Source organism: Mesorhizobium sp. M1A.F.Ca.IN.020.04.1.1 (assembly GCF_003997315.1).
Lineage (GTDB): Bacteria > Pseudomonadota > Alphaproteobacteria > Rhizobiales > Rhizobiaceae > Mesorhizobium.
Genome location: NZ_RZSN01000011.1, coordinates 1 through 56,357, shown reverse-complemented (window position 1 = coordinate 56,357; position 56,357 = coordinate 1). Strand labels below are relative to the sequence as shown.

The 56,357-nt window shown below is 64.5% G+C and carries 53 protein-coding genes (1 of these 53 running past the window's edge); 30 read left to right on the top strand and 23 right to left on the bottom strand.

Annotation, left to right across the window (positions count from 1 at the left end):
* From EOA49_RS04600 to EOA49_RS04555, 10 genes are all read left to right on the top strand, one after another.
* On the top strand, positions 1-479 hold the 3' end of the coding sequence (locus EOA49_RS04600; protein ID WP_127239536.1) for a transglutaminase family protein. It extends 2,881 nt beyond the left edge of the window; 479 of the gene's 3,360 nt are visible here — the last part of the coding sequence; its start codon lies beyond the left edge, outside the window; it ends in the stop codon at positions 477-479.
* 6 nt (positions 480-485) lie between these two features.
* Complete coding sequence (locus EOA49_RS04595) at positions 486-2,897, top strand: circularly permuted type 2 ATP-grasp protein (RefSeq protein ID WP_127239535.1); 2,412 nt, start codon at positions 486-488, stop codon at positions 2,895-2,897.
* Positions 2,898-3,773 carry a transglutaminase family protein gene (locus EOA49_RS04590; RefSeq protein ID WP_127239534.1) on the top strand — a complete coding sequence of 292 codons (876 nt, stop codon included), beginning with the start codon at positions 2,898-2,900 and terminating at the stop codon, positions 3,771-3,773.
* A 105-nt stretch (positions 3,774-3,878) separates the two neighbouring features.
* The gene (locus EOA49_RS04585; RefSeq protein ID WP_127239533.1) at positions 3,879-4,814 is read left to right on the top strand and encodes a glycosyltransferase family 2 protein; all 936 of its coding nucleotides are present in this window, start codon (positions 3,879-3,881) and stop codon (positions 4,812-4,814) included.
* Positions 4,814-5,686, top strand: a complete 873-nt coding sequence (locus EOA49_RS34070; protein WP_067326139.1) for a glycosyltransferase — start codon at positions 4,814-4,816, stop codon at positions 5,684-5,686. Before EOA49_RS04585 ends, EOA49_RS34070 begins: the two co-directional genes overlap by 1 nt.
* Entirely contained in the window at positions 5,683-6,426 is a 744-nt protein-coding gene (locus EOA49_RS04575; protein ID WP_127239532.1) for a hypothetical protein, read from the top strand. The genes EOA49_RS34070 and EOA49_RS04575 overlap by 4 nt, the downstream gene beginning before the upstream one ends.
* Before the next feature lie 74 nt (positions 6,427-6,500).
* A complete protein-coding gene (locus tag EOA49_RS04570) occupies positions 6,501-7,592 on the top strand; it encodes a DNA topoisomerase IB (RefSeq protein ID WP_127239531.1) in 1,092 nt (363 codons plus the stop codon).
* Between the two features lie 106 nt (positions 7,593-7,698).
* Positions 7,699-8,073, top strand: a complete 375-nt coding sequence (locus EOA49_RS04565) for a YciI family protein (protein WP_067002334.1) — start codon at positions 7,699-7,701, stop codon at positions 8,071-8,073.
* Entirely contained in the window at positions 8,070-9,344 is a 1,275-nt protein-coding gene (locus EOA49_RS04560; protein ID WP_127239530.1) for an RNA polymerase sigma factor, read from the top strand. Before EOA49_RS04565 ends, EOA49_RS04560 begins: the two co-directional genes overlap by 4 nt.
* A 184-nt stretch (positions 9,345-9,528) precedes the next feature.
* Positions 9,529-11,043 (top strand): aldehyde dehydrogenase family protein, encoded by a 1,515-nt coding sequence (locus EOA49_RS04555; protein ID WP_127239529.1) that lies wholly within the window; start codon positions 9,529-9,531, stop codon positions 11,041-11,043.
* Between the two features lie 189 nt (positions 11,044-11,232).
* On the opposite strand, the gene EOA49_RS04550 is transcribed toward EOA49_RS04555, so the two are convergent.
* Positions 11,233-12,099, bottom strand: coding sequence for a hypothetical protein (locus EOA49_RS04550; RefSeq protein WP_127239528.1), 867 nt, complete (start codon positions 12,097-12,099; stop codon positions 11,233-11,235).
* Positions 12,100-12,432: 333 nt separating this feature from the next.
* On the opposite strand from EOA49_RS04550, the gene EOA49_RS04545 reads away from it, so the two are divergent.
* From EOA49_RS04545 to EOA49_RS04535, 3 genes are all read left to right on the top strand, one after another.
* A complete protein-coding gene (locus EOA49_RS04545; protein ID WP_095800416.1) occupies positions 12,433-13,266 on the top strand; it encodes a GNAT family N-acetyltransferase in 834 nt (277 codons plus the stop codon).
* 132 nt (positions 13,267-13,398) lie between these two features.
* Positions 13,399-14,169, top strand: coding sequence for an SDR family oxidoreductase (locus EOA49_RS04540; protein WP_127239527.1), 771 nt, complete (start codon positions 13,399-13,401; stop codon positions 14,167-14,169).
* Between the two features lie 34 nt (positions 14,170-14,203).
* Complete coding sequence (locus EOA49_RS04535) at positions 14,204-14,965, top strand: SDR family NAD(P)-dependent oxidoreductase (protein ID WP_127239526.1); 762 nt, start codon at positions 14,204-14,206, stop codon at positions 14,963-14,965.
* Positions 14,966-15,001: 36 nt separating this feature from the next.
* Here the strand turns inward: EOA49_RS04535 and EOA49_RS04530 are convergent, their stop codons facing one another.
* From EOA49_RS04530 to EOA49_RS04515, 4 genes are all read right to left on the bottom strand, one after another.
* Positions 15,002-16,105: an alcohol dehydrogenase family protein gene (locus tag EOA49_RS04530; RefSeq protein ID WP_095800413.1), complete on the bottom strand. Its 1,104-nt coding sequence runs from the start codon at positions 16,103-16,105 to the stop codon at positions 15,002-15,004.
* Between the two features lie 68 nt (positions 16,106-16,173).
* A complete protein-coding gene (locus EOA49_RS04525; protein ID WP_095800412.1) occupies positions 16,174-17,553 on the bottom strand; it encodes an aspartate aminotransferase family protein in 1,380 nt (459 codons plus the stop codon).
* Positions 17,554-17,589: 36 nt separating this feature from the next.
* Positions 17,590-19,083 (bottom strand): NAD-dependent succinate-semialdehyde dehydrogenase, encoded by a 1,494-nt coding sequence (locus EOA49_RS04520; RefSeq protein ID WP_127243074.1) that lies wholly within the window; start codon positions 19,081-19,083, stop codon positions 17,590-17,592.
* Positions 19,084-19,212: 129 nt separating this feature from the next.
* Entirely contained in the window at positions 19,213-19,698 is a 486-nt protein-coding gene (locus EOA49_RS04515) for an Lrp/AsnC family transcriptional regulator (RefSeq protein WP_095800633.1), read from the bottom strand.
* Positions 19,699-19,782: 84 nt separating this feature from the next.
* Here EOA49_RS04515 and EOA49_RS04510 point away from each other — a divergent pair, with 84 nt between their 5' ends.
* The 10 genes from EOA49_RS04510 (at position 19,783) to doeB (ending at position 29,570) form a co-directional block, all read left to right on the top strand.
* Positions 19,783-21,168 carry a PLP-dependent aminotransferase family protein gene (locus EOA49_RS04510; protein WP_067326174.1) on the top strand — a complete coding sequence of 462 codons (1,386 nt, stop codon included), beginning with the start codon at positions 19,783-19,785 and terminating at the stop codon, positions 21,166-21,168.
* Positions 21,169-21,304: 136 nt separating this feature from the next.
* Complete coding sequence (gene ehuA / locus EOA49_RS04505; RefSeq protein ID WP_067326178.1) at positions 21,305-22,090, top strand: ectoine/hydroxyectoine ABC transporter ATP-binding protein EhuA; 786 nt, start codon at positions 21,305-21,307, stop codon at positions 22,088-22,090.
* A gap of 103 nt (positions 22,091-22,193) precedes the next feature.
* A complete protein-coding gene (ehuB, locus tag EOA49_RS04500) occupies positions 22,194-23,045 on the top strand; it encodes an ectoine/hydroxyectoine ABC transporter substrate-binding protein EhuB (RefSeq protein ID WP_067326181.1) in 852 nt (283 codons plus the stop codon).
* A 187-nt stretch (positions 23,046-23,232) separates the two neighbouring features.
* The gene (gene ehuC / locus EOA49_RS04495; protein WP_095781183.1) at positions 23,233-23,892 is read left to right on the top strand and encodes an ectoine/hydroxyectoine ABC transporter permease subunit EhuC; all 660 of its coding nucleotides are present in this window, start codon (positions 23,233-23,235) and stop codon (positions 23,890-23,892) included.
* Between the two features lie 16 nt (positions 23,893-23,908).
* On the top strand, positions 23,909-24,568 hold the full coding sequence (gene ehuD / locus EOA49_RS04490; RefSeq protein ID WP_067002307.1) for an ectoine/hydroxyectoine ABC transporter permease subunit EhuD: 660 nt from the start codon (positions 23,909-23,911) through the stop codon (positions 24,566-24,568).
* 5 nt (positions 24,569-24,573) lie between these two features.
* The gene (gene eutA, locus EOA49_RS04485) at positions 24,574-25,350 is read left to right on the top strand and encodes an ectoine utilization protein EutA (RefSeq protein WP_067327080.1); all 777 of its coding nucleotides are present in this window, start codon (positions 24,574-24,576) and stop codon (positions 25,348-25,350) included.
* A 12-nt stretch (positions 25,351-25,362) separates the two neighbouring features.
* Complete coding sequence (eutB, locus tag EOA49_RS04480; RefSeq protein WP_067326187.1) at positions 25,363-26,358, top strand: hydroxyectoine utilization dehydratase EutB; 996 nt, start codon at positions 25,363-25,365, stop codon at positions 26,356-26,358.
* Complete coding sequence (locus EOA49_RS04475; protein WP_127241151.1) at positions 26,355-27,347, top strand: cyclodeaminase; 993 nt, start codon at positions 26,355-26,357, stop codon at positions 27,345-27,347. Before eutB ends, EOA49_RS04475 begins: the two co-directional genes overlap by 4 nt.
* 37 nt (positions 27,348-27,384) lie before the next feature.
* The gene (gene doeA / locus EOA49_RS04470) at positions 27,385-28,563 is read left to right on the top strand and encodes an ectoine hydrolase DoeA (RefSeq protein WP_127241150.1); all 1,179 of its coding nucleotides are present in this window, start codon (positions 27,385-27,387) and stop codon (positions 28,561-28,563) included.
* A gap of 5 nt (positions 28,564-28,568) precedes the next feature.
* Complete coding sequence (gene doeB, locus EOA49_RS04465) at positions 28,569-29,570, top strand: N(2)-acetyl-L-2,4-diaminobutanoate deacetylase DoeB (RefSeq protein WP_127241149.1); 1,002 nt, start codon at positions 28,569-28,571, stop codon at positions 29,568-29,570.
* Positions 29,571-29,631: 61 nt separating this feature from the next.
* Here doeB and EOA49_RS04460 read toward each other — a convergent pair whose 3' ends face one another.
* From EOA49_RS04460 to EOA49_RS04415, 10 genes are all read right to left on the bottom strand, one after another.
* Positions 29,632-30,909: an L-fuconate dehydratase gene (locus tag EOA49_RS04460; RefSeq protein WP_127241148.1), complete on the bottom strand. Its 1,278-nt coding sequence runs from the start codon at positions 30,907-30,909 to the stop codon at positions 29,632-29,634.
* A 13-nt stretch (positions 30,910-30,922) separates the two neighbouring features.
* Entirely contained in the window at positions 30,923-31,654 is a 732-nt protein-coding gene (locus tag EOA49_RS04455; protein WP_127243073.1) for an SDR family oxidoreductase, read from the bottom strand.
* Between the two features lie 18 nt (positions 31,655-31,672).
* On the bottom strand, positions 31,673-32,125 hold the full coding sequence (locus EOA49_RS04450) for a MaoC/PaaZ C-terminal domain-containing protein (RefSeq protein WP_095777210.1): 453 nt from the start codon (positions 32,123-32,125) through the stop codon (positions 31,673-31,675).
* Positions 32,126-32,133: 8 nt separating this feature from the next.
* On the bottom strand, positions 32,134-33,207 hold the full coding sequence (locus EOA49_RS04445; RefSeq protein WP_127215515.1) for a Gfo/Idh/MocA family oxidoreductase: 1,074 nt from the start codon (positions 33,205-33,207) through the stop codon (positions 32,134-32,136).
* Positions 33,200-33,529, bottom strand: a complete 330-nt coding sequence (locus EOA49_RS04440) for an L-rhamnose mutarotase (protein ID WP_127241882.1) — start codon at positions 33,527-33,529, stop codon at positions 33,200-33,202. Before EOA49_RS04440 ends, EOA49_RS04445 begins: the two co-directional genes overlap by 8 nt.
* Before the next feature lie 2 nt (positions 33,530-33,531).
* A complete protein-coding gene (locus EOA49_RS04435) occupies positions 33,532-34,653 on the bottom strand; it encodes a mandelate racemase/muconate lactonizing enzyme family protein (RefSeq protein WP_127241883.1) in 1,122 nt (373 codons plus the stop codon).
* Positions 34,654-34,655: 2 nt separating this feature from the next.
* Positions 34,656-35,753, bottom strand: a complete 1,098-nt coding sequence (gene ugpC, locus EOA49_RS04430) for a sn-glycerol-3-phosphate ABC transporter ATP-binding protein UgpC (protein WP_095777214.1) — start codon at positions 35,751-35,753, stop codon at positions 34,656-34,658.
* Positions 35,754-35,757: 4 nt separating this feature from the next.
* Complete coding sequence (locus EOA49_RS04425; protein WP_127241884.1) at positions 35,758-36,624, bottom strand: carbohydrate ABC transporter permease; 867 nt, start codon at positions 36,622-36,624, stop codon at positions 35,758-35,760.
* A 2-nt stretch (positions 36,625-36,626) separates the two neighbouring features.
* Positions 36,627-37,523 (bottom strand): sugar ABC transporter permease, encoded by an 897-nt coding sequence (locus tag EOA49_RS04420; RefSeq protein ID WP_095777216.1) that lies wholly within the window; start codon positions 37,521-37,523, stop codon positions 36,627-36,629.
* Positions 37,524-37,629: 106 nt separating this feature from the next.
* A complete protein-coding gene (locus tag EOA49_RS04415) occupies positions 37,630-38,943 on the bottom strand; it encodes a sugar ABC transporter substrate-binding protein (protein WP_127240849.1) in 1,314 nt (437 codons plus the stop codon).
* A gap of 156 nt (positions 38,944-39,099) precedes the next feature.
* Here EOA49_RS04415 and EOA49_RS04410 point away from each other — a divergent pair, with 156 nt between their 5' ends.
* The gene (locus EOA49_RS04410) at positions 39,100-39,879 is read left to right on the top strand and encodes an IclR family transcriptional regulator (RefSeq protein WP_127240850.1); all 780 of its coding nucleotides are present in this window, start codon (positions 39,100-39,102) and stop codon (positions 39,877-39,879) included.
* Between the two features lie 126 nt (positions 39,880-40,005).
* Complete coding sequence (locus EOA49_RS04405; RefSeq protein WP_127240851.1) at positions 40,006-40,842, top strand: amidohydrolase; 837 nt, start codon at positions 40,006-40,008, stop codon at positions 40,840-40,842.
* A gap of 25 nt (positions 40,843-40,867) precedes the next feature.
* On the opposite strand, the gene EOA49_RS04400 is transcribed toward EOA49_RS04405, so the two are convergent.
* The 3 genes from EOA49_RS04400 to EOA49_RS04390 are packed head-to-tail and all read right to left on the bottom strand — an operon-like array spanning position 40,868 to position 43,712.
* Complete coding sequence (locus EOA49_RS04400) at positions 40,868-41,989, bottom strand: extracellular solute-binding protein (protein ID WP_127240855.1); 1,122 nt, start codon at positions 41,987-41,989, stop codon at positions 40,868-40,870.
* Between the two features lie 14 nt (positions 41,990-42,003).
* Entirely contained in the window at positions 42,004-43,161 is a 1,158-nt protein-coding gene (locus EOA49_RS04395; RefSeq protein WP_095800396.1) for a CaiB/BaiF CoA-transferase family protein, read from the bottom strand.
* Complete coding sequence (locus EOA49_RS04390; protein WP_127215205.1) at positions 43,158-43,712, bottom strand: MaoC family dehydratase; 555 nt, start codon at positions 43,710-43,712, stop codon at positions 43,158-43,160. Before EOA49_RS04390 ends, EOA49_RS04395 begins: the two co-directional genes overlap by 4 nt.
* A 750-nt stretch (positions 43,713-44,462) precedes the next feature.
* Between EOA49_RS04390 and EOA49_RS04385 the strand changes: the two genes are divergently transcribed.
* Positions 44,463-44,786: a hypothetical protein gene (locus EOA49_RS04385; protein WP_245460525.1), complete on the top strand. Its 324-nt coding sequence runs from the start codon at positions 44,463-44,465 to the stop codon at positions 44,784-44,786.
* A gap of 41 nt (positions 44,787-44,827) precedes the next feature.
* On the opposite strand, the gene EOA49_RS04380 is transcribed toward EOA49_RS04385, so the two are convergent.
* The 3 genes from EOA49_RS04380 to EOA49_RS04370 form a co-directional block, all read right to left on the bottom strand.
* Positions 44,828-46,345 (bottom strand): hypothetical protein, encoded by a 1,518-nt coding sequence (locus tag EOA49_RS04380; RefSeq protein WP_127240852.1) that lies wholly within the window; start codon positions 46,343-46,345, stop codon positions 44,828-44,830.
* Between the two features lie 66 nt (positions 46,346-46,411).
* On the bottom strand, positions 46,412-47,518 hold the full coding sequence (locus EOA49_RS04375; protein ID WP_067326246.1) for a cellulase family glycosylhydrolase: 1,107 nt from the start codon (positions 47,516-47,518) through the stop codon (positions 46,412-46,414).
* A gap of 20 nt (positions 47,519-47,538) precedes the next feature.
* A complete protein-coding gene (locus EOA49_RS04370) occupies positions 47,539-49,689 on the bottom strand; it encodes a GumC family protein (RefSeq protein ID WP_127240853.1) in 2,151 nt (716 codons plus the stop codon).
* Positions 49,690-49,927: 238 nt separating this feature from the next.
* Here EOA49_RS04370 and EOA49_RS04365 point away from each other — a divergent pair, with 238 nt between their 5' ends.
* Together EOA49_RS04365 and EOA49_RS04360 are read left to right on the top strand one after the other, a co-directional pair.
* Positions 49,928-51,340, top strand: a complete 1,413-nt coding sequence (locus EOA49_RS04365; RefSeq protein WP_127215208.1) for a lipopolysaccharide biosynthesis protein — start codon at positions 49,928-49,930, stop codon at positions 51,338-51,340.
* Entirely contained in the window at positions 51,337-52,431 is a 1,095-nt protein-coding gene (locus EOA49_RS04360; protein WP_067326255.1) for a glycosyltransferase family 4 protein, read from the top strand. The genes EOA49_RS04365 and EOA49_RS04360 overlap by 4 nt, the downstream gene beginning before the upstream one ends.
* Here EOA49_RS04360 and EOA49_RS04355 read toward each other — a convergent pair.
* Positions 52,417-53,892 (bottom strand): hypothetical protein, encoded by a 1,476-nt coding sequence (locus tag EOA49_RS04355; RefSeq protein ID WP_067326258.1) that lies wholly within the window; start codon positions 53,890-53,892, stop codon positions 52,417-52,419. The genes EOA49_RS04360 and EOA49_RS04355 overlap by 15 nt on opposite strands.
* A 280-nt stretch (positions 53,893-54,172) precedes the next feature.
* Here EOA49_RS04355 and EOA49_RS04350 point away from each other — a divergent pair, with 280 nt between their 5' ends.
* Entirely contained in the window at positions 54,173-55,330 is a 1,158-nt protein-coding gene (locus tag EOA49_RS04350) for a GNAT family N-acetyltransferase (protein WP_067326263.1), read from the top strand.
* Between the two features lie 99 nt (positions 55,331-55,429).
* Here the strand turns inward: EOA49_RS04350 and EOA49_RS04345 are convergent, their stop codons facing one another.
* On the bottom strand, positions 55,430-56,179 hold the full coding sequence (locus EOA49_RS04345) for a hypothetical protein (RefSeq protein WP_245460524.1): 750 nt from the start codon (positions 56,177-56,179) through the stop codon (positions 55,430-55,432).
* On the opposite strand from EOA49_RS04345, the gene EOA49_RS33325 reads away from it, so the two are divergent.
* On the top strand, positions 56,129-56,357 hold a 229-nt coding region (locus EOA49_RS33325; RefSeq protein WP_245460523.1), incomplete at its 3' end, for a hypothetical protein. The two genes, EOA49_RS04345 and EOA49_RS33325, sit on opposite strands and share 51 nt — an antisense overlap.

Here is a 56,357-nt window from a genome sequence, read left to right as displayed (position 1 = left end):
ATGTGATGGGCGAGCAAGGCGCGATCGGAGGCACGGTCCGCTTCGTCGATTCGTCCATCGAGCGGCTGCAGGTGAGGACGCAAGGCCTCAATCCAGAGCGTCACGCGGTCGTCTGCAACGGCCGCATCGTACCGATGAAGGCGACCGACAGCAGAGAGGTCGCGGTGGCAGGCGTGCGCTTCAAGGCCTGGCAGCCGGCCTCCGGCCTGCATCCGGCCCTTCCGGTCAACACGCCGTTGGTGTTCGACATCCACGACCGCTGGTCGGGCCGCTCGTTGGGAGGCTGCGTCTATCATGTCGCGCATCCGGGCGGCCGCAACTACGAGACCTTCCCGGTCAACGGCAACGAGGCGGAGGCGCGGCGGCTGGCCCGCTTCGAGCCGCGCGGCCATACGCCGGGTGCCTATGTGCTGCGTGAAGAACAAGGTTCTGAAGAGTTTCCCATGACCCTTGACCTCAGGCGACCGGCGAGATTCTGATCGAGCATGGCCAAGGGGAATCAGAAACGGGCGGGCGGCAGGCCGCGGGCGCAGAGCCTGTTGGAGCATTACCGGCCGATTGAAGGCGTCGTCGACGAGATGGTCGACGCGTCGGGCAATCCGCGCCCGGCCTGGCAGTCCTTCATCGGAGCGCTGGACGATCTGGGGGCTGAGGCGCTCGGACAGCGCTTTGCCCGCGCCGACCAATATCTGCGCGATGCCGGCGTCTACTACCGCGTCTACGACAAAGCCGGCGCCAACGAGCGCGAATGGCCGCTGGCGCATGTCCCGCTGCTGATCGACGAGAAGGAATGGGCCGAGATCAGCGCCGGCCTCGTCCAGCGCGCCGACCTGTTCGAGACGATGCTGGCCGACATTTACGGGCCGAACCGGCTGATCGAGAAGGGAATCCTGCCGGCGGGGCTGATTGCGGCGAGCCCGGAATATCTGCGCCCGGTGGTCGGCGTCCGTCCGGCCAGCGGCCATTTCCTGCACATGGTCGCCTTCGAGCTCGGCCGCGGCCCCGACGGCCGCTGGTGGGTTCTGGGCGACCGCACGCAAGCGCCGTCGGGCGCCGGCTTTGCGCTGGAGAACCGCGTTGCCACCACGCGCGCCTTGTCTGACATCTATGGCGAGCTGCATGTGCATCGCCTGGCCGGCTTCTTCCGCCGCTTCCGTGATGCGCTGAACGGCATGGCGAAGGATTCCGGCGGCCGCGTCGCCATCCTGACGCCCGGACCGCTCAACGAGACCTATTACGAGCACGCCTATATCGCGCGTTATCTCGGCATTATGCTGCTCGAAGGCGAGGACCTGACGGTGTCCGGCGGCCGGCTGATGGTGCGCACGGTTTCGGGCCTGATGCCGATCGGCGTTTTGTGGCGGCGGCTCGATGCCGCTTTCGCCGATCCGGTGGAGCTCAAACCGGACTCGCAGATCGGCACGCCGGGGCTGGTCGAGGCGATCCGGCGCGGCACCGTCTCGGCCGTCAACGGGCTCGGTTCCGGCTTGGCGGAAACGCGGGCGCTGCTTTCTTTCCTGCCGCGGATCGCACGGGAATTGCATGGCGAGGAACTCAAGCTGCCGAACATTGCGACCTGGTGGTGCGGACAGCAGGCCGAACGCGACCATGTGCTGGCCAATATCGACCGCATGGTGGTTGGCCCGGCGCTGTCGACACGGCTTGCCTTCGAGGACGATGGCGCGACCAGGCTCGGTTCGGCGCTTTCGGCCGGCGAGCGGGCGGAGCTTATCGCGCGGATCGAAGCCGACGGGGTTGGCTTCGTCGGCCAGGAGGCGGTCACGCTCTCGACTACGCCGGTCTTTGCCGGCGGCCGCTTGGAGCCGCGGCCCGCCAGCCTGCGCGTCTACCTGGCGCGAACACACGAAGGCTGGACGGTGATGCCCGGCGGCTTTGCACGCGTCGGCTTCTCGCTCGACCCGACCGCGATGGCCATGCAGCGCGGCGGTCAGGCGGCGGATGTCTGGGTGGTCAGCGACAGGCCTGTCGAGCGGGAGACGCTGCTGCCGCAGGAGACCGACGGCTTCACCCGCACCATGCCCGGCAGCCTGCCGAGCCGCGCCGCGGAAAACCTGACCTGGCTCGGCCGCTATATCGAGCGCTCGGAAGACACGGTGCGGGTGCTGCGCGCTTATCACGTCAGGCTGGCGGAGACATCCGATCCCGAGATGCCGCTGCTCGCCGACATCAGAGACTATCTCGAACCGTTCGGCATCGAGGTCGAAACCGCGATCCCGCTTGGATTGATCGGCACATTGGACAGCGCCGTCTACAGCGCCGGCCAGATCCGCGACCGCTTCTCGCCGGATGGCTGGCTGGCGCTGAAGGATCTGTCGAAGACCATCCACAAATTCGCGGAGACGGTCGCTCCGGGCGACGACGCGACGCGGGCGATGACCGTGATGCTGCGAAAGCTTGCGGGCTTCTCGGGGCTGCTGCACGAGAACATGTACCGCTTCACCGGTTGGCGCTTCCTGGAGAGCGGCCGCCGACTGGAACGTGGCATCCAGATCGCGCGCACGCTAGCCAGGCTGACAAAGGCAGACGCGCCCGACGGCGCACTCGACATGATGCTGGAGATCGGCGACAGCGTCATGACCCACCGCCGGCAATATCCGGTTCAGTCAGGCCGGCGCACGGTTATAGACCTCTTGGCGCTCGATCCGCTCAACCCGCGCTCGATCCTGTTCCAGCTCGAGCGGCTCAAGGCCGAGATCGGCATGCTGCCTTCCGTCGGGGGCGAGGGACATATGTCGCCCGCGGCGAAAGAAATCCTGCAGCTCAACACGGCGCTCGCCGTGATGGAGCCTCAGGACATGACCGCGAAGGTGCTCGACGATCTCGCCATTCAGATCGGCGATCTCTACAACAGTCTCGCCAAGGCCTATTTCGGATAAATGCTCTACGACATCAGGCTCCATCTTCATTACGGCTATGCGGCCGCAGCCGGCGGCGGCAGGCACCAGGTGCGCGTGCTGCCCCAGACGATCACTGGCGTGCAGCGGGTTATCGCCGCCTCACTGTCGTTCCAGCCGAATCCGGCCGAGCGGGCGGATTTTTCCGATTTCTTCGGCAACAACGTCACTGCGATCGCCGTTCGCGACGCGCATGAGGAGCTCCACGTCAGGATGAGCGCTCGTGTGTCGGTGTCGCGGCCGGAAGCCGGCCTCGACGTCTCTCCCGACATTCACGGCTTGAGGGGGGAACTCGACGCGGTGCGTTCGCTGTCCGCCGAGGCGCCGCATCACTTCCTCGCCGCCAGCAACCACGCCGGCATCGATCCGGTAATCACGGCCTATGCGCGGGAAAGTCTCGCCGGTTCGGCGATCGCCACGGCGGTCGATCTCTGCAATCGGATCCACCGCGATTTCACCTATGACGGCAAGGCAACCACCGTGCAGACGCGCGCCAGCGATGCCTTTGCGCTTCAGCGTGGGGTTTGCCAGGATTTCTCGCACATCATGATCGCCGGGCTGCGCGGGCTTGGCATCCCCGCCGGTTATGTCAGCGGCTTCCTGCGCACGATCCCTCCCAAGGGTAAGCCGAGGCTCGAAGGCGCCGACGCCATGCATGCCTGGGTCAAGGCCTGGTGCGGGCGCGACGCCGGCTGGCAGGAATTCGATCCGACCAACGGCATGCGGGCGAGCAACGACCATATCACGGTGGGATACGGCCGCGACTATTCCGATGTGGCGCCGATTGTCGGCGTCCTGAAAACCACCGGCGACCAGATCGGCGAGCAGGCGGTCGACGTCATCCCGGTCGCTGCCTGAAGGCGTACGATCGGTGATGCGGCTGCTTCTCAAATCGCGATCCCGCCGCTATCTTGCCGCCGGACCGTGGACCGGCCTGCCGGGCACTTGCGCGGAGTTCAATTGTTGACATCGGTCAGCATCATCATTCCAGCACACAATGCGTCGGCAACCGTTGCAGACACGTTGGCAACCTTGCGCTCGGAAGCCGAGGTCATCGGCGAAGTGATACTGGTCGACGATTCCTCGACGGACAACACGGCGGCCGTGGCCGCGGACGCAGCCTCGCGGCTGGCGCTGCCGTTCCGGATCATCCGGTCCAATTGTCGAGACGCGGGCGGCTCCCGCAATCTTGCGCTGGCCGAGGCGCGCTTCCCCTGGATTTACATGATCGACGCCGACGATCTGCATATCGAGGGTGGGTTGCGGACGCTGCTGTCCAAGACCAGGACCAAGCCAGGCGCCGACATGGTGGTCGGCGCCTACCGCCGGCGGACCGATGGCCGGGACCGACAGTTCAAAACGCCGGCCGGCTACATGACTGCCGGGCTCGCCAATGCCTCCGCCTATGTGGAAGGCAGGATACGGTCGATTGCCGTCGGCAGCGCGCTGGTGTCGCGGCATACGGTCGGCGACACGCGCTTCCCGACCGGTCTTGCCTACGACGAAGACACATTGTTCTGGGCGCGGGTTATGAGCAAGGCATCGCTCGCGGTCGTGAGGCAACCGATCATGGTCTACTTCGTATCGTCGGACCGTTCGGATGACCGCTTCGCGATAAAGCCTGCGCGACGCTTCCTCGAATGGCGCCTGGCGTTGCGCGAACTCGCCGACTGCGGCATTGCGAAATCGTCGTTGAAAGCGAGGGAAGGGCTTGTGGCGCTCAAGATCGCCCGCGTACACTACGCTCGCGGCGATCTCGAAACGGCGGCAAAATTCCTGGCGGTTGCCGAAGCGGCGCCCAAGGTTTCCACCGACATCTGGCGCTGCATGCGCTACCGGCTCAAAATCGCGGCGCGGCGCCGGTTCCCGGCGCATCGCGTCCAACTGCAAAGTGCCTGATGGCCGACGGGCCGGAACTTGCAGTCGTGGTGATAGGTTTTCGGGCTCCGACCGATCTGGTCGCGGCGGTCAGGTCGGTGCTCGGCCAGAACATCCCGCTCGAGGTGGTCGTCGTGAATTCCGGCGGCGGGAATGCCCAGGCGCTTCTGGCCAATGCCGGACTCGACGTGCCAGTCATCGAGTGCGAAGAAAGGCTCTTTGCCGGGGCCGCGAGAAATCGCGGCATAGCGGCGACGAAAGCTCCTTTCATCGCCTTTCTCGCGGATGATTGCCTGGCATGCCCGCGATGGGCAGAGGTCCGGCTGCGCCATCACCGGGAAGGCGTCGCGGCCGTGGCAAGCGCCATCGCCAACAGTCATCCGCGCAATCTGGTCGCGTGCGCGGCCCATCTCGTTACCTATATGCGGCGCCTGCCAGGTCTTCCCGCTCATAAGGCACTTCGCTACGGCGTTTCTTTCGACCGAAAATTGTTCGATCGGTATGGCCTGTTCGACGAACAAATGGCGACGGGAGAAGACACGGAATTCCTGGAAAGGCTGCCGAAGGCGGTCGTGCCGCTATGGGAGCCGGCGGTGCTTACCGTCCATCGCAACGAGACACGGCTGATCCGAGTGATTGTCGACCAGTATCTGCGCGGATACCGATATGGGACCTACCTCAAATCCGTTGGACACCGAAAGCCATTGCGGATTTTCAAAGGGGTGTTTCGGGACCGGCGCAATGTCGGCAAGTTCGCAAAAGAAGGCCTGGCCGAAGAGGATAGACGTTTCGCGATGTTATCGCTGCCGATCGTATGGGCGGCATTGTTCGCAAAATCGCTGGGGGCAGCCGTCGGCGTAACGCATGGCGATAGGACAGGCACGCGGCCATGATCACCATGGAGATGAAGCAGCCGCGCCGGCGGCGCGGTCGATGGCTTTGGTCGCGGCAAAGGATCGTCGGCATTTTCAGCTATCGCTACGATGCGCATCTGGTGCCAGACCTCCTCGCCAATCTCGACGCAATCGTCGATGGCTGGATCGCCTATGACGATCGCTCGGCGGATGCGGTCTTCAGCAATGAACCGCAGAGGCGGCGCGCGCTTATTGCCGCGGCCTATGAGGCGGGTGCCGATTGGCTTCTGGCAATCGATCCGGACGAAAGGCTGGAAGATGCCGTGGCAAGCCGGATAGGCCAACTGACCAGCGGGTCCAGGCGCAATGCCTGGGGATTTCGCCTAAGGGAGATGTATACGCCGGCAAGCTATCGCATCGACGGCGTCTGGGGCCAAAAGATGCAGCACAGGCTTTTCCCCGCCTATCACCCGGATCTGAGCCGGTCGCAAGGGCTGCATGAGGCCTGGTTCCCCGAAGATCTGCGCTTCAAGCTTCGGGACAGCGGCCTTAACCTTTATCATTTGAAGATGATCGAGCCGAAACGGCGCGTGGCACGTCGCGACCTCTACAATCATCTCGATCCGGAGCAACGTTTGCAGCAGATCGGCTACGACTATCTGACGGACGAGGCGGGAGCGGTTCTGGAAGCGATACCGGCCGGGCGAGACTACTTTCCCACCCATGTCGACGACGGCAGGCTTTGGATGGCTGAGGTGTCCGCCGACCGGCGGAGCTGAAGGACGCCCTCTGGGGACGGCGGAACCAGCCGCTGTCGCGCGGCTTATCTACGGACCAGTTCCGTGGAGTTACCATGCTGCAACGAGCACAATCGTCCTTCGGCCGCCTGGCGGGTGGTCTGGAAATACAAGGGAACGGCGCGCAGAGTTCCGCCGAGCGCGCCGCGCTCAGCTATGTCAGCGATGCCGATCCGGGCATCCGGCGCCTGAGAAAAGGCAAGGGATTTTCCTATGTCGGCCCGAACGGGAGTGCGGTCACCGCGGCCACCCTTGACCGTATCAAGGCGATCGTCATTCCGCCCGCGTGGACGGATGTATGGATCTCGCCCGACCCGAACGGCCATATCCAGGCGACCGGCCGGGATCAGCGCGGACGCAAGCAGTACCGCTATCATCCGCAGTGGACCGAGGAACGGGACGGCGTCAAATACTCCAGCCTCGTTGCTTTCGCGCAAAGCCTGCCCTCCTTGAGGCGCCAGGTCGATGCCGACCTGCGCCGTCATGGACTTCCGCTGGAGCGCGTTGTCGCCTCTGTCGTCTGGCTGCTCGACAACACCATGATCCGTGTCGGCAATGCCGCCTATGCCCGCGACAACAAGAGTTTCGGCCTGACCACGCTGCGCGACCGCCATGTCGAAATCACCGGTTCCAGCCTGCGCTTCTCCTTCACGGGCAAGTCCGGCAAGGAATGGAAGCTGAAGCTCGTCGACCGACGCATCGCCAAAATCGTGCGCGGCGCGCAGGACCTGCCTGGCCAGAAGCTGTTTCAGTATCTTGATGACGAGGGAACACGCCGGCCGCTGCGGTCGGAGGACGTCAATCGCTATATTCGCGAGGCATCTGGCCCGGAGTTCAGCTCCAAGCATTTTCGCACCTGGGGCGGCACCATCCATGCGGCATCCCTGTTCGCGCAGGCGGAGTTGCCCGAGAGCATGACCCAGAAAAACCGCGTGATGAACAGTATCGTCGACAAGGTCGCCGAACGACTCGGCAATACGCGAGCCGTCTGCCGCCGGTGCTATATCCATCCGCTCGTCTTCGAGGCGTGGGCCGAAGGGAAGCTGCTCGGCGAAATGGCCGAAGCCAACAAACGAAAGCGCCTTATACCGGGCCTCGACGAGGAGGAGAGGCTGGTGCTGAGATGGCTGCAGGCGCGCGAAGCCTGACCACCAGGAGGATAGCGTAAACCCTCGATAGCTCTACAACTTTTTTGTCGACCTTGTGTCGGGAAGGGTCCTACTGTTGCGTCCTTTGATACGGAAAGGACGCACCATGCTCTATGCCATTCTCTGCTACGCCTCCGAAGACGTGGTCTGCTCCTGGAGCAAGGAACAGGACGAGGAGGTCATGGCAAAGCTCCTCAACGTACAGGACAAATACGCCAGGGCAGGCCGGCTGGGGCCGGTGGCGCGCCTGCTGCCGACCACAGCCGCGACGACGCTTCGCAAGGTCAAGGGCGAATCGGTGGTGCTCGACGGCCCGTTCGCCGAGACCAAGGAGCAGTTCCTCGGCTTCTACACGCTCGAATGCAATCACCTGGACGAAGCCGTCGAGTTCGCTCGCGAACTCTCCGAGGTCAATCCGAGCGGTGGTTCCTACGAGATCAGGCCGATCTCGGTCTTCAATCCGACAAAGGTTCCCGCATGACCGAGCTTGCCTGGATCAGCAACGCGATCAGCACCGCCCGTCCGCAGGCGATGGGCGCGCTGCTGCGCTATTTCCGCGACCTCGACGCCGCGGAAGAAGCTTTCCAGGATGCATGCCTGAGGGCGCTGAAGAACTGGCCGAAAAACGGGCCGCCGCGCGATCCGGCGGCCTGGCTGATCTTCGTCGGCCGCAACAGCGGCATCGACGCGGTGCGCAAGCGCGCCAAGCAGGCGCCGATGCCGGAAGAGGACCAGATCTCCGATCTCGAGGATGCCGAAGGCGATATGGCCGAGCGGCTGGACGGCGCGCATTATCGCGACGATATCCTGCGGCTCCTGTTCATCTGCTGCCATCCGGACCTGCCGGCGACGCAGCAGATCGCGGTCGCGCTGCGCATCGTCTCCGGCCTGACCGTCAAGCAGATCGCGCGCGCCTTTCTCGTCGGCGAGAGCGCCATGGAGCAGCGCATCACCCGGGCCAAGGCGCGCATCGCCGATGCCGGCGTGCCGTTCGAGACGCCAGGCGCGGTCGAGCGTTCCGAGCGCTTGGCGGCGGTCGCGGCCATGATCTATCTGATCTTCAACGAGGGCTATTCGACCAATGGCGGCGAGGCGCCGGCCCGCGCGCCGCTTTGCGAGGAGGCGATCCGGCTCGCCCGGCTGCTGCTCAGGCTGTTTCAGCAGGAACCGGAGATCATGGGGCTGACGGCGCTGCTGCTTCTCCAGCATGCACGCGCGCCGGCGCGCTTCGACGCACATGGCGAGATCGTGCTGCTCGAGGATCAGGACCGGTCGCTCTGGAGCCGCAAGATGATCGACGAGGGCCTGGCGCTGGTCGACAAGGCGCTGCGTCATCGCAAGCCTGGCCCATACCAGGTGCAAGCGGCGATCGCGGCATTGCATGCGCGGGCGGCAACACCCGAGGATACGGACTGGACCGAGATCGACCTGCTCTACGGCTTGCTCGAGCAGACGCAGCCGTCGCCGGTAGTGACGCTGAACCGCGCGGTTGCGGTGAGCAAGGTGCGCGGCCCCAAAGCGGCGCTGGCGATGATCGAGCCGCTAGAGGATCGGCTGGCAGGCTATTTCCACTTCTTCGGCCTGAAGGGCGGCCTGCTGATGCAGCTCGGCCGTGGCGAGGAGGCGCGCGTGGCCTTCGACCGCGCGATCGCTTTAGCCAACACCGCCGCCGAAGCCGCTCATATCCGCATGCATATCGACCGGCTGATCAAGGAAAGCACCGAGAAGTCGCAGGCCAAGAAGGCGCGCTGATCCCATTTTCACTGCTGGCCCAATTTTGCGCGCCGGGGGTTGGACCATCCCGGGGTGGCGGTTTTTCCCTGAAACGAGTAATGCCACGCCATGAAAGCGCCGTCGTGCCTCAGGGCGGCGACAAGACGTGGCGCAAGGCTTCGACGCTCGCCATATCCAAGGCGAGATCTGAAAAGGAACAAACATGACGATTGCGAAGGAAACGGCCTCACTTCTGGAGAAACTTGGCGTCGCCAAGGATACGCTTTCCGGCGGCGACCTCATCGTGCGCAGCCCGGTGACGGGCGAGCAGATCGCGGCACTGAAGTCGATCTCGGCGGTCGATGCCGGCAAGGCTATCGATGCCGCGCACAAGGCCTTCCAGGCCTGGCGGCTGGTGCCGGGGCCGAAGCGGGGCGAACTGGTGCGCCTGCTCGGCGAGGAGTTGCGTGCTCACAAGGCGGAGCTCGGCCGGCTGGTGTCGATCGAGGTCGGCAAGATCCCGTCCGAGGGTCTTGGCGAAGTACAGGAGATGATCGACATCTGCGATTTCGCGGTCGGTCTTTCCCGCCAGCTCTACGGCCTGACCATCGCCACCGAGCGCCCTGGACACCGCATGATGGAAACCTGGCATCCGCTCGGCGTCGTCGGCGTGATCTCGGCCTTCAACTTCCCCGTCGCGGTGTGGTCGTGGAACGCGGCACTTGCACTCGTGTGCGGTGACGCGGTGGTGTGGAAGCCGTCGGAAAAGACGCCGCTGACGGCGCTTGCCTGCGGGGCGATCTTCGAGCGCGCCGCCAGGCGTTTCGGCGCCGATGCGCCGGAAGGACTACTCCAGGTGCTGATCGGCGACCGCGCCGTCGGCGAGGTGCTGGTCGACCATCCGAAGGTGCCGCTGGTCTCGGCCACGGGCTCGACCCGCATGGGCCGCGAGGTCGGTCCGCGGCTGGCCAAGCGTTTTGCACGCGCGGTGCTCGAGCTCGGCGGCAACAATGCCGGCATCGTATGCCCGAGCGCCGATCTCGACATGGCGCTGCGCGCCATTGCGTTCGGCGCCATGGGCACCGCCGGCCAGCGCTGCACGACGCTCAGGCGGTTGTTCGTGCACGAGAGCGTCTATGACGCGCTGCTGCCGCGCCTGAAGAAGGCCTATCAGAGCGTTTCGGTCGGCAATCCGCTGGAGACCTCGGCGCTGGTCGGTCCGCTGATCGACAAGGCCGCCTTCGACAATATGCAGAAGGCGTTGAACGAAGCGGAAGCGCATGGCGGCAAGGTGACCGGGGGCAAGCGGTTCGAGAACGGCCATCCCGAGGCCTACTATGTGCATCCGGCGCTCGTCGAAATGCCGAAGCAGGTTTCGCCGGTGACGGAAGAGACCTTCGCGCCGATCCTCTATGTGATGAAATATGCCGATTTCGACGAGGCGCTCGACCTGCACAATGCGGTCGGCGCAGGCCTGTCATCCTCGATCTTTACCCGTGACCTGCAGGAATCGGAGCGCTTTCTCGGCGTCGACGGTTCGGACTGCGGCATCGCCAATGTCAATATCGGCACGTCGGGCGCCGAGATCGGCGGCGCATTCGGCGGCGAGAAGGAAACCGGCGGCGGCCGGGAGAGCGGCTCGGACGCCTGGAAGGCCTATATGCGGCGCGCCACCAACACGGTGAACTTCTCCAAGGCCCTGCCCTTGGCGCAAGGCGTGTCGTTCGACATCGACTGAGGACATAGAGCGGTTCACCGTTCCACGGAAACGGCAAGCCTCCCTATCTCTTTGATTTGACAATTCCGGACGGAAGACCGTTTCACACTTTCCTGGAATTGCTCTGAGCGCCGCGTCATGGTCGAAGCGGCTCAACGGCGCGTCTCTTTGCGCGCCGTCACGGCAAGCTCGGAGCAGGCGCCGCGGCGCTCAGCCTTCGCTCGCGCCGGAAAAACTCGCCTCGAAGGCTGCGTCGACGATGGCGAGCTTGGCTGCCTGGACGGCCATGTATTCGTCGAAGAACTGCCGCGACACCCACATGACGGAATGTCCGCGCTGGCCGACCCAGCCGATGCTGCCGAGCGCCTCGGCGTCGCGGAGCTTGCGCGCCAGATGCGTGCGCGACAGCTTCAGCCAATGCGCAAATTCGCTGATCGAGATGACGCCGGTCGGAATCTTCTCGAGGCTGGCGTCCTCCGGATCGATACCCGACATCAGCCAGTCCATGACGATGCCGCCGTTGTTGAGCCAGATGAACAACGAGAAGGTTTGCTGGGGTTCCCGCACCGGAATGGATGCGAGCAATCCGTCGCAGATCAATGGCTGCAGCTTGGCCAGCATATCGGGGTGTCCGAGGAAAGTCGTCAGCCGGGCTCCGCCATCGATGCGGTCGAGCGTTCGCAAATGGGCATGGATCCAGCCGGTAAAGGTCTCGATGGTGGCCGCGGTCACCCGCAACGGATGAGCCCGGCCATCGCCACGCAACGAAATATATTCGGCGACGTTGTAACGGAGCATTTCCTTGACGAACGCTTCGGCGGTGTTGCGGCTGGCAACTGAATTGCGGCGCACGACCTCGATGAAACGCGCTACGGTCATTTCGGTGCGACGGTCATCGGGGTCGCGCCTGAAATGCAGCGCAAGTCCGACATGGCCGAGCAGCCAGCGCTGCTGAGTGGCAAAAACGGCGGCAAGGCGCGGGCTGGTTTCGTAGATATGGATGAGCGCGCGCGACTGCTCCTTGACACCGCGCAGAGCTGCCGGATGACTGGCGATTTCTTCGGCGCTCAGGGGCATTTCCTCGGGCACTCCATTCAATTCGAAGCAACGACCAAAGAAGATTCCCCGCCTTCCACGGTCGTGTCCAGTTACCCATTGGAACAACAGCTGATGTTTCGACGCGTTCTTGCTAACCCTTTGCATCGATTCGAAAAACCCGGATAATAATTCGCTCGACGGTCTAGCGTTCAATGGGCGGCCTCTTCGCCGAATCGGCGAAGGAGCATCGACGCTTGGGCTTCGTGAGTGGACAGGTCGGCAACGTCCAAAACCGGTCTTTGCAACCTGCTGGCGGCGACCTATCCTGGAGGCTTGAAATCCGTTGCCTCTAGGCCGCCGCCGAGTGAAGCCATGCCGAGAACGATCCGGACGCTGACCGCCAGCGAGGTCGAAACGCTCGTCGAGTGGGCGGCGAGGGAGGGATGGAATCCGGGCATCGACGATGCCGCCGCGCTCAGGGCTGCCGATCCTGAAGGGTTCATCGGCGCCTTCGTCACCGGCGAGATGGTGGCCGGCATCTCGGCCGTCGCCTATGGCGCGGAGTTCGGTTTCATCGGCCTCTATATCTGCCGGCCCGATCGGCGCGGTGAAGGCCATGGCAAGGCGGTCTGGGATGCCGGCATGGCTCGGCTCGGCGACCGCATTGTCGGCCTCGACGGCGTAGCCGAGCAGCGCGCCAACTACCAACACAAAGGCTTCGTGCCGGCTTATGAGACCGTCCGCTTCACCGGTCGTCCGGCCCGACTGACCGGGGGTCGGGAAATCCGGTCCGTTGCCGCCGCCGAGACAGCCGAGATCCTGGCCTATGACCGCCAGTGCTTCCCGGCGCCTCGGGAGGCCTTCCTGCGGGCATGGCTGCGGCCGCCCCGGATCGCGATGATGTCCACTGGCTCGACCGGCCTTGCCGGCTACGGCGTGGCGCGCCGATGCCGCGAAGGTTTCAAGATCGGTCCGCTGTTCGCGGACGACATGGAGACAGCCCTGGCTTTGATGGCGGAACTGACGGGAAGGACGGCAGGCGAGGCGCTGCATATCGACGTGCCGGCCACCCAGATCGGCTTCACCGCCGTGCTTCAGGCTGTCGGCATGGTCCCCGGATTCACGACGACCCGCATGTATCGGGGCGGCAAACCAGGCAATGTGCCGTCGAAGGTTTTCGGCATCACGACACTGGAGCTGGGGTGATCGCGAAGCGAATGGCTTCGGTGCTGTGATCATTGTTTGTCCGGCGTGGCGCATGCGAGATGTCTCTCCGACGTGGTTCGGATGCCGGACTGTGTCTCGCCGCAACGCTCATCGCACAGCGGAGGTTATCGAATGGCTGCAAGAACCGTCCTGATCGCGGGCGGCGCCGGGGGAATGGGTCTTGCGACGGGACTGCGCCTTGCGGCTGACGGTGAGCGGATCGTGCTCGCCGACCTTCCCGGCGCGAAACTCGACGAGGCCGTGTCAAGGATTGCCGCGACCGGTGCGAACGCGATCGGTCTGCCGCTCGACATCCGTTCCGTCGCTGCCTGCCGAGAGGTTGTGAACAAGGCCCGCGAATGGGGAGGCGGCCTGGACATTCTCGTCAACGCCGCCGGCGTCTGGCTCGAGGGAGCGGCAAGCGAGGTCCGCGAAGAGCAATGGGACCTGGTGCTGGACGTCAATCTCAAAGGCGCCTTCTTCCTGATCTCGGCCGCCATTCCGCACCTGTCGGCGGTGCAGGGCGTTATCATCAATATCGCCTCGGACGCGGGCATCGTCGGCAACAACGGCGCGGCGGTCTATTGCGCCTCCAAAGGCGGGCTGGTGCTGCTGACCAAGGCTCTCGCCCTGGAGCTTGCGCCGCACGACATCAGGGTCAACGCCGTCTGTCCTGGCGACACGGCGACGCCGATGATCGAGTATCAGGCAAGGACCTATGGCGGAGATGACCCGGACGGCTACAAGCGCCGGCTCCTTGGGCACTACCCGCAAGGGGAAAGAGCACGGTTCATCGGCGTGGAAGAGATCGCCTCCTTCATCCATTATCTTTGCCAGCCCGGCGCGGCGCCGATCACCGGGGCCGCGCTTTCGATCGATTTCGGCATCAGCGCCGGCTACTGACTCGCGGCATTGGCGTCATCGCCTGGGAGGCTTCATGACCATGTTTCGCAAATCCCGCACGGCGCTGGTGACCGGCGCGGGCGCCGCCGACGGCATCGGCGCCGCGGTGGCGCGTGCGCTCGGAGACGCCGGGCTTGCGGTCGCGATCACCGCCTCGTCGCATCGCGTCGAGCAGCGCGCTGAAGAGCTGCGGGCGGAGGGGCTCGACGTTCGTGCGGTGGTGACCGATCTGACGCGTGCAGCGGATGTCGAGCGGCTCTGCTCGGAGGTCGGCGAAATCGATATCCTCGTCAACAATGCCGGGATGGGAACAGTCGCCCAGCCGGCGCTGCAGCGGCGATTTCTCGATCTCAGCGAGAGCGACTGGGACCGCGGCATCGATGTCAGCCTGAAGACCACATTCCTTGCCACACGCGCATTTCTGGCCGGCATGGTCCGACGCGGTCATGGACGCGTGGTGAACATGGCCTCGGTCACCGGCCCTTACGTCTCCAACGAAGGCGAGGCCGCTTATTCCGCCGCCAAGGCAGGCATGGTCGGGCTGACGCATGCGCTTGCGCTGGAGGTCGGCCGCAGCGGCGTCACCGTTAACGCCGTAGCGCCGGGCTGGATCGCGACGGGCGCCTCGACGCCGGAAGAGCTCCTCGCGGCGCAAAACACGCCGCTTGGACGCGCCGGCACTCCGGAGGAGGTCGCTGCGGCTGTGCTGTTCCTGGCGTCCGACGGCGCCAGCTATGTCAACGGGGCCGTCCTCGTCGTGGATGGCGGCAACATCCTTCAGGAGCGCAAGGGCTGACCGCGAAGGTCAACTAACGGCCGCCGCCATCGGCCGTTACTTGTTCGTGTCGGCAATCGCGTCCGGCACCACCACCAGCTTGCCGACGAAGTCCTTGGCCATGAAGTCGGTCTGGGCGCGGTGGAAGTCCGACAGCTTGTAGACGCCGCCGACCAGCGGGCGGATCTTCTTCTCCTCGATGTAGCGCACGATGCGGCGGAAATCGGCCCTGGTGCCCTGGCTCGAGCCGTGCAGCTGAAGCTGCTTGAGATACATGGTGCGCAGGTCCAACTGCACCACCGGCCCCGCGATGGCGCCTGCGGTGGTGTAGCGTCCCTCGGGCCGCAGGATGCGCAGCAGATCATTGAAGATGGCGCCGCCGACAAGATCGGCGACCACGTCGATGGGTTGGCCAGCGGTCGCTTCGTTGACGGCGGCAGGCAGGTCGGCCACGCCGCGCGTGATCACTTTCTCGGCGCCGATGTCGAGCACCGCTTGCTCCTTGCCCTTGCCGACCACGGCATAGGGAATGGCGCCCCGCGCCCGCGCCAGCTGCACGATGCCGGAGCCGACACCGCCGGAGGCGCCGGTGACCAGCACCCGTTCGCCGGCCTTCAAGCCTGCACGTTCCAGCATCTGCTCGCCGGTGAGATAGGCGCAGCAGAAGGTGGCGAGCTCGACATCGCTCAAATCGGTATTGACGACATGCGCGTTCTCGGCCGGCAGCGCCTGGTATTCGGCATAGCCGCCGTCACGGCCGTGGCCCATATAGTCGATGTCGGCAAGCGAATCGTCGTCACGGTTGTAGATGGAGAAGTCGACCATGACGCGTTCGCCGATGCGCTCGGCGGGTACGCCGTCACCGACGGCGACGATGGTGCCGACCGTATCGGTGCCCTGGATGCGAGGAAAGGTCAGCGTGTTGCCTTGCCGGCGCCAGGTCGATACCGCGGCCGCATCTTCTTCCGTGCCATAGGCGCCCTGGCGCACCCACACGTCGGTGTTGTTCATGCCGCAGGCGCTGACCTTGACCAGCACCTCGCCGGCAGCCGGCGACGGCACCTTCACATCGGTGCGGTAGACGAGTTTTTCCAGGCCGCCGTGGCCGGTGAGCTGCACGGCGGCCATCGTGGCCGGGACGGTTCTGGTCATGGCATTCATGTCAATCTGTTCCTTTGCCTTCGCGCAATTCCCCACGGAAAACCGTTTCACACCTTTCTTGGATTGCCTCAGAGGCTGGCAAACACGCTGTTCACGGCGTCGGCGGTCTTGGCGACGATGGTGTCGGCCTCCTCGCGCGTCAGGCAAAGCGGCGGCGCGAAGCCGAGGATGTCGCCCTGCGGCATGGCGCGGGCGATGACGCCGCTTGCCGCGAGCGCCGTGGCGATCTGCGGGCCCACTTTGAGCGCCGGATCGAAGAAGACGCGATCGTCGCGATCCCTGACGAACTCGACCGCAGCCAGCATGCCGTCGCCGCGGACCTCGCCGACGTTTCTGTGGTCGCCGACGGCCTTGGTTAGCTCGGCGCGGAAATAAGCGCCGGTCTCGCCGGCATTCCTCACCAGATCCATCTCGTCGATCAGTTCGAGATTGGCGACGCCCGCGGCGACGCAGATGGGATGCGCCGAATAGGTCCAGCCGTGGCCCAGCGAGCCCAGCTTGTCGGAACCCCTGACCAGCACCTGCCAGACCTTGTCGGAGACGATGACGCCGGAAAGCGGCGCATAGGCAGACGTCAGGCCCTTCGCGATGGTGATCAGGTCCGGCTTGATGCCGTAATGGTCGGAGCCGAACATGGTGCCGAGACGGCCGAAGCCGGTCACCACCTCGTCGGCGACAAGCAGCACGTCGTATTTGTTCAGCACTGCCTGGATCTTTTCCCAATAGCCGGCGGGCGGCGGCACGATGCCGCCGGTGCCGAGGATCGGCTCGCCGATAAAGGCCGCGACGGTGTCCGGGCCCTCGGCAAGGATCATCTCCTCGAGCTTGTCGGCGCAATATTGCGAAAACTGCTCCTCGCTCATCGAGCGGTCGGCGCGGCGGAAATAATAGGGGGCCTCGGTGTGCATGATCGGCGCGCGCGGCAGGTCGAAGGCGTTGTGGAACAGCTCGAGCCCGGTCAGCGATCCTGTCATGACTCCGGAGCCGTGGTAGCCGCGCCAGCGCGAGATGATCTTCTTCTTCTCCGGCCGACCGAGAACGTTGTTGTAATACCAGATCAGCTTGATGTTGGTCTCGTTGGCGTCGGAGCCGGAGAGGCCGAAATAGACCCTCGACATGCCCTTCGGCGCGCGGTCGATGATCATCTTGGCGAGCGTAATCGAGGCCTCGGTGCCGTGCCCGACATAGGCGTGATAATAAGCGAGGTTCTTGGCCTGCTCGGCAATGGCATCGGCGATCTTGTGGCGGCCATAGCCGACATTGACGCAATAGAGGCCGGCAAAGGCATCGATGCTCTTCTTGCCGGTGTTGTCCCAGACGGTGACGCCTTCGCCGCCGGCCATGATGCGTGCCGGGGACTCGCCCCGCGCATGCGTGCCCATATGCGTCGAGGGATGGAAGAAGTGGTCGCGATCCCAGGCCGAAAGTTCGTTGGACTGTTCGAGCATCTTTTTTCTCCTTGCAGGGAATTCTTCCGGCGTGCGCTAGGCGACGTCCAGACAAAGGTATTTCAGATCGGTGAAGGCTTCGAGGCCATGGCGCGAGCCTTCGCGGCCGATGCCGGACTGCTTGACTCCGCCGAACGGGATCGGCGCGCCGGTGATCTTCACCCGGTTGATCGCGACCATACCGTATTCAAGCGCGCGACCCATGCGCGCCTGGCGCGCGCCGTTCTCGGTCACGACATAGGCGACAAGGCCATATTCGGTAGCATTGGCGCGGGCGACGACTTCCGCTTCCTCGTCGAACGGGGTGACGGCGGCGACCGGGCCGAAGGTTTCCTCATGCATGATCAGCGCCTCGTCCGGCACATCGACGAGCAGCGTTGGCTGATAGAACAGCGGCCCGGCCGCATGGCGCTTGCCGCCGATGAGGCAGCGCGCGCCGCGAGCCAGCGCGTCTGCGACCTGCTCCTCCACCTTCTTGACGGCGCGCTCATGCATCAGCGGGCCGATATCGGCGTCGGGTGAAAGCCCGTTGCCGGTGCGCAGACGCTCGATGCGACGGGCGAGGGCGGCGCAGAAGCGGTCATAGATCTGGCGCTGCACATAGATGCGGTTGGCGGCAAGACAATCCTGGCCGGAGGTGGCGAATTTGGCGTCGAGGGCGATCGTCACCGCCTTTTCGATATCGGCATCACCGAAGACGATCAGCGGCGCATGGCCGCCGAGCTCCATGACCAGTCGCTTCATCGTCGGCGCGCTCTGCGCGGCAATCAGCCGGCCGACGTCGGTCGAACCGGTGAAGCTCATGGCGCGCACCCGGGCGTCAGCGCACATCGCGCCGACGATGGTGCGCGCATCCCCGGTGACAACGTTGAAGACGCCGGCGGGCAGGCCGGCACGCTCGCCGAGCTCGGCCAGCGCCAGCGCCGAAAGCGGCGTTTCCGAGGACGGATGCGCCACCACGGTGCAGCCGGCGGCAAGCGCCGCAGCGGCCTTGCGGGTGAGCATGGCCGACGGAAAGTTCCATGGGGTGACGACGCCGACGACGCCGAGCGGCTCGCGGCGAACGGTCATCTGAGCATTCGGCAAATGGCTGGTGACGCTTTCGGCATTGAGGCGCTTTGCTTCCTCGGCATACCACTCGAGGAAGGAGGCGGCGTAGTCGATCTCGCCCAGCGATTCCTTTAGCGGCTTGCCCTGTTCAAGCGTCATCAGCAGCGCCAGGTCGTCCTTGGCGGCGACGATCAGCTCGAACCATTTTCGCAAGATTCCGGAGCGCTCCTGCGGCAGCGCGGAGCGCCAGGCCGGCAGGGCACGCGCTGCCGCGTCGACAGCCTCCGCCGTTTGGCTTGCGCCGAGGGCGGCAACGAAGGCGACTGTAGCGCCGGTGGCCGGATCGGTGACTGCGAAGCTCGCAGCCGAGTCGCCGGCGGTCCAATGGCCCCCGATATAGCCGAGATCGCGCAGCAGCCGGCGATCGGCGAGACGATCCAGTGCTTCGTGGCGGTGTGGGCGTGCAAAATGCGCGGACATCGTTTGTCTCCCGGTGCCAAGGCGATGCGGAGAGATTAGCCGCGCGACCGAGACAGAGAGGCTTTTTCGTCAGCCGCCAGGAGAGAGATTGTCTCTCATCCCCCGCCGGGCCAGACGATCTCTCCGGCTTCAGCCTGGCAACAGGTCGGCGACAGGCACCACGGACTCCTCCTTCACCGTCTTGGTGACGATGTAGGTGAAGTAGCGGTCGATGCCAATCTCGCGTTCCAGCAGGGCGTCGACCAGCCGCTGATAGGCGTCGATGTCCCGCGCCATCACTTTCACCACATAGTCGACGCCGCCGCCGACCGACCAGCAGGCGACGATCTCGGGCACGTCGCGGATGACCCGCTCGAAACGGTCGAAATCGGCTTGCCGGTGGCTGGCCAATGTCACCTCCATCAGCACGGTCGCCACCGGCGCGATCGCGCGCATGGCGATTGCGGCGTGGTAGCCGGCGACGATGCCGGCCTTTTCCAGCTTGCGCAGCCGCATCCAGCAAGGCGTCGGCGACAGGCCGACCTTCTCGGCCAGCGCCAGCTTGGTGATGCGCCCGTCGCGCTGGATGGCGTCGAGGATCTTGAGGTCGATCGGATCGAGTTTCGCTGCCGCCATGCCGGCCCCGCTTTTTGTTCCGGACACCATGACGATGCATTATTTCGATTGTCAATTGCACTGATTTCGATCTCTAATAAAGTCATGACATTATGGCAGCCAGATCCTGCGCTCATCCGCCGCCCGGCCTACCTCTCGCTGGCCGATCAGTTCGCGCGCGCCATCCATGACGGAAAGCTCGCCAATGGCGCGCGACTGCCGACGCACCGGCGGCTTGCCGACGACCTGAAACTTTCGGTCCAGACGGTCAGCCGCGCCTATGAGGAACTGATCCGCCGCGGTCTGATTGCCGGCGAGGTCGGCCGCGGCAGCTTCGTGCAGACGCAGCGCCGGGAGCCGGAGCCGCCCTACCTTCCGGAACGGTTGGGCGAGGTCATCGACCTCTCGATCCTGAAGCCGGTCTGCGAGCCGATGCATCTGGAGAAGCTGAAGCAGGCGTTGGGGTGGCTGGCCGAGAACCTGCCGTCGAGTTCGGCGCTGTCGTTCCGGCCGAACATGGTGTTCCCGCGTCATCGCACGGTGGCGGTCGAATGGCTGAAGCTCTGCGGCCTCGACGCCTCACCGCAGAACATCAGCCTCACCAACGGCGCCACCGCCGGCATGACGGTAGCGCTGATGAGCGTCGCACCGCCCGGTTCGACGGTCGCCACCGAGGCGATCGGCCACCACACGCTGGTGCCGCTCGCCCGCTATCTCGGCTTCAACCTCGAGGGCCTGCCGATCGACGGCAACGGCCTGGTCCCGGAAGCGTTGGACGAGGCCTGCCGTCTCTCCGGCATTCGCGCTGTTTTCGTCCAGCCATCGGTCATCAACCCGACGGCGAGCTTGATGGACGACAGCCGGCGCGAGCAGATCGCCGCGGTCGCGCGCAAACATGACATCGCCATCATCGAGAACGACGTGCTCGGGCCGCTCGTCGAAGGCCGGCCTCCGGCGGTTGCCGCCTTCGCGCCCGAGCGGACGCTCTACGTCACCTCCTTCACCAAGATCACCGTGCCCGGCCTGCGCATCGGCTATCTCGCCGTGCCCGACCGCTATGTCGCGGCCGTCGCCAACCGCCATCTCGTCTCGAACTGGATGGCGACGCCGATGGTGGCGGAAATCGCGACGCGGTGGGTGAATGACGGCACGGCTTTTGAGTTGGTCAACTGGCAACGCGGGGCGTTGAGACGCCGGCAGGAAATCGCAGCCGAAATGCTGGCCGGCGTCGACTATCGCTCCCATCGCGAAGGGCTGCATCTGTGGCTCGAATTGCCGGGCGACCGCGCCGAGGAGAGCTTCGTTGCGCAGGCGCGCCTGCGCGGCGTGGCGATTGCCCCGGGCACGTCGTTCCGCATCGCCGACACGCCGTGGCATCCGGCCGTGCGCATCTCGCTCGGCTCGACCACCGAAGGGGAACTGCGCTCGGGCTTGAGCGTTGTCGCCAAGCTCCTGCTGGGCGATCCGGAGCATCTTCTGCTCGCCATCTGATGCAAAAGCGGATCGCCAATTGCCCTGAAATTGTGCAGCGCTCGAAAAATTGTCATGATATTATTTTCCTAATTGACATGATTTAGCGCGTTTCGCATCGTTAGGAGCATTGGCCGCTTCAGAACGGGGAAATGGATTGCCCGCGCCCATCATCAAGGTCGACGCCATTTCGAAGAGCTTCGGCGCCTTCAAGGTGCTGGACGGCTTGTCGATGCAGGTCATGCCAGGCGAGAAGCTGGCGCTGATCGGCCCATCCGGATCGGGCAAGACGACGATCCTGCGCATCCTGATGACGCTGGAAAAGATCGACGGCGGCCATATCCAGATCGACGGCGAGCAGCTCTATCACATGGAGCGCAACGGGCAGCTGGTGCCGGCCGACGAGCGGCACCTGGCCAAGATGCGCCAGAAGATCGGCATGGTCTTCCAGCTCTTCAATCTGTTCCCGCACAAATGCGTCATGGACAACGTCACGCTGGCGCCGATGCTGACCAAGGGCGTGGCGCGAGCCGCCGCCGAAAAACGGGCGATGGAGCTGCTCGACATGGTGGGCCTCGCCGATAAGGCGAAGAGCATGCCGGCACAGCTTTCCGGCGGCCAGAAGCAGCGCGTCGCGATCGCCCGCGCGCTGGCGCTGTCGCCCAAGATCATGCTGTTCGACGAGGTCACGTCGGCGCTCGACCCTGAGCTTGTCGAGGAGGTGCTCAACGTCATGCGCAAGCTCGCCGCCGAAACCGACATGACGATGCTGCTCGTCACTCATGAGATGGGCTTTGCCCACGACTTTGCCGATCGCGTGCTGTTCTTCGATCGCGGCAGGATCGTCGAGGAGGGCAAGCCCGATGAGATTTTCCGCCATCCCAAGCAGGAACGAACGCAGGGCTTCCTGAAGAAGATCATCGCGGCCGGCCATCGCGTCTGACCGTCATGCCAGGGCGGCGAAGCCGTCCCGAAAGCCAGAAACGGGTGGCAAGGACGCCATCCGAACCGAGCGAACCAAGAAGAGAAACAAGGAGTTGGGAACGATGAAGAAACTTGGCATCCTGGCTGGCGTCGCCGGTCTCGCCGTAAGCACCATGCTGCTCGCCTCCGGCGCGCGTTCGGCAGACGACGCAAAGCTCGAGCAGCTCAAGCAGCAGGGCTTCGCCCGCGTCGCCATTGCCAACGAGCCGCCTTACACGGCGGTCGCCGCGGACGGCAAGGTCTCGGGCGCTGCACCCGACGTAGCGCGCGAGATCTTCAAGCGCCTCGGCGTCAACGATATCGTCGCCTCCATCTCCGAATACGGCGCCATGATCCCCGGCCTGCAGGCCGGCCGCTTCGACGTCGTCACCGCCGGCCTGTTCATGAAGCCCGAGCGCTGCGCGGCGGTCGCCTATTCCGAGCCGGTGCTGTGCGATGCGGAAGCGATGCTGGTGAAGAAGGGCAACCCCAAGGGTTTCAAGAGCTATGAGGACGTCGCCAAGGACACGTCGGCCACTATCGGCGCGCCGGGCGGCGGCACCGAGGAGAAGCTGGCGCTCAATGCCGGCGTGCCGCGCGACCGCGTCATCGTCGTGCCGGACGGCCAGAGCGGTCTGAAGATGGTGCAGGATGGCCGCATCGATGCCTATTCGCTGCCCGTTCTGTCGATCAACGACCTCATCAAGAAGGCCAATGATCCGAACCTCGAAGTGATCGCGCCGGTGCAGGGCGCGCCGGTCTATTGCGACGGCGCCGCCTTCAAGAAGGGCGACGAGGCGCTGCGCGATGCCTATGACGTCGAGCTCGCCAAGATGAAGAAATCCGGCGAGTTCGCCAAGATCATCGAGCCTTACGGCTTCTCGGCCAAGGCGGCGATGTCGACGACGCGCGAGAAGCTCTGCGCGGCGAAGTAATCTCCCTTCTTCCCGCTTGCGGCGAGAAGGTCACTCGAAGAGCCGGATGAGGGGGCGGCGCGCCAGCATTTCAAGGTCAGCGCTGCCCCTCATCTGCCTGCCGGCATCTTCTCCCCGTGAACGGGGAGAAGGGGCTGTCGCAGCCGTCTCGCAACAACTGCAAAACGTTAGGAAAATTTGAGACTCAATGACCCAGTGGTCCGGCTATCTCGGCCTGATATTGCAGGGAGCGCTTGTCACCATCGAGCTGACGCTGATGGGGTCGGTGCTCGCGCTCGTCATGGCCTTTCTCGCCGGCATGGGACGCGTATCGCGCTTCTTCATCGTGCGCGCGATTGCCACGACCTATATCGAGTTCTTCCGCGGCACCTCGATCTTCGTGCAGCTGTTCTGGGCCTATTTCGTGCTGCCCTTCGCCGGTCTGTCGCTGACGCCTTTGCAGGCCGGCGTGCTGGCGCTGGGGCTCAATGTCGGGGCCTATGCGGCGGAAGTTGTGCGCGGCGCCATCCTGTCGATCGGCCGTGAGCAATATGAGGCCTGCACCGCGCTTAATCTCGGCCGCTGGCAAGGCATGCGCCACGTCATCCTGCCGCAGGCGCTGCTCATCATGCTGCCAACCTTCGGCAACAACGCGATCGAGCTGCTCAAGGCGACCTCGGTCGTATCGCTGATCTCGCTTGCCGATCTCACCTTCCAGGCGCAGGTGGTTCGCTCGCAGACCGGCAGCACGCTGATGCCCTTCGTCTCCGTTCTCGTCATCTATTTCGCGCTCGCGCTGATCATCTCCTGGGGCGTGCGCTCGCTGGAGCGCCGCATGGCGCGCGGTCTCGACGGAGTGCGTGTCTGATGGAATGGGCCCGCTAATGGAATGGGATTGGAACTTTGTCTGGGAGATCATGCCGACCCTGATCCAGGGGGTGAAGATCACGATCCTGGCGACCGTGCTCGGCTCGATCTTGGCCGGGATCGTCGGTCTGGCGATCGCGCTGGCGCGGCGCTCGCCTAACCGCACGGTGTCGCGCAGCGTCGGCTGGTTCGCCGAATTCATCCGCGGCACGCCGCTTCTGGTGCAGCTCTATTTCATCTTCTACGTGCTGCCCGATATCGGCATCCTGCTGCCGCCCTTGGTGGCGGGCGTCATCGGGCTTGGACTGCACTACGGCACCTATACGGCCGAGGTCTATCGCGCCGGAATCGACAATGTGCCGCGCGGCCAGTGGGAGGCTGCCAAGGCCTGCAATCTTAACGGCCGCCACACCTGGACGCATGTCATCCTGCCGCAGGCGATCCCGCCGATGATCCCGGCCTTGGCCAACTACTTCATCGCCATGTTCAAGGAGACGCCGCTGCTTTCGGCGATCACCGTGCTGGAGCTGATGAACCAAGCCAAGAGCGTCGCCAATACCTATTACCGCTACATCGAGCCGATGACGCTGGTTGGCGCCTTCTTCCTCGTCATCAGCCTCTGCTCCGTCGTGCTGTTGCGCTGGCTGGAGCGTCGTTACGGCAGGATCGAGAGATGAAAGTCATGAAACTGTTGCCCGAAATCGAGCTGGCATCGACCCGGCCCGCACTCGATGCGCGTCCGCTCGAAAAGCGCGTCGGGCTGATTGCTTTGGCCACCGATCATACCAGCGAGGTCGACTTCCGCCGCATGGTGGCGAGCGAGCGGATCGGCGTCTATGTCGCGCGCATCCCCTACGCCAATCCGACGACGCCGGACAATCTGCGCAAGATGCAGCCCTCGCTTTCGGCGGGCGCGGCACTGATCCTGCCGGACGAGACGCTCGATGCCGTCTGCTATTCCTGCACGTCTGCTTCCGTGGTGATCGGCGACGCCGAGATCGAGCAGGCGATCCAGGCGGCCAAGCCGAATGTTCCCGTGGTCACGCCGCCCATGGCCGGCGTGCGCGGCCTCAACGCTTTTGGCGTGAAGCGGATCAGCATTCTCACCCCTTACACTGTCGAGACCAGCCGGCCGATGGCCGCCTATTTCGCCGCGCACGGCTTCGACATCGAGAGCGTCACCTGCCTCGGCTTCGAGGACGATCGGGAGATGGCACGCATCGAGCCTACCTCGCTCGTCGATCTGGCGCGCAAGGCGACGCATGCGCAGGCGGATGCGCTGTTCGTTTCATGCACCGCGCTACGCGCGGCGCTCGCCGTTCCAGGCATGGAGGAGGCAATCGGCCGCCCGGTCGTCACCAGCAACCAGGCGAGCGCCTGGAACTGCCTGCGGCTTTGCGGCGACGACACGGCGCGGCCGCAGTTCGGCCGGCTGATGACGAAGCCATTGGCCCGGTGAGCGGGCATGCCAATGACCAAAACGGAAGTCACGCTTCAGCATATCCGCGCTGCGCGCGAACGCATTGCCGGAAAGGTCGAGCGGACGCCGACTGTGTTGTCGCAAAGCCTCTCGGATCGGGCGGGCCATCCCGTTCACCTCAAGCTGGAACATCACCAGACGACCGGCGCGTTCAAGCTGCGCGGCGCGTCCAACGCGATCGCCGCGTTGAGTCCGCGAGAAAGATTGCGCGGGGTGGTCGCGGCATCGACCGGCAATCACGGCCGCGCGCTGGCCCATGCGGCGAAGCTCGAGGGCATGCGCGCGGTGATCTGCATGTCGAAGCTGGTGCCCGAAAACAAGCTCGATGCAATCCGCCGCCTTGGCGCGGATATTCGCATCGTCGGCAACAGCCAGGACGATGCCCAGCAGGAGGTGGACAGGCTGGTTGCGGAGGAGGGGCTGGTCATGCTGCCGCCCTTCGACCATCCGGACATCGTCGCCGGGCAGGGCACGCTGGGGCTGGAGATCTTGGAGCAGGTTCCGGAAGCAGCAAGTGTGCTGGTGCCGCTCTCCGGCGGCGGCCTGGCGGCCGGCGTTGCCGCGGCGGTCAAGGGGGTGAGCCCGGCCACCAAAGTCGTCGGCGTCTCGATGGCGCGCGGTGCCGCGATGAAGGCGAGTCTCGATGCCGGCCGCCCCGTGCAGGTCGAGGAATTGCCGACGCTTGCGGACTCACTCGGCGGCGGCATCGGCCTCGATAACCGGCTGACCTTTGCCATGTGCCGTGAGCTGCTCGACGACGTCATCCTGCTTTCCGAGGACGAGATCGCCGCCGGCATCCGGCATGCCTATGAGGAAGAGCGCGAGATCGTCGAAGGCGCAGGCGCGGTCGGCATCGGCGCGCTGCTTGCTGGGAAGGTCACTGCGAAAGGACCGGTGGTGGCCATCCTGTCTGGCCGCAACATCGACATGAGCCTGCATCGCCGCATCGTCTGCGGCGACGCTGCACTGACGGAGCGCCCCAGATGAGCTGCATGACCATCCTCACCGAAACAGACCTGCGCAAGGTCGTGACGCTCGATCTGGATGCGGTCGCCTGCGTCGAGAACGCCTTTCGGGCTTTGGCGACAATGCCGGTGGCGATGCCGCCGATCTTGAGGCTCGACATTCACGAGCATCGCGGCGAGGTCGACGTGAAGTCCGCCTACGTGCCCGGCATAGATGGCTTCGCCGTCAAGATAAGCTCCGGCTTCTTCGACAATCCGAAGCTCGGCCTGCCGAGCGGCGGCGGCATGATGGTGCTGCTTTCGGCCAAGACCGGTGTGGTCGAGGCGCTGCTGCTCGACAATGGCTATCTGACCGATGTCCGCACCGCCGCAGCCGGCGCGGTCGCGGCCAAGCATCTGGCGCGCGAAGACTCCAGCATAGCGGCGATCTTCGGCGCCGGTTTGCAGGCCGGCCTGCAATTGGAAGCGCTGCGCCTCGTCAGGCCGATCGCGGAGGCGCGCGTCTGGGCGCGCGATGCGGCCAAGGCCGAGGCGACCGCGGCCCGCTTGCGCGAGAGGCTGGGCATCATGGTGCGTGCCGAGCCGGATGCGGCGAGGGCGGCAGCGGGCGCCGACATCATCGTCACCACCACGCCTTCGACCGAGCCGCTGATCAAGGCCGGGTTCGTCTCGGCCGGCCAGCACATCACCGCGATGGGCTCGGATGCCGAGCACAAGAACGAGATCGCGCCGGCGATCCTTCGCCTGGCAGATCTCTATGTCGCAGACAGCGCGAAGCAGACGCGGCGCTTGGGCGAGCTTCACCACGCCATCGAGGCAGGGGCGATGGCGGCCGACGCGGAAGTCACTGAGCTCGGCCAGGTCATCGCCGGGAAAAAGCACGGACGACGATCGGCCGGCGACATCACCATCGCGGATCTCACCGGCACCGGCGTGCAGGACACCGCGATCGCCACCTTTGCCCGCGACCGCGCTGGGGCGGCGAAGACGGGAACGATTTTCGAAAGCTGAATATGGCCGCGAGGCCCAACAAACGAGGACCAACAAAATGCAGCCGAACCTGAAATTCTCGCGAAGCGAATTTGCCGATCGCCTGGCCAAGACGCGGAAAGCCATGGAGGCCAAGGGGGTCGATCTGCTGATCGTCAGCGATCCCTCCAACATGGCGTGGCTGACCGGCTATGACGGCTGGTCCTTCTATGTGCATCAGGCGGTCATCGTGCCGCCTTCGGGCGAGCCGGTCTGGTATGGCCGCGGCCAGGATGCCAACGGCGCCAAGCGCACCGCCTATCTCGCGCATGACAACATCATTGGCTACGCCGATCACTACGTGCAGTCGACCGAGCGGCACCCGATGGACCATCTCGCCAGCGTGCTTGCCGATCGCAGCTGGGACAAGCTGACCATCGGCGTCGAGATGGACAATTATTGGTTCTCGGCGGCTGCCTTCGCCTCGCTGCAGAAGCATCTGCCCAACGCCCGCTTCGTCGACGCCACCGCGCTGGTCAACTGGCAGCGCGCCGTGAAGAGCCCGACCGAGATCGACTATATGCGCAAGGCCGCCCGCATCGTCGAGGCCATGCATCAGCGCATCGTCGACAAGATCGAGGTCGGCATGCGCAAATGCGATCTGGTCGCCGAGATCTATGATGCCGGCACGCGCGGCGTTGAGGGCATCGGCGGCGACTATCCGGCGATCGTGCCGCTCTTGCCATCGGGCGCCGACGCCTCGGCGCCGCATCTCACCTGGGACGACCAGCCGATGAAGGCGGGCGAGGGCACCTTCTTCGAGATCGCCGGCTGCTACAATCGCTACCACTGCCCGCTGTCGCGCACCGTCTTCCTTGGCAAGCCGACGCAAGCCTTCCTCGACGCCGAGAAGGCGACGCTCGAGGGCATGGAGGCGGGCCTTGCCGCCGCCAAGCCGGGCAATGCCTGCGAGGACATCGCCAATGCCTTCTTCGCCGTGCTGAAGAAGTACGGCATCGTCAAGGACAACCGCACCGGCTACTCGATCGGTCTTTCCTATCCGCCGGATTGGGGCGAGCGCACGATGAGCCTGCGCCCCGGCGATCGCACCGAGCTCAAGCCCGGCATGACCTTCCATTTCATGACGGGTCTGTGGCTCGAGACAATGGGACTTGAAATCACCGAATCGATCCTGATCACCGAGACCGGCGTCGAGTGCCTGGCCAATGTGCCGCGCAAGCTGTTCGTCAAGGATTGAGCCCGATGTCAGCTCTGCCTCCATCGCCGATCACGCCGACGGTCGATTTCGAGCGCGACGGTGTCCAGCACGGCTTTCTGCGCCTGCCCTACAGCCGCGACGATTCCGCCTGGGGGTCGGTGATGATTCCGATCTGCGTCGTCCGCAACGGCAAGGGGCAGACGGCGCTGCTCACCGGGGGAAATCACGGCGACGAATATGAAGGCCCGCTGGCGCTCTACGAGCTCGCCCGCACGCTCGACCCGAAGGATGTCACCGGTACCGTCATCATCGTGCCGGCGATGAACTATCCGGCGTTCCGCGCCGGCAGCCGCACCTCGCCGATCGACAAGGGCAACATGAACCGCAGCTTTCCTGGCCGGCCGGACGGTAGCGTGACGGAAAAGATCGCCGACTATTTCCAGCGCGAATTGTTGCCGCGGGCGGACATCGTGTTCGACTTCCACTCCGGCGGAAAGACGCTGGACTTCGTGCCGTTCTGCGCCGCGCATACGCTGCTGGACAAGGAGCAGGAGCAAAAGGCCTTCGCCGCGGTCGAGGCCTTCGCGGCTCCGTTCTCGATGCGCATGACCGAGATCGATACCGTTGGCATGTATGACACCGCGGCCGAGCAGATGGGCAAGGTCTTCGTCACTACCGAGCTCGGCGGTGGCGGCACGGCCCGGGCCGAGACGGTGCGCATCGCTCGCCGTGGCATCCTCAATGTGCTTCGCCATGCCGGCATCGTTGATGGTGCTATCGAGAAAAATCGAACTCAATGGCTCGACATGCCCTCGGGGGACTGCTTTGCGTTTGCCGAGGACGAGGGCATGATCGAGACCATGATCGATCTCGGCGAGAAGGTGGAGGAAGGCCAGGTCGTGGCGCGCATCCATTCGACCGGTCGCACCGGCACCGCGCCCCAGGAGATCAAGGCCAGGATGTCAGGGCTCCTGGCCGCGCGCCATTTCCCCGGCCTGGTCAAGGCCGGCGATTGTGTTGCGGTGCTTGCCGTCGAGGTTGACTGAAGCGCGCCAGGTAGAAGCGACGCCGTAACGCCGCCAAGGCCACCTGCGTTACGGCTCGCATTCAACTGTGGAATAGGTAGGCGGCAATCGAGTCCGGCTTCATCTCGATCGAGAAGCCCGGCGCCGTCGGCGGCATGTAGGCCGCATTCTCAATGACACAGGGCTCGAGGAAATGCTCGTGCAGGTGATCGACATACTCGATCACCCGTCCATCCTTGGTGCCCGACACCGCGATATAGTCGATCATCGACAGATGCTGGACATATTCGCACAGGCCGACGCCGCCGGCATGCGGCCAGACCGGCAAGCCGAACTTGGCGGCGATCAGAAGCACGGCCAGCACCTCGTTCAGGCCGCCCATGCGGCAGGAATCGATCTGCACGACGTCGATCGCGCCGCCGGCGATGAACTGCTTGAACATGATGCGGTTCTGGCACATCTCGCCGGTCGCAACCTTGATCGGCGCCACCGCCTTGCGGATCTTGGCATGGCCGGCGACATCGTCCGGGCTGGTCGGCTCCTCAATGAAGAAGGGCTTGGCGAAGGCAAGATGGCGCAGCCAGTCGATCGCCTGGTCGACCTCCCAGACCTGATTGGCGTCGATCATCAGGTAACGGTCCGGACCGATCACCTCGCGGGCGATCCTGAGGCGGCGGATGTCGTCGGCGCGATCGCGGCCGACCTTCAGCTTGATGTGATTGAACCCCTCGTCGACTGCTTCCTGGCAGAGGCGCCTCAGCTTGTCGTCGGGATAGCCGAGCCAGCCGGCCGATGTGGTATAGCAGGCATAGCCTTCGCGCTCGAGGCTGGCGATGCGCTCGGCCTTGCCGGCCTCGGCCTTCCTCAGGATCTCCAGCGCTTCGGCCGGCGTGATCGCATCGGTGAGATAGCGGAAGTCGACGATGCGCACGATCTCTTCCGGGCTCATCTCGGCGACAAGGCGCCAGACCGGCTTGCCGGCTTCCTTGGCCCAAAGATCCCAGACCGCATTGACAACCGCGCCGACGGCGAGGTGCATGGCGCCCTTGTCCGGGCCGATCCAACGCAATTGGCTGTCGCCGGTCACGTGGTGCCAGAAGCGGCTGGGATCTTGCTTGACCCAGTCCAAGTCGATCCCGACGACGAGATGGCGCAGCGCCTCGATCGCCGCGCAGCAGATCTCGTTGCCGCGGCCGATGGTGAAGGTGAGCCCGTGGCCGCTAAGCCCCTCGCTATCGGCGTCGAGGATGACATAGGCGGCCGAATAATCGGGGTCCGGATTCATCGCGTCCGACCCGTCGAGGCTCTGCGACGTCGGGAAGCGCAGATCGAAGACGCGAAGATCGGTAATGCGGGTCATGCTCGGTGCCTCATCAGATCGACCAGCCGCCGTCGATATTATAGGCCTGCCCGGTGGTATAGGTGGCGCCGGCGAGATAGACGGCAAGATCGGCGATCTCCTCCGCCGTGCCCAGCCTTCCCATCGGCTGGCGGGAGATGAAGGCGGCACGGGCGGCCTCATAGTCGCCCTGCGCCCGCATGCGGCTTTCGAGCGAGGGGCTCTCCACCGTGCCGGGGCAGATCGCGTTGCAGCGAATGCCTTTGCCGACATAGTCGGCGGCGATCGACTTGGTCAGCCCGATCACGGCCGCCTTGGTCACGCCATAGGCGAAGCGGTTCGGCACGCCTTTCGGGGCGCCGGCGACCGAGGACATGTTGATGATCGCCCCATCGCCGCGCTCCAGCATGCCGGGCAGCACGGCGCGGATGGTGCGGATCATGGCGCGCACATTGAGGTTGAACGCGAAGTCGAGGTCCTCGTCCTTCATCTCCAGGATCGAGCCGGAGTGGACGAAGCCGGCGCAGTTGAACAGCACATCGACGCGGCCGATTTTGGCGAAGGCGGCCTTCACGGCGTCGTCGTTCAGCACGTCGAGCTTGCGACTGACGATGCCTTTGTGGCCGCCGAGATCGGCCAGCGCCGCTTCATTGATGTCGGTGGCGTGGACGATCGCGCCAGCCTTGGCGAAAGCCAACGCGCTAGCCCGGCCGATGCCTTGCGCAGCGGCCGTTACGACCACCACCTTGCCTGTCAGATCAGCCATGTTGTTTTGTCTCCGTCTTCAGCCGAGCCGGGGGCGCCGCTCGACGATATAGATGTGATCGGCGGCCAGCACGACTTCGTCGCGCTGGTTCAAAACCTCGACGCGTTCGATGACGCGCCCGGAGTCCGGCCGCTTCGGATCGTCTTCCTTCGCGGCGATCGTCGTGCGCGTGCGGATCGTGTCGCCGATGAAGACCGGCTTGATGAAGCGCAGCCTGTCATAACCGTAGGAGAAGGCGACCGGGTTGATGACGCTCGCGGTCAGGCCGACGCCGACCGAGAACACCAGCGTGCCATGCGCGATGCGCTGGCCGAAGGGCGTCGTCTTCATGAACTCGGCGTCCATGTGGTGCGGAAAGAAATCGCCGGTGTGGCCGGCATGGACGACAAAGTCGGTCTCGGTGATGGTGCGGCCGCTGGTCAGCCGCGACGAGCCGATCTCGTAGTCGTCGAAATAGGTGACCTGTTCCATGCCGTTCCTTACGGTTTTGCGGTGAGCGGCGTCGCCGGCGCGGCGCTCGAACGATAGGCGGCTTCCACCAGTGCCATGGTGTTCCAGGCATCTTCGACGGAGCTGACCAGCTCTTTGTCTTCCCCGGAGGCGAAGCGCTGCACATTGGCCATGCGCCCGACAAAGGCGTCGGGGAACCATTCGCCGGTGAGCGGCACGCCGACCCAATCGGAGCCGCCTTTAGGATGGATTTCCAGCACGTCGGGCTCACCGCGCGGATAGTCGAGATTGAGGCCAAGCTTGACGTAGGCGGCGCCCTCGGTGCCGCAGATACGGAACTCGCAGGCCTGATGCCGCCGTCCGAACTTATGATCGTGGTTGATCGAGAGCGCGCAGCGCACCGTGTCGCCATAGTCGAGGATGGCGCTTGTCCGGGTCTGCGCGACCTTGTGATTGGGATGGCCGAGCGTCTTGGCATGCACGCCCTTCGGGTCGCCGAGAAGCTGCCGGATCAGGTCGAGATAGTGGATCGAATGCATGGCGATCTCGACACGCGGCGCCGCGAGCAGGAATTCCCAGAGCTGCCACGGCGTTGCGAGCGCCAGCCAGGCATCGAAGTCGACGACCTCGCCAAGCCAGCCCTTGGCGATCGCGTCCTTCAGCGCCAGCATCATCGGCGCGAAGCGAAGCTGGAAATTCGCTGCAGCCTTGAGCTTCTTGGCGCGACAGATTTCAAGGATCTCGGTTGCCTCGCCAAGGTAGTTGCCCATCGGCTTCTGGATCAATGCGACCGCGTCGTCGGGCAGGGCCTTCAGCACCTCGGCGTGCCGGCCGGGCGGCGTTGCGAGATCGAAGATCGCATCCTTGACGGCAGCCGCTTCGTCCACCGAGCCGAATGCCGTCACGCCCCATTGTTCGGCCAGTTTCCGAGCCTTGGCCTGGTCCGGATCGTAGAGACCCACCACTGGAAAACCAGCCTTGCGATAGGCCGGGAAATGCGCATCGCCAACGATCGAGCCGGCGCCGAAGGTGACGATCGGACGCGGCTTTGCAGGCATCGGCCAGGATTGCGCCAGCGAGGCGGGATCGAAGGCATCAGTCATGGTGGAAGACTTCATCCATCGTCGCCCACCACTCGCCCTCCTGCCTTGTCGGCAAGGGTTCCTGGCATGGCATGCAGACCGACCACCATTCCTGGGTCTTCGGATCGGCGGCCATCTTGGCCATGTCGGCGGCATAGTCGGTGCCGTGATACTCGAAATAGGAGAACAGCAGGTTCTCCGGCCGCTTGAGGTAGATCGAGTAGTTCTTGATGTTGCAGGCGGCGATCATCTCGAGCACGTCCGGCCAGACGGCGGCGTGCAGGCGCACATATTCCTCGACCTTTTCCGGCTTCAGGCCAAGCACCATGCCCATTCGGTGCATTCTCAGTTCCTCCGTTCCGTGACGGTGACGCTGAATTCGGCGATGCTCAGGGCCCTGATCGCATCGAAATCCCAGTCGATGCCGAGGCCCGGCTCGTCCGGCGCCAGCGCGTGGCCGTTTTCGATCACCATCTTCTTGCCCGTCAACTCATCCAGCTGCGGAATATATTCCACATATTTGCCGTTCGGCACCGCGCAGGCCAGGCTGACATGCAGTTCCATCAGGAAATGCGGGCAGATCGGCATGTCGAAGGCTTCCGCCATATGCGCCACCTTCAGCCAGGGCGTGATGCCGCCGATGCGGCCGACATCGACCTGGACGATGCTGCAGCCGCCCTTCTGCATATATTCGCGGAAATGGCGGATCGAATAGAGCGACTCGCCGACGGCGATAGGCGTCGCCGTCGAATTCGATAGCCGCACATGGCCGTCTATGTCGTCGGCCGGCAGCGGTTCCTCCATCCAGGCGAGATCGAGATCGCGCAGCCGCTCGGCGCGCCGGATGGCTTCGTCGACGGTAAAACCCTGGTTGCAGTCGGTCATGATCTCATAGCCGTCGCCGACCGCTTTGCGCACGGCCGACAACCGGGCAAAATCCTCGGCGCCGTGCGGCTTGCCGATCTTGACCTTCGAGCCGGTGAAGCCTTTCGCCTTGGCGGCCAGCGCATCTTCGACAAGCGCGTCAGTCTCGATGTGCAGCCAGCCGCCTTCGGTGGTGTAAAGCGGACAGCGGTCCTTGGCGCCGCCGGCGAGCTTCCAGAGCGGCAGCTTCTGCTTCTTCGCCCGAAGGTCCCAGAGCGCAGTGTCGATGGCGGCGAGCGCGATGGCCGTGATGGCGCCGATGGTGGTGGCGTGCGTGGCGAATTCGAGATCGTGCCAGATGGCCTCGATCCGGTCGGCATCCTCACCGATCAGGCGCGGCGCGAGGTGGTCGGCCAGAAGCCGCATCACCGAAGAGCCGCCGGTGCCGATCGTGTAGCTGTAGCCGATGCCGACCGCCCCGTCGACGTCGGTGATGGTGACGATCGGCGTCTCCTGGCTGACGAAACTCTGGATGGCGTCGGTGCGCTTCACCTTCGGCACCAGATCAACCATTGCAAGCTCGACTTTCTCGATCTTCGCCATCGTCAGGCCCTCAAGGATTTGCCGGTTTCCGCGGAAAAGAGATGCGCCTGCGACAGGTCGAAGCTCATCGCCACGCGATCGCCCGCCCGCAATGGCCTCGGGTTCAGCATCCGCGAAACCCAGTCGCGGCGGTCGAATTCGGCGAACACCAGCGTCTCGTTGCCGAGCGGCTCGGTCACCGTCACCGGCAGCTCGATCTCGTGGACGTCAGCGGCATCGCCCGAATGCAGGCCGTGGCCCACGGGGTAGAGGTCGTCGGGACGCAGGCCGAACACTACCTTGTCGCCGGCGTTCACCTTGGCCTTGAAGCGGCCGGGCAGCGGCAGGCTCTGTCCGCCGGAAAAGACGATCTTGCCGTCGTCCACGGTCGCCTCCTGCAGGTTCATCGGCGGCGAGCCGATGAAGCCCGCCACGAAGCGCGTCGCCGGCCGCTGGAAGACCTCGTCCGGCGTGCCGACCTGCTCGATGTTGCCGTCGCGCATGATGACGATGCGGTCGGCGAGCGTCATCGCTTCGACCTGGTCGTGAGTGACGTAGATGACGGTGGACTTCACCTTGGCGTGCAGCTTCTTGATCTCGGTACGCATCTGCGTGCGCAGCTTGGCGTCGAGATTGCTGAGCGGCTCGTCGAACAGGAAGACGTCCGGATCGCGCACGATGGCGCGGCCCATGGCGACGCGCTGGCGTTGGCCGCCGGAAAGCTGGGAGGGGCGGCGCTCGAGCAGCGCGTCGAGGCCGAGAATGGCCGAGGCCTCGGCGACGCGACGGTCCATCTCTTCCTTGGGCGCGCCGGCGATCTTCAGCGAGAAGCCGAGATTTTCGCGGACCGTCATGTGCGGATAAAGCGCGTAGGATTGGAACACCATCGAGATGTTGCGCGAACGCGGCGGCAGATCGTTGACGATGCGGTCGCCGATCTCGATCGTGCCGCCGGAGATGTCTTCCAGCCCGGCGATCATGCGCAGCGTGGTCGACTTGCCGCAGCCGGACGGCCCGACCAGCGCGATGAATTCGCGGTCGGCGACATCGAGGTCGATGCCGTGCACGATCTCCATGTTGCCGTAACGCTTGGTCAGTTTCTTGAGCGAGACAATCGCCATCGGATCAACCTTTCACCGCGCCGGAAGTCAGGCCGCCGACGAGGTGTTTCTGGACGATGAAGGTAAGGAGCAGCGCCGGGATGATCATCACCACCGCCAGCGCGCACATGCCGCGCCAGTCGATGGTGAATTCGGCGGTGTAGTCGAGCAGCCCGACGGGGAGCGTCTTGGAATTGATCGAGCGCGTCAGCTGCGAGGCGAGCGCGAATTCGTTCCAAGAGGTAAGGAAGGCGAAGATGCCGGCCGACGCGATGCCTGGCCCGGCGAGTGGAAACTCGACCTGCCAGAAGGCCTGCCAGCGCGTGCAGCCGTCGATTTGCGCGGCCTCGGCGAGATCCTTCGGCACTTGGCGGAAGAAGCCGTCGATCAGCCAGATGGTGAACGGCACATTGAGCGCGACATAGGCGAGGATCAGGCCGAAATGCGTGTCGATGATGTCGAGCCGCGCATAGACGAAAAACAGCGGCAGCGACAGCGCGATGCCGGGCACGGTGCGGGTCAGCATCAGGCCGAGGAACATCGCCGACTTGCCGCGGAAACGGTAGCGCGCGAAAGCGTAGCCACCGGCCATGCCGATGGCGATGGCAATGACGGTCGAGGTCACCGAGATGATCAGGGAATTGCGGAAATAGTCGAAGACGGGGATGCCGCCCTTGCCGACACCGCTGAACATGGCGACGTAGGCATCGAGCGAGACCTGCTGCGGGATCCAGACCGGCGGCTTGGCCAGGATCTCGACCGTCGGCCGCAGCGAGGACAGCACGATCCAGATGCCGGGCAGACAGATCAAAAGCATGGCGAGGAACAGGCCGACGCGGTGGGCGACGACGCCGGCGCGGCGCTTCAGGCGGGCGGATGTGTTGGCGTCCATCCTCACCACTCCGCGCCGATCTGGGTCCGTGCCGCGGCGAGCTTCTTAAAGAAATAGACGGTGAAGACGATCGACAGCAGGATCGAAAAATAGGCCATCGCATTGGCCACGCCCATGCGCGCGTCACTGTAGGCGGTGCGCGCGACCAGCGTCCACAACAGTTCCGTGCGGCCGGCTGGGCCGCCATCGGTCATGATCTTGACGATGTCGTAGGCGCGCGCAACGTCGAGCGAGCGGATGGTCATGGCGATATAGGCGAAGGGCATGATGAAGGGCCAGGTCACATAGCGGAAGGTTTGCCACGGCGTGCAGCCGTCGACGCGCGCCGCTTCGACCGGCTCCTTCGGCATGGCGAGCAGGCCGGCGAGGATCAGGATCGCGAAGATCGAGGTCGACGACCAGATCTCCGCGACTGAAATGGCGATGAAGGCGAGATGGCCTTCGATCAGCCAGGGAATGGCGTCCCGCGTGATGCCTAGCGACTGCAGCGCGTTGTTCACCAAGCCGATATTGTCGTTGAACATGAACTTGAACTGGAAGCCGACCAGGATCGGCGAAAACATCATCGGGAACATCATGATGGTACGCAGCAACCGCTGGCCGCGGCTAGCCTTCTCGACCAGCAGCGCGAGGCCGAGACCGAGCAGCATTTCGAGATTGAGCGCGATGGTGAGCAGGAGCACGGTGCGGCCGAAGGCCCACCAGAAATTCGCGTCGGACAGAATGTTGCGATAGTTGCGCAGGCCGATGAAGGTGAAGAAGGTTTCCGGCCGTGTCAGCCTGAACGGCGTGAAGCTTGAATAGAATGACAGGCAGAGCGGCACGACCACCACGGCCGCCAGAACGAGCACGGCCGGCAGCAGAAGAAGCGTTGGCGCGGAAAGCCGCTTGGCCGTCATGCAAAGTCCCAAAATTGTTTGCACGGCCGGCGATCCAATCGCAGGGCGGCCGCCTCGGTCAAAGCGGCGCCGGTCGCGAAGACCGGCGCCGCTGGGAGGATAGTCCTTAGAGCTTGCCGGCGTCCTCGAGGATCTGCGTCGCCTTGTCGGCAGCGTCGTCGAGCGCCTGCTTGGAGGTCTTGTCGCCGAGGATGGCGGCCTGAAGTTCGGGATAGACCGCGTTGGAGATCTCGATCCATTCCGGCGTCTGCGGCACCGGGAAGGCGTTCTTGGCGGCTTCCTGGAATGCCTGCAGCACTTCGGTTTTGTAAGGATCGGACTTGGCCTGCTCGAGGTCCCATTCCCACACCTTGGTGCGGGTGGGCAGCGGGCCGGCCGCGGCTTCCAGCTTCTGACTGTCCTCGTTGGTCAGCCACCAGACGAGCGAGGCGGAGGCCTCCTTGTTGGCGCAGTTTTCGGTCACCGAGAAGCCATGCGCGCCGGACCAGCCCGAGCGCTTGCCGGACGAGCCTTTCGGCTGCACCTTGACGCCGACATTGCCGGCGACCTTGGACGACTTCGGGTCGTTGAAGAAGCCAGCCCAGCCCGGCCAGTCGAGGTTGAGCGCCACCGTGCCGGACGCGAACCCCTGGCCGAGATCATCCCACAAATAGTTGGTCGTGCCGGCGGGCACAGCCTTGGCCTTGTAGAGCTTCACGAACCAGTCGAGCGCCTTGACGCCGGCCTCGGAGTTGAAGGCAGGCTTGCCGTCCTTGTCGAGATATTCGCCGCCGTCGGCGATCAGCATCTCGTAGAAGCGGCCGTTGATCGCCTCTTCCTTGCCGGCATATTGCGTGCCGTAGAAGTCGGGCGGGTTGGCGAAGAATTCCGCCTGCTGGGCCATCTCGTCGAAGGTGTCCGGCGGGGCGAGCTCCTCGCCGTATTTCTCCTTGTAGGCCTTCTTCTTGGCTTCGTCCTGGTAGAGGCTCTTCTGGTAGTAGAGCGCCGAGACGTCGAACTGCGCGCGCGGCAGCATCACCAGCTTGCCGTCGAGCGTGCCGGCGGCGATGTTGGCCGGGACGAAAGCGTCGATCTCCTCCTTCGGCAGCAGCTTGGCGAGGTCGGTGTAGATGCCCGGATATTGCGGCGCGAACGAGGTGTGGTTGGAGCCGACGCACCAAGTGATCGAGTTGGAGGCGATGTCCGACTTGATCTCCTTGTCGAGATCGAAGTGGTTCTTCTTGGATACGACGTTGACCTTGGCGCCGGTCGCTTTCTCCCACTCGCCGATGCGCGCGTAGAGTTTTTCGTATTGCTGGCCGCCGATCAGCTTGGCGTCGATCGTGACGCCGGTGAACTTGCCCGGCAGGTCGGCAGCAAAGACCGCACCCGATGCCATGAGCAATGCGCCGGCGGCGACGCCGGAAAGCAGTCTGTTCATGAATATCCTCCCTGGAACGGCTGTAGGCCGTCGTGGCTGAAGCTCCATGCTTCATTCATATGCAAACAAACTATTCATAAGTCGTCAAGCCGAAACTTCTTCCCTATGAAGGCTGTCTTGCGTATATGAAGATCAGAATTCACCAGAGGGCATCGGGTGCAGGACGACGAGGAAGACCGCTATCGCGCGCCGGCACTGGACAAAGGGCTGGACATTCTGGAACTGCTCGCCAGCGTCGATGGCGGCCTGACCCAGGCCGAGATAGCCAAGCGGCTCGACCGCAGCCCGAACGAATTTTACCGGATGCTCGACCGTCTGGTGAAACGCGGCTACGTCACCCGGTCAGACGGCGACCGCTATTCGCTGACGCTGAAGCTCTTCGGGCTTGGCCAGCTGCATGCACCGGTGCGCAGGCTGGTCTCCTACGCCACCTCGATCATGCGCGAGCTGGCCGAGACCTCCTGGCAGGCAAACCAGCTCGTCGTGTTCGACCGCGGCAGCGCCGTGGTCATTGCCCAGCAGGAAGCGCCGCGATACTGGGGCATCTCGATCCGCGTCGGCTCGCATATCAGCCTGTTCGACACCGGCTCGGGACATGTGCTGCTGGCCTTCCGCTCGCCGGAAGAGCGCGAGATGATGATCGCCGAGCACTTGCGCAGCAACGAGGAGATGAAGTTGTCGCCCGACTACTTCGCCCGCCTCGACCAGGTGCGCGATCGTGGCTACGAGATGATGGCTTCGTTGCAGACGGCCGGCGTCTACAATCTATCGGCGCCGGTGCTCGGTTCCGACGGGCACGGCATCGCCGCGCTCACCATACCCTATATCACTCTGGTCAACGCGCCGGCAGCGCCCGATATCACCAGGACCATCACGCTGCTCCAGGCAGCAGCGGCCCGCCTGTCGCAACTCGCCGGGTCGGATGTCAGGTCATAGGAATAATTCTTATTTGAATGATGAATTCTCACGTGAAATGATCGAGACGATGTTTGAAGCATGTCGTTTGCGCAAAAGCCGCTGCGCAATTCGGGCCACGTGGATAGCGCGACAAGGGAGGAAGCCATGATCGTCGATACGCACCTGCATCTCATCGACAGGGCGGCACTACGCTATCCATGGCTCTCCGGCGTGCCGGCCCTCAACCGCGATTTTTCCCACGACGAATACGCCACCGAGGCGCGCCGCGCGGGCATAGAATTGGCGCTCCATATGGAAGTCGACGTCCACCCGGCCGATATCGCGGCCGAGACAGCCCTTGTCGAAGGACTGTCGAAGAAGCCGGGCAGCCTGGTGCGGGGCGCGATCGTGTCGTGCCGGCCGGAAGAACCTGGCTTCGCCGCCTGGCTGGACAAGGTGAAGGCCGATCCATTTGTCAAAGGATTCCGCCGCGTGCTGCATGTCGTGCCCGACGACGTCTCCGAGGGCGCCCTGTTCCGCGAGAACGTCAGGCGCATCGCCGGCAGCGGGCTGACCTTCGATCTTTGCGTCCTGCCGCGACAGATGAGCCAAGCGATCGCGCTGGTCGACCTGGCGCCTGACGTGCAATTCGTCCTCGATCATTGCGGCGTGCCCGACATCCAGGGCAAGGCCGAGCATCCCTGGCGCGAGCAGATCGCCGAGATCGCCCGGCGCCCCAATGTCGTCGGCAAGATCTCCGGCGTCGTCGCCTATGCCGATCCGGCGAGCTGGACCGTCGAGACCCTGCGGCCTTATGTCGAGCACACGATCGGCGGCTTCGGCTGGGATCGCGTCGTGTGGGGCAGCGACTGGCCGGTCTGCACGCTCGGTGGCGGGCTGCTCGGCTGGGTGGCGGCGACGCACGCGCTCCTTGCCGGGGCGAGCGAAACCGAGCGCGCGAAACTGCTCTCCGGCAACGCGAAGAAGCTCTGGCGGCTGTGAGCCGCAAGGCCGATGCCCGACTGTATTAGCGGGGCGCCGCGAAGCTCTGCCGGAACAGGCGATTGATGTCGGCGACGACGCGGGGGGCGTCCTGCCGGCCGGCAAGACCCTCGTTGAGGCGATCGGACGCCGCCTGCTGAAACGCCATGTAGCCGTCGTGGCGCGGGCGCACCCAGGCGCCTTCCAGCGTCGCCCGCGTGCCGCGGTAGAAGTCGCCCGTCGCGACATTCACGGCTTCGGCCTCCCAGGCGGCGGCATGGCCGGGCTGGCCGCCGGCGGCGGCATAGGGGCCGCGCTGCACGTCGCCGCTGGCGATCCAGTAGGCGAAGTCGATCGCTTCCTCGCCGGCAGCGGAAAAGGCGGAGACGGCGATGCCGGTGCCGCCGAGCGCGGAGCCGACCGGGCCGTTGCCGCCCACAGTCGGCATGTCGCAAAAGAAGAGCCGGTTCGGCCGGAAGCCTGCAGTGGCATAGGGCACGTAGCCATAGATCAGCGGCGCGCAGGCGATGCGCGAGCCGGCCTCGGCCATCTTTTCGAACACCGCAATCGGATCCATCGTCAGGCACTCGGGATCGAGGAGTGCCGCGATCTCACGCAGCATTTCGAAGACGGTCTCGCCGGTATCGGGATCGATCAGATCGCTCGGGCTTTCGACTGCACATGGCCGGCCGAGATCGGCGGCAAGCGTGAAGAAGCACATCAGCGAGTGCGGCGGCCTGAGCGGCAAGAGCACGCGGCCCCGCTGGGCAAGCTCCAGCACTTCGGTCCAGATCTTCGGCGCGGCGTCTATCAAATCCGGTCGCCAGGCCTGCACCTGCGTCGCGGCGTCGATCGGAAAGGCCCATTGCCGGTCCTGCCAGGTGTAGCTCGGATAGGACCGGCCGACGCTTGCCTTCGCCAGCGCTTCGCGCTCCGCCTCGCGGCCAGGCACGTCGAGCGGGGCCAGGCACTTCTCGGCGGTGATCTGGCCGACATGCGGATGATCGATGACGATCAGGTCGTAGGCGCGGGCGAGTTCTTCGACAGAGAAGGACTCGAAGTCCTGCAGCGAGCGCTTCTCCCACTCGATGGAGACGCCGGTCTTTTCCCGCCAAAGCCGGGAGCAGGCGACCATCGGATCATAGCCGCGCGGATGGTTCCAGGTCATGCCCTTGAGTGTCGTCACAGGCCGAACTCCTTGCGGATTTTTGCGCTGTGCTCGCCGACGCGCGGCGCCGCCTGCTCGACTTTGGCGCGCATGCCGTCGATCCTGAGCGGTGACCGGGTGGTGTCGATCGAAACACCGTCCTCGCGCGTCACGGTCTGCAGCAGGTCGAGCGCCTTGAAGCCGTCGCTTTCCAGCACCTCTTTCCAGTTCAGCACCTTCGCGCACCAGATGTCGGCGGGCTCGAGGATCGCCAGCCATTCGTCGACCGACTTCTGCGCGATGCGCTGCGCGATGATCGCCTTGATCTCGTCGCGCGCCGTGAACCAGGTCGCCGGCTTGTCGCGATAGGGCGCCAGCCCCTCGATCTCGAGCAGGTCGGCGAGCTTCGGGATCGGCGTCATGGCGATCGCCAGGAAGCCGTCCTTGGCCGGATAGACTCCGTAGGGCGCCGCCAGATAGGCGTGGGCGCTATGGAACGACGAACGGCGCGGCAGCCGCCGGCCGTCATTGAGATGCGTCGTCAGCACCTCGAACTGGAGGTCGATCAGCGCCTCGAAGAGGCTGGTCTCGATATGGCCGCCCGCGCCGGTGATGCCGCGCCGGACCAGTGCTGCAAGGATGCCTTGCGCGCAGGCCGCGCCGGCCAGCATGTCGGCGATTGCCAGGCCGAACGGCACCGGACCCTGATCTTCGTCGCCGTTCAGCCACATGACGCCGGAGCGCGCCTGGGCAAGCAGGTCCTGACCCGGACGCTTTACCCACGGGCCTTCCTCGCCATAGCCGCTGATCGAGGCGTAGACCAGGCGCGGATTGAGCGTCCGCACATGCTCGTAATCGAGGCCGAGCCGCTCGATGACGCCGGGCCGGAAGTTCTGGATCAGCACGTCGGCCTTGGCGAGCAGCCCGCGCAGCGCTTTAAGGTCGTCCTCGTTCTTCAGATCGACCGCAAAGCTTTCCTTGGCACGGTTGATGGCGTGGAAGATGGTGGAATCACCACCGATCTCGGTGTCGCTGAGATAGAGCCGGCGCGACAAGTCGCCACCATCGGGCCGCTCGATCTTGATGACGCGGGCACCGAGGTCGAGGAGCCTCAGCGAGCAGTAAGGTCCCGACAGGAACTGGCTCATGTCGACGACGACAAGGCCGGACAGCGGCAGGTCGGCGGCCATCATTGCTTCTCCGTCTTGCCGGCGAAGTCGGCCGGGTCCTTGTATTTCACCGTCTGCAGATGCTCGCAGTAGAGCACCAGCTCGCCTTCGCCCTTGAACACTTCATAGCTGGCGCGGATCAGCCCCATTTCCTTGTAGCGGGGCTTCTTTTCCATGTTGGTGCGGATCGAATAGATGGTGTCGCCGATGAAGACCGGCTTTATGAAGCGGAGCTTGTCATAGCCGTAGGAAAAGGCATTGACGCAGTTGGTGGCGACTAGACCGAGCCCGGCCGAGAAAACGAACGCGCCCGCCACGAGGCGCTTGCCGAAGATACCTTCGCGCTCGGCGAACATCTGGTCCTGCACATAAGGGTGGATGTCGAGCACCAGGGTGTTGAAGAGATGACTGTCGCCTTCGGCCATAGTGCGCCGGAGCGAGCGGATTTTCTGGCCGATTGGCCAATCTTCATAGAACCAGTTTTCGGCATTCCATACCGGCAGCAAGGCGTGATCGGGCGGCATGTCGGCAGGGCAGGTCGAAGCGACGCCGACGGTGGGCGGGAAGCTGGTCATTGCGCTGTTCGTCCGCTCCGGGAGAATGGCCGCACCGCTCCGGCAAGCCGGAGTCGTACGCGATCGATCCTCCAAATCTTCTTTTGTGAATACTATATTCACATATGAGATTTGCGCACAAGCCGGTCCGGTGAAATTTCGCCTGCACGATCGAACTCGGAGTTGCCTTGGATGCAGCAGGCACAGCGCCAGGCGCGGCTACTTCCGGCAGTTGCCAGCGGACTTCCGGGTCACGGCGAACGCCGCTGTGCCGGCCGGGATGGCGAGGCGCTTCTGCCAGGAAGGACCGCCACCGGCCCGAATCATACAAAACCAATGATTGTTTTAGTCAATTCTACAATTGTAACCCGCCTAAGGGTAATGCGACGATAAATTGTAGGCGGAGGAGCACTGCACGATCCCGTCAAATCCGGCCAATAAAATTAGCTTCGATAGCGGTGTAATTCGTTAGTAATCGATCGTCAGGATAACCCGGACCTCGACATATTTGGTGCCTTTTTCTTGAGTCGATTATGGCGGTTCTCGGCGCATTCCCTCCCGGTATCGGTTGCCGGCCCTTCGACGAGAGGGATTGGGGAGGCGTGGCGGATTGCCTGCACCGGGGGTTTCCGGAGCGCAGCAGGAGCTATTGGATAGAAGCGCTGACCCGCCTGGCGCAGCGGCCAGCGGTCGTCGATTTTCCGCGATATGGGTTCGTCCTGGAGAAGTCGGGCCGGATCGTCGGCGCAGTGCTTACGCTAGCACGCCGCGTTGGGCTGTCTTTCGCTGATCTGCGTCTGCGACGGTCTGGCGTTGCCGCTTGTGCTGAAGCCGCGCCGGATATTGCATGGGCACGTGTCGTGCTGCCAGGTCGTCTACTGCCGATCCCACGCGGATCTGGTCAGGTGCGCCGGGGTCGTGGGCCGCTTTCTCCTGCGGCGCGGACAGCTGCTTTGCCTCGTCGATGCGATGGGCCCGGTTCCCGGTCTGTCCGGCAGGTATTTTCCGAACAAGGGGATCAAGTATTTCAAGGGTCCGAAATCGCCTTCTCCGGGAGACCTGACGTTCACCGAAATGGTGCTGTTCGGTTCCTGAACGAAATCGTGAAGCCGGTCTGGAGCCCAGCCGATCCGAAGTCAGTCCGCCGCTTCGGCTCTTGCCGCCATGCGCCAGCGTGTTCCCAGCGAGACGCCCACGAGCAGCAGACAGAAGGCGAGGGCAAGAGGGGAGTAGAAAGCCTCCTCCTGTAATACGGCATTGGCCGAAATGGTGACGATGCCGACAAAGCCGAACAGGAAATCCGGGTCGCCGGTCTGGATAAGCTGCCGTCGCAATGCCACGGCCAGCGCCGCCAGGAAGCCGAAGAAGACGAGGCTCCCCACGCCCATCTGGTAAAGCATGACACCGACCGCGCTCTCGACCGGCACGGAGGCGGCGCCTTCGGCCTGGGCGGTTTGCCAGTTGAGATTGATGCTGGTGCTCGACAGGTTGCCGCCGAGACCCAAGCCCTGGCCGAGCGGATCGGCCAGGAAATCGCGCATGCCGGCAATCAGACCGAGGACGTGATAGTCGCCATGGGTGGCGCCATAGCCGATCGCCGCCGTCGTCCAGACCACGGCCAGGGCCATCGCGGCCATGAGCGCCAGACCGGCGCGGGAGGGACTGTAGATCAGCCGCACGGCAATTGCGACGAAAAGCATGAAGGTCGCGCCCTTGGAGCCGATGACGAGCAGCAGCGGCAGAGCCGCGAGAGGCAGCACCCATCGTCCTTTGAAGAGCAGCCAGGCCGAAATGATGCTTAAGGCGTAAGCATAGCTGATCGGATGGAAGTTCGGGCCGCCGATGCGGAAGACGCTTGGCAGGATGTCGTTGAACAGGGGCGTGTTGAAGAAGGTCGTGGTCATCACGTCTTCGATCCCACGGTAAACGAAACCGGTTTCCTGAAGCGCTTTTTCCCACACGCCGGTCTCGACCTGCCGCGAGATGCTGCGCTCGACATATTGGTCGCCGTGGAACAGTCCGAGGAAATCCATGGTGAAGGTCAGTTCCGCATAGCCATAGACGATCGCGCCGGCGCCGAGCCACAGCATGCTCTTGCGCAGATCGACGGGATAAAGGCTGGCGGCGAGGACCGCGACGTGGAAGCAGGCGAGCGGCGTGATCGTGTTGCGGAAATAGACGACCGCGTCCTTGGGGTCGCCATGCACGACGCCGAGAGCGAAATAGAAACAAATCGTTCCGCACAGGACCATGCTCAGCAGCAGCCACGGGCGCAACTCGGTCAGCGCGCGGACGCGGTACTGAAATGAGGCGGCCAGGAAAATGCCGAACGCTGTCATCAGGATGATGAAGTTGGTGCCGCGCAGCGCGTCGAACGTGTCGTTGTCGGGAATGTAGGGGGTGAACCAGGCGACCACGAGGTTCTGAAAGAGAAAGGCGCAGATGATCAGCACCGAAACGCCCGCCGGCATCGCGTTCGAAACGATCAGCGTCAGCACGAATGTTGCGGCAATCCCGAACGGCGTCCACACGGCAAATGCGGAGACGGCGAGCGCAACGACAAGCAAGGCCGTGCCGACATGCAGCAAGGTTTCGGGCGTATCCCTGCCCGGCAAACCCAGTCTGACGGGCGAAGAGACCTGCATCGTGCTCATCGCTGATCCGCTCCGCTCGTCACTTGTCCCAGCAAGCGTAGATGGCGCCTGTCGTCCATTTCCGGCCTAACCTCCAAGGAGCGCGGCAATCATCGAGCCGTCGAAGCCCTCGACGCTCTGCCTGCTCCTGATGAAGCCGAAGCCCTGATCGAGCTCCCAATAGGTCCATGCCACATGGTTCGCTTCAGCCGCCTTGCGCACGGCGCGCACCCAGGAGGCGCGGCTTTCGGCATCCACGCAGAAGTTGAGCACACCGAATTCGTTCAGCATGACCGGGCAGCCGTTGGTGGTGGACCAGCGCGCCAGATCGGCAAAATCGGAGCCGATCCGCGCGGCCGTCCAAGGCGCCGACAATTCCTCTTCAACGAGGTTGGCGGCTTCTTCGTCGCCGGCCGACCGCAGTTTGGAGATAAGCCGGCTCACCTGGGCCATTCCCTTGCTTGCGGGAAAGGGCAGGTCCGCGATGCGGGCGAGCGGCGAGGCATCCCAGGTCTCGCACTGGTGGGTGAAGGCCAAGGGGGCGTAATAGTGAACGGCGGCAATCTGGTTGTCGTCGGCGAGCGGCGGCGCGTCGGCGATTTCCCAGATGCCCTGAAACCGTGCCGGTCCCCAGACCAGCGTGTGGCGCGGACATTTCGCCCGCAGCGCCGCGGCGATCCGTTCCCGCAGCGCCAGCCAGGCGCTCCGTTCCATCGGTGGCTCGTTCAGCAGCTCGGGATAGACCCACTCCGCAGGCAGATCGGCAACGACGGCACGCAACGCCGTCCAGGCCTGAAGCACTCTTCCTGCAGCCGCCTCGGGATCGTTTCGAAAAACTCCTACAAGCTCGCCAGAAGGATGCATGTCGAGGAGGACCGAAAAGCCCAGCCCGACAAGATCCCTGATCCCGTTCTGGATGCGGCGAAGCGTTGCCGGGTCGCCGCTGGAGACGAGATCGCCGTTGACCGGCAGCCGGATCGTTTCGAAGCCTGATTGGCGCAGCTTCTCAAGCGTGGCCGTGGCGGGAGCAAGCCCATCGTTTCGGTCGAGCCATCCGGGAAGGTTGAAGCCGCGCGACGGAACTTGGCCGGCCGTCGCGAGCGCAGCGGATTGCGGCAGAGGGGAGGCGGCGAAAACGGCTCCGGCGGCAAAGGCCAGCGCCTGTCGCCTCGACACCTTGGGCGGCGATGTCATCGATGCACCGCCTCCACGGTCTAGCCCCGAACGGTGGCGCTGCGGCGCTGCTCGCCGGCCGCTCGCGGACTGTCGATCGCCGTGGCTGGCCGCGCGCTTTCCGCCGCGACGACAAGAGTGGCACTGCGGCCGATCTGGCCGGCACCGAATTTTTGCGCGAGCAGCCTGGCGGCTTCCGAAGGCTGCTCGGAGGGGCTGAGCGCCAGAAGCGCAAGATCGGCTTTGGCGAAGAGCTCCGGATTCCAGCCGTTCTCATTGAGCGAGGGCGCGATCACGACGACGAAATCGAACGCGCTCCCGGCTTCGGCCAGAATGCCACGGAACGAGTTGCGATCGGCAACGCCAGGACTTTTTTCCGCCACTGAGCTGCACACGACAGTCTGCAGACCGGTCGCGCCATCGATGAACAAACCGGCTCCGTCTGTCGTCGCGCTGGACAGACGATCGCCAATTTCCACCATCAGCACGTTCTGATCGGCTCGTTGCATTCCGATGCCCAGCATCGCGCCCGCAATCCTTGCCTCGAAACTGCTGTGGATCGAAGACACGAGGATGACGAACGGTTTGCCGTGGTCGTTCAGGTGCAAGACCATCTGCCGCATGATCTTCAGGACGGCGAGCGACAGCGTTTCGTTTCCGGTCTGGAAGAGCTGTTTCCTGATCGCCTTGATGTTTGAATGGGCGGTCCCACCGGCGACGCCGGGCAGACGGTACTCGCCGAAATTGGCTGGCATCGGCAATGGCCGGGGGCTGACCGGCGCGCTGTCCTTACGGTCCACGACCGGCTCCGGCACGGCCGCCTTCGGCGCCTGCGGGTCCTCTTGCGGCTGCGGGACCGGACCAAGCGCCAGAGCGAGGCCGCATCCGGCGAGGAGCCCCAGAACGGCGCTCACCAAGAGAAGCAGGACCGGCTTCGGCCATGTCGGCTGGACAGGCGGCGAAGCCACGCCGATCTTGCGCGCTTCGGATGTCTGCACGCCCTGCATCTGCGACGTTTCCTGTGCACGCTTGAGATAGTCGTCGAGCACGGCACGCGCCGCCTGGGCTTTCGATTCCAGCTGCCGCAGCTGTACCTGCGCGATGTTCGAGTTCGTCGACTGTTGGCGCAGGGCTTCGAGCTTGTCCTGCAGCTTGCCGACATTCTGCACGGCGAGATCATAGCTGGCCTTCAACTGCTGCCTTATGCGATCCGCCTCGGCGGACATCAGCCGCTTCAAACGCTCCAGCTCGGACTGCAGCCGCCCGATGGTCGGGTGGCGCGGCCCGTACATGGTTTGCAGGCTGGCAAGCTCGGTGGCGCGCTGGTTGTAGTCGTCGCGCAATTTGATGGCCGAGGTGGAGGTAAGAATATCCGCAAGCTTGGCGAGCCCGGCCGGCGAACTGCCCGCAGCCAGCGCCTGATTGTAGCGGTCCTTGGCCTGGTCGGCGTCGCCCTGGGCGGCGATCAGCTGCGTCGTCAGCTGATCGAGCTGCGACTGCAGCGTGCCGCCGTCCGTCGAATTGACGATATTGTGTTTCGTCTTGAAGTCTTCGACCGCCCGCTCGGCGTCGCTGACGTCCTGCTGCAGGCCGGAGATCCTGTCCGTGAGCAGCGTATTCACGTCGCTGTTGGCGCTCTCGCGTTCTCCCACCAGGCCTGCCCGGTACTGATCGACGATGGCATTGGCGATGCGCGCGGCCTTCTCCGGCGACGACGACGTGAAGCTGACATTGATGACGTAGGTCAGCCCTTCGCGCTCGACAGAAACCTTGCTCTGGAAGCGCTTGAAGGCGGCGTCCTGCGGCGCGCTTGCGCCGGCTCCGAACAGACGTGAAGCAAGGCCGCCGCCGGCGAATTCCGGATCGCTGTCGAGCTTCTGGCTTTTGAAGACGGCGCCGAGCAGGTCTGGCGACTGGATGACGAAGACTTGGCTGGCGATAGCGGCGCTGTCGGAGCCGATCCCCGGAAGCACGTTGTTGAAATTGGTCGCGCGCGTGTCGCGGGGGTCGATCAGTATCGAGGCCGTTGCGGTATAGCTTGGTTTGGTCACCGCAAGATAGGAGAGCGCCAGCAGCACTGCCGCGCCGGCGATGGCAAGCACTATCACGCGTCGCGCCCAAAGGATGGCCCACACTGCACCTATGTCGAACAACGGCGTAAGAGTGCGCTCGTCGATACTGGCTGGCTTCATCGATTTTCCTCGTCGAGAGCCGCGACTTCACGACCTCACTCGTCTCCACAGTATTAAGGATTATCGTTAGCCATCCGTTAAGCTTGGCGGCGTGACGATGCGCTCGGCGCTGGCGATGCCGGTAACCATGCGAAGCGTTCGCGCTGGCGCGGTTGCGGCATTTTGCTTATGCAGGATCGGGTTTTGAGCGTCGTCGTAGGTGCGGGCAGCCCATCGCCGATCGTCTCAGGAGGCGAGGTTGAAGGACAATAAAGGGAACCGCGAGGCCGCCCCCGGGGCAGGGGCCAGCCCGGCGACCGACATGCGCATGTCGGTCACGGCGCTTGCCAAGAGCGGCGCCGTGGCCGGCATCATCAAACTTGCCAGCGCGGGCCTGTCCTTCCTGATGTTCGTGGCCGTGGCGATGGTGACGAACGAACGCGAGTTCGGCCTTTACAGCGCTACCTATGCCGGCGCGAGCCTGGTTTCCTTCTTCGCTTCGGTGGGCCAGCAGAGCACCGTGCTCAGGTTCTGGCCTCAATATGCCGGGCTGGGCGATCTCGGCTCGGCTCACGGGCTGATGGCGCGCGCCATTCTCGTGGCGCTGGCCGGGCTTGTCGGTACCAGCCTGCTCATCATCGTGGTGGGATTCCTGCCCTTCGTCGGCAGGGGAACGCCGGAATGGCTGCCGCTATGCGTGGCGGCGGCGGTGCTGTCGTTCTCGCTCGGTTGGTCGGAGTTTACCTCGGGCGCCTTCCGGGCCAAGAACGCGCTGATATCGGGCCTGCTGCCGCGGGACATCATTTGGCGCGCGGCGACAATCGCCGCCGTTGCGGCGCTGCACTTCATGCAAGTGAAGATCGATGCGATCGCGGCGACATATCTGACGGCGCTGCTGCTCATCCTCTCGGTCGTCCCGCAAACAATTGTGCTGTTGCGCGACACGGCGCGGGCAGATCGCGGTGGTCTCACGGAAGGGCAAAAGCAGGAATTCAAGACGGTGACGCTTGGCCTGTGGGGCGTCACCTCGCTGCCGCCCGCGCTCGGCCAGGTCAGCACCCTGCTCGTGGCGATGATCCTGGGGCCAGAGGCGGCAGGCGCGATCTTCGTGGCGGACCGGACCACGCGCTTCGTGACCCTTGCCCTCAACGGCATCAACCAGGCGCTGGCGCCGCAGATATCGGCGGCCTTCTACAGCGGCGACAGGGCTCACGTTCAGCGCATCACCAGCCTCGCCGCGCTTGGCGGCTCGGCCATTGCGCTGTGCGTGCTGGCGTCCTTCTGGATATTCGGCGACTTCATCCTGTCCATCTTCAATCCGGCCTATGCGACGCCGACCATGAGGGCGACGCTCGTCATCTTCGGCATCGGGGCGACGTTCGGCACCGCTTGCGGCCCGATCGAAGTCCTGTTGCAGTTGACGGGTCTGCAGCATGCGCTCTTCAAGGTGCTGGTCATCGTCAACGTTGTCGGACTTTGCGTGACGGCCGTGGCAACTTACTACCTCGGGTCCATAGGAGCGGCCCTCAGCATTGCCGGAACCGTCATCGCATGGACGGCTTTCGGGGTATTGATCGCCCGGCGCAGAATCGGCATCAACCCGTCGATCCTCGGCTTGTCCCTGGACAGGATCGGGCTGGTGCCTCATGCCCTCCTGAAAGGGCGCACGTGAAGATCGTCCAAGTGCAGACTCAGGCGGAGGCTGCGGGGGCGCAGCGGATCTCCGACATGGTGGGCGAGGGATTGCGGGCGCGGGGGCACGAGGTGCGCACCGTCTTCATGTACCGCAAGACCGAAGCCTATGACCGCGATCCCAATGTGGATTTCGTCCTGACGGACAGACCGCGCGGATTGCCCGGGCAGATCCGGGCGACCGTCGGCTTGGCGCGATATCTGCGCGCGGCAGGCCCCGACGCAGTCATCACTTACCAACACTATGGCAATATCTTCGGCACGATCGGCGCCCGGCTGGCCGGCGTCAGGCACATCGTCGCAAACCAAAGCGGCGCCCCGCAAAGCATGGGCGTCATGGGGCTGCTCTCCCAAATCGACAAGCTGATGGGTACGGTCGGCCTTTACCAGGCGAATGTCGTCAATTCCGGCTGGACTCAAGCGCAGTTCGATCGCTATCCGCGCTCCTATCGGCGGCGCATGCGTCGCATCGATCACGGCGTACCCGCGCCGGGCGAGGAATTCGACAAGGCAGCGGCGCGCGCCGCCTTCGGCCTGCCGCAGGACGTTTGGCTGGCCGTATCATCGGGCCGACTGACGCGGATGAAGAACCAGATCGCGCTTGTCGGCGCGCTCGATCGACTGCCCGACGTCCATGTCGCGCTGGCAGGCGCGGGGCCGGAGCGCGAAGCGCTCGTCGCCTTTGCCGAAAGCCGCGGCGTTGCCGACCGCCTGCATCTCGTGGGCGAGGTTCCGCCGACGCGCATCTTCGAATTCCTCGCGGCCGGGGATGCCTATGCGTTTGCCTCGATGACGGAGACCTTCGGCCTCGCCTGCGTCGAAGCAGCCATTTCCGGGCTGCCGGTTGTGGCCAGCAACCTCGACGTCTTGCGCGAGGTGCTGACCGCGGAGGACGGCTCTCCCGCCGCACTCTTCGTCGAGGCCGACGCTGCCGGCATGGCCAGGGGCCTTGGCGATCTGTTTGCGCGGCCGGAAGCCAAGGCCAGGCTTTCAGAGGCGGGACGGCGGCTGCGGGATAAGTATTCGCCGGCCAGGATGTGCGCGGGCTACGAGGCGCTACTGCTTGCCTGACCGCTTGCGCACGGCGGCGATCCCGTCGATCACTTCCAGGCGCCCGGCCCGATTGAGTGTGTGGATTTTCGGATAAGGAAAGTCGCCAGCCGCATCGATCGGCCGCGGCGGCGACAGCCGCACCGTCTGCTGGTTGAGCTCCAGCAGCTTCGACAGGCCCAGCCCGCCGCCATAGCCCAGCGTTCCGTCCTGGACCGGAAGAAGCACGCGGCCGTCGCGGTTGCGCACGAAGGCTCCGCCGGGGCGGGCCATGCGGTGGTCGATCAGGATCGGGTTCGCCGGATGCGGCCGCCACGGACCGGCAAGCGCGGGGGCGGAGAAAATCACCAGCGTGTCGGAAGTGCTTCCATGGCCGTCACGATCCGTGGCGAACAGCCAGAGCATGCCTTCATGCTCGAACAAGGTGGCATCGGAAATCTCGCCTTCGACCAGCACGGTCTCGGCAAGCCAGCTGTCCGGGAAGCCCGACGCGCGGTAGAGTGTGAGCTTGCCGCCGGCGCTCGCCTCCGGCAGCATCCAGATCGCGCCGTCGCGCTCGAATACCTGCGGGTAGGAGAGGTGGTGAGCCTCCTCCAGCACGACCCGAGGCTCGCCAGGAACGCCATCCGCGTCGAACGGGACAACGGAAATGACCGCCTTTCCGGTCGCGTGCGGATAGTCCTCGACGAACACAAAGGGCTGACCCTGCCACCAGAAGGGGAACGGGTCGGCATAGAAATGATCGCCCGGGTCCGGCAGCACCGACCAGCCGGTGCCGAGCTTGCCGGTATCGGCGACGCCCAAGGCATCGGTAAAGCGATAGCCGACACGCCAATGCGCGTGGCGGAAGCGCGCGCGCCGAAGCGCTTCCCGGCCGAGCCGCGGCAGCGCCGCGCCGAGATAGGCGGATGTGAACCCGCCTCGCTCGCCACGACCATGGATTTCAGCCACGGCCTCTCGTGGCAGCCGGTCCGCCGCGAACGCGCGGGTGACCGACTGAACCAGAGTAATGGCGCGGGCGAACACGTCCTCGGTGCCGAGTGCGGTGGATTCCCGCTTGTCGACCATGGGCCGCGCCTGGCCGACTACCGTCTTCCTGTCGAGCACGGCCTCGATCACCGGGAGCCTGCCGGCCGCGACGGCGATTGCAGCCGACAGATCGGCGCTGGATCCGTCGAAGCGAAGGCCGATGGTGGGGACATTCGACAAGGCCGCATCGCCGGCAAGATCGAGCCTCAGCGCGGCGGGGCGCCCGCCGGGCCGTGCCGGGATTGCTTGCAGCGCGGAGCCGAGAAGGGGTCCGCGCCGGCGGAAAAGACGTTGCTCGAACTGGAAGGCGGCTTTTGCCGCTGCCGGCCAGGTCGCCGGCCCGGGCTGATGCGCCACCGCGACATCGTGGCCGTCCGCCTCCAGCCGCTCTATGGCGAGCCGCTGCCAATGGCGGGGCGCCGATTGCGGAACGATGACCTCGATCGCCAGCATGTCTTGGGCGGCTATGTCCTGCTCGGATTTCCAACAATGAGGAACGAGAGACTGGCCGAAAATACTTACATCGGCGTTACACGCAAAACCGGATTTCTACTTTTTCGGCATGATTTTCGACTTGCGATCCCGAAGCGGTTGTGGTCGTCCGCCCGGCCTGCCATGCAACGCAAGATTAGCGGTTTCGGCATATACCAAGATTCCAACAATCGCGGCGACCGGTCTTGACCTGGAACGTAAGAAGTCGTGGATAGCCGCTGTCCCTGCCGGTTCGGATCACATGTTTGAAGTCACTGCCGAGGATGCGTTCGATTTCCGTTCGACGGAGTACGCCGAGCTCTTCGCCAGCTCGGCGGCAACCGCTTTTCAGCATCCGATTTGGCTCGCGCAACTTTATGAGAGGCTCGTGCGGCGAGGCGCCGCCACGCCACTGATCATCGTCGTCCGCGTGCGTGCGAGCGGAAGGCTCGCGATGGTCCTGCCGCTGGTGAGGCGCCGCTACACGCTGCTGAAGGTCGTGGAATTCGCGGATATGCGGGTTTCGGACTATGTCTCGCCCGTCGCCGACGAGGAGACCTTCTCCCGCATTCTTGCCGACGCCCGCACCGTCGCCGCCATCCGCAAGCATCTGCGGCCATACGATCTCCTGCGCATCGGCAAGCTGGCGGACCGCTCCCTGGCGATGGAGCGCCTGCTTGGCGTCGACAAGCGCGACAGCATGGGCATGAGCGCCTATTCCAGCAAGCTGGAGCCGACATTCGCCGGCTGGCGCGAGCAGCGGCTGGACCAGTCCTATCGCAAGGAGCTGGACAAGAAATCCCGGCAGCTCAACCGCATCGGGGAGGCGCGCTTCGAATGCGTTGACGGCCCGGCCGCGGTCCGCACGACATTCGATGCCCTCAAGCTCTATCGCGGCAAACGCTTCGACGGCAGCAACGGTCCGGCCGACCTTTTGCAGCTGCCTTCCTATTTCGATTTCTACCTGGCCGTGGCCAATGAAGGGTGCGGCGGCTTCGCCCGCACCTATGCATTCTGGATGAACGGCCAGCCGATCGCCGGCGCGCTCGGGCTCGAGCACCGCGGCTCGCTCCTGGTCATCCTCGGCGGTTTCGACGAGGCCGGCTACCGGAAGCAGTCGATCGGCAGCCTGATGTTCGAGCAGATCGCCCGCGATTGCATCGAGCGCGGCGATCAACACCTCGATTTCACCATCGGCGACGAGCCCTACAAGCGCGTCTTCGGTGGCCGGCCTTCACCGATGTGGCAAATCTACCGCGCAGGCAGTCCGCTCGGCTATGCGGCGCATCTGACGGTGCAGAAATTGCCGGCGGCCAAGGCGCTGGCGCGGCATATCCTTGAGGCCGCGCATGTCAAGAAGGCCAAGCCTTCGGCTGTCATCGTGCCGCCGGCTGCCGATGAAGCCGCCGAGTCGTCCTAGTTGAAGCGGGTCGGATCGGACGCCTTACGCTAGCTTCAGGCGGTCGCGCACGGTTATGCCGAAGCGTCCTTTGAACGAAATGCGCCGGCTGACCCGCAATCAGGTCACGGCTTCCACTTGCGGCCGCTTGAGACCGCGCAGCCGCGCGGCAAAGCTCGGGCTGAACTTGTCGATCTCGTGCAGGATGCGGCGACGGCTGAAATGAACCTGCCGGCGCGCGCGCCAGCGCAGGTCCGTGTCGATGGTCAGGCTGCGGCGGAAATTTGCCAACTCGAGCCCCCGTTCATCCATCGCCTGCTTCATGGGATCATCATAAAAGGCGGCGATCTTCGCCGCCGCCATGCCGGGCGAGGCCATCCACTGCGGCACGTGCACCATGCACAGGCGCTCCACATCGGTGAGGAGGCGGCTGACACCTGTTCCGGCGGCCGGACAGGATGTCTGATAGGCGTCTCCGATCAGGACGACGCCGTCGCGCTTGCAATTTTCGGCTACGGTGATGTCGGTGAGCCAGCTCGAGACGCGGTCGATGACCTCGAAATCGCCAAAGGTCTTGAGGAGTCCCGGAAGCGTTTCAATGAGCGTTTCGCGCGGGCGGTCGCGCAGCGCCTTGACCCACGGGTCGGTATGCTCCCGGAAAACAAAGAGGTTGGCGCGGGTAACGCCGCCGGCCGGGAAGAAGTTGAGGTAATCGATGCCGTCCGAAACGCGTTCGCCGTAATAGGTCAGCGCCGGATGCTTGAACGCGCTTGCTCCCGCCGGCCGGACATTGAAACCGAAAGTCAGCGATTGGCGCTGGTGGACGAACCGGCGCTCGATGCCGACGTCGCGCCGCAGGATGTCGCCCATGCCGGTGGCAAGCACAAGCAGGCGAGCCGTCACATCCGGCTGCCCGATGATCGATACACGCTGCCGCTCCGGCCCGGCTTCCACCGCGCTCACCCTGCCGGCGACGAAGCGAACGGTCTTGGGCAGTTCGGCCCGCATCGCCGCGACGAGGTTGTCGTAAACAATGCCGTAATGGCGG

What these genes read in the sequence shown, in the direction of transcription:
- EOA49_RS04425 (WP_127241884.1), bottom strand. Translation starts at nt 36,624, where the DNA reads ATGGACGCCAACACATCCGCCCGCCTGAAGCGCCGCGCCGGCGTCGTC.
- EOA49_RS04515 (WP_095800633.1), bottom strand. Translation starts at nt 19,698, where the DNA reads ATGGCGGCAGCGAAACTCGATCCGATCGACCTCAAGATCCTCGACGCC.
- EOA49_RS04595 (WP_127239535.1), top strand. Translation starts at nt 486, where the DNA reads ATGGCCAAGGGGAATCAGAAACGGGCGGGCGGCAGGCCGCGGGCGCAG.
- EOA49_RS04530 (WP_095800413.1), bottom strand. Translation starts at nt 16,105, where the DNA reads ATGAATGCCATGACCAGAACCGTCCCGGCCACGATGGCCGCCGTGCAG.
- EOA49_RS04560 (WP_127239530.1), top strand. Translation starts at nt 8,070, where the DNA reads ATGACCGAGCTTGCCTGGATCAGCAACGCGATCAGCACCGCCCGTCCG.
- EOA49_RS04435 (WP_127241883.1), bottom strand. Translation starts at nt 34,653, where the DNA reads ATGGCGAAGATCGAGAAAGTCGAGCTTGCAATGGTTGATCTGGTGCCG.
- EOA49_RS04550 (WP_127239528.1), bottom strand. Translation starts at nt 12,099, where the DNA reads ATGCCCCTGAGCGCCGAAGAAATCGCCAGTCATCCGGCAGCTCTGCGC.
- EOA49_RS04510 (WP_067326174.1), top strand. Translation starts at nt 19,783, where the DNA reads ATGACATTATGGCAGCCAGATCCTGCGCTCATCCGCCGCCCGGCCTAC.
- EOA49_RS04565 (WP_067002334.1), top strand. Translation starts at nt 7,699, where the DNA reads ATGCTCTATGCCATTCTCTGCTACGCCTCCGAAGACGTGGTCTGCTCC.
- EOA49_RS04570 (WP_127239531.1), top strand. Translation starts at nt 6,501, where the DNA reads ATGCTGCAACGAGCACAATCGTCCTTCGGCCGCCTGGCGGGTGGTCTG.
- EOA49_RS04455 (WP_127243073.1), bottom strand. Translation starts at nt 31,654, where the DNA reads ATGGCTGATCTGACAGGCAAGGTGGTGGTCGTAACGGCCGCTGCGCAA.
- EOA49_RS04420 (WP_095777216.1), bottom strand. Translation starts at nt 37,523, where the DNA reads ATGACGGCCAAGCGGCTTTCCGCGCCAACGCTTCTTCTGCTGCCGGCC.
- EOA49_RS04460 (WP_127241148.1), bottom strand. Translation starts at nt 30,909, where the DNA reads ATGACCCGCATTACCGATCTTCGCGTCTTCGATCTGCGCTTCCCGACG.
- ehuC (WP_095781183.1), top strand. Translation starts at nt 23,233, where the DNA reads ATGACCCAGTGGTCCGGCTATCTCGGCCTGATATTGCAGGGAGCGCTT.
- EOA49_RS04350 (WP_067326263.1), top strand. Translation starts at nt 54,173, where the DNA reads ATGTTTGAAGTCACTGCCGAGGATGCGTTCGATTTCCGTTCGACGGAG.
- ehuB (WP_067326181.1), top strand. Translation starts at nt 22,194, where the DNA reads ATGAAGAAACTTGGCATCCTGGCTGGCGTCGCCGGTCTCGCCGTAAGC.
- eutB (WP_067326187.1), top strand. Translation starts at nt 25,363, where the DNA reads ATGACCAAAACGGAAGTCACGCTTCAGCATATCCGCGCTGCGCGCGAA.
- doeB (WP_127241149.1), top strand. Translation starts at nt 28,569, where the DNA reads ATGTCAGCTCTGCCTCCATCGCCGATCACGCCGACGGTCGATTTCGAG.
- EOA49_RS04390 (WP_127215205.1), bottom strand. Translation starts at nt 43,712, where the DNA reads ATGACCAGCTTCCCGCCCACCGTCGGCGTCGCTTCGACCTGCCCTGCC.
- EOA49_RS04355 (WP_067326258.1), bottom strand. Translation starts at nt 53,892, where the DNA reads ATGCTGGCGATCGAGGTCATCGTTCCGCAATCGGCGCCCCGCCATTGG.
- EOA49_RS04545 (WP_095800416.1), top strand. Translation starts at nt 12,433, where the DNA reads ATGCCGAGAACGATCCGGACGCTGACCGCCAGCGAGGTCGAAACGCTC.
- EOA49_RS04555 (WP_127239529.1), top strand. Translation starts at nt 9,529, where the DNA reads ATGACGATTGCGAAGGAAACGGCCTCACTTCTGGAGAAACTTGGCGTC.
- EOA49_RS04445 (WP_127215515.1), bottom strand. Translation starts at nt 33,207, where the DNA reads ATGACTGATGCCTTCGATCCCGCCTCGCTGGCGCAATCCTGGCCGATG.
- EOA49_RS04405 (WP_127240851.1), top strand. Translation starts at nt 40,006, where the DNA reads ATGATCGTCGATACGCACCTGCATCTCATCGACAGGGCGGCACTACGC.
- EOA49_RS04590 (WP_127239534.1), top strand. Translation starts at nt 2,898, where the DNA reads ATGCTCTACGACATCAGGCTCCATCTTCATTACGGCTATGCGGCCGCA.
- EOA49_RS04375 (WP_067326246.1), bottom strand. Translation starts at nt 47,518, where the DNA reads ATGACATCGCCGCCCAAGGTGTCGAGGCGACAGGCGCTGGCCTTTGCC.
- ehuD (WP_067002307.1), top strand. Translation starts at nt 23,909, where the DNA reads ATGGAATGGGATTGGAACTTTGTCTGGGAGATCATGCCGACCCTGATC.
- EOA49_RS04535 (WP_127239526.1), top strand. Translation starts at nt 14,204, where the DNA reads ATGACCATGTTTCGCAAATCCCGCACGGCGCTGGTGACCGGCGCGGGC.
- EOA49_RS04575 (WP_127239532.1), top strand. Translation starts at nt 5,683, where the DNA reads ATGATCACCATGGAGATGAAGCAGCCGCGCCGGCGGCGCGGTCGATGG.
- EOA49_RS04520 (WP_127243074.1), bottom strand. Translation starts at nt 19,083, where the DNA reads ATGTCCGCGCATTTTGCACGCCCACACCGCCACGAAGCACTGGATCGT.
- eutA (WP_067327080.1), top strand. Translation starts at nt 24,574, where the DNA reads ATGAAACTGTTGCCCGAAATCGAGCTGGCATCGACCCGGCCCGCACTC.
- EOA49_RS04400 (WP_127240855.1), bottom strand. Translation starts at nt 41,989, where the DNA reads ATGACCTGGAACCATCCGCGCGGCTATGATCCGATGGTCGCCTGCTCC.
- doeA (WP_127241150.1), top strand. Translation starts at nt 27,385, where the DNA reads ATGCAGCCGAACCTGAAATTCTCGCGAAGCGAATTTGCCGATCGCCTG.
- EOA49_RS04450 (WP_095777210.1), bottom strand. Translation starts at nt 32,125, where the DNA reads ATGGAACAGGTCACCTATTTCGACGACTACGAGATCGGCTCGTCGCGG.
- EOA49_RS04395 (WP_095800396.1), bottom strand. Translation starts at nt 43,161, where the DNA reads ATGATGGCCGCCGACCTGCCGCTGTCCGGCCTTGTCGTCGTCGACATG.
- EOA49_RS04370 (WP_127240853.1), bottom strand. Translation starts at nt 49,689, where the DNA reads ATGAAGCCAGCCAGTATCGACGAGCGCACTCTTACGCCGTTGTTCGAC.
- EOA49_RS04345 (WP_245460524.1), bottom strand. Translation starts at nt 56,179, where the DNA reads ATGGGCGACATCCTGCGGCGCGACGTCGGCATCGAGCGCCGGTTCGTC.
- EOA49_RS34070 (WP_067326139.1), top strand. Translation starts at nt 4,814, where the DNA reads ATGGCCGACGGGCCGGAACTTGCAGTCGTGGTGATAGGTTTTCGGGCT.
- EOA49_RS04440 (WP_127241882.1), bottom strand. Translation starts at nt 33,529, where the DNA reads ATGCACCGAATGGGCATGGTGCTTGGCCTGAAGCCGGAAAAGGTCGAG.
- EOA49_RS04540 (WP_127239527.1), top strand. Translation starts at nt 13,399, where the DNA reads ATGGCTGCAAGAACCGTCCTGATCGCGGGCGGCGCCGGGGGAATGGGT.
- EOA49_RS04415 (WP_127240849.1), bottom strand. Translation starts at nt 38,943, where the DNA reads ATGAACAGACTGCTTTCCGGCGTCGCCGCCGGCGCATTGCTCATGGCA.
- EOA49_RS04475 (WP_127241151.1), top strand. Translation starts at nt 26,355, where the DNA reads ATGAGCTGCATGACCATCCTCACCGAAACAGACCTGCGCAAGGTCGTG.
- ugpC (WP_095777214.1), bottom strand. Translation starts at nt 35,753, where the DNA reads ATGGCGATTGTCTCGCTCAAGAAACTGACCAAGCGTTACGGCAACATG.
- EOA49_RS04380 (WP_127240852.1), bottom strand. Translation starts at nt 46,345, where the DNA reads ATGAGCACGATGCAGGTCTCTTCGCCCGTCAGACTGGGTTTGCCGGGC.
- EOA49_RS04525 (WP_095800412.1), bottom strand. Translation starts at nt 17,553, where the DNA reads ATGCTCGAACAGTCCAACGAACTTTCGGCCTGGGATCGCGACCACTTC.